This window comes from Nocardioides sp. 616 (genome assembly GCF_002930065.1).
Taxonomy (GTDB): Bacteria; Actinomycetota; Actinomycetes; order Propionibacteriales; family Nocardioidaceae; genus Nocardioides; species Nocardioides houyundeii.
Genome location: NZ_POAG01000019.1, coordinates 393,518 through 449,688, shown reverse-complemented (window position 1 = coordinate 449,688; position 56,171 = coordinate 393,518). Strand labels below are relative to the sequence as shown.

Here is a 56,171-nt window from a genome sequence, read left to right as displayed (position 1 = left end):
CGGCGAGCGAGGAGCCGGCGATGGAGACGAACACCTGCGCGCCGGCCCGGACCAGCCAGCGCAGCTCGGTCTCGCAGAACGCCGTGAAGCCGGGGTTGTGCAGCCCCACGGCATTGAGGAACCCGCTCGGCGACTCGACGAGGCGCGGGGTCGGGCCGCCGCTCCTGGCGCCGGAGGTCAGCGTCCGGGTGACGAACGCCAGGCCGTCGAGGTCGGTGAAGGGAGCCAGCTCCCGGCCCGTCCCTCCGCAGCCGGACGCCACCATGACCGGGGACCTCAGCCCGAGCCCGCTCATCCCAGCTCGTCCCACAGCACGCGGTCACCCGGCAGCGCGGGCCCCTCCAGGCAGGCGCGGACCTGCAGGACGCCTCCGTCGCCGCCCAGGACCGGTACGACGCAGGCATGGCAGAGACCGGTGGCGCACGGCATCGGACGCTCCAGGGCCACCTGGGAGCTCACGCCGCGCGCACTCGCCTCGCGGGCCACCACGGCCAGGGTCGAGGCCGCACCGGCGGCGTACACGACGGGGGCACCGCTGGCGTCCAGCGCCGCCCCGACGTGCGTCGCGGCCGTGCCGCGGCTGCCCACGGAGCCGTCCTCGGTCACGACCGTCACGCTGCGAGCCAGCCTGCGCGCCTCCAGCGCGGAGAGGAGATGGGCCTCGTCCCGGGCGGCCACCAGCATGGTGACGGGGCACTCCCGGTCGCGGAGCCGCTCGGCCAGGCTGAACAGGACGGCCGCGGCGTACCCCTCCCCCACCAGCAGGCAGGGCACCGGCTCCCGGGGCAGCGCGAAGGGGCGTCCCAGGGGACCCGTGACCGGCAGCCGGGCGCCCTGCGGCAGGGCGCCGAGCCACCGGCCTCCCACCCCGCACGGCTCCACCACGACCTCGAGGGTCGCCCCGTGCGTGCCGGTGGCGCGGACCCGGTGGATCCACAGCGGGCGGCGGGCCAGGTGCGCGGTGTCCAGGGAGACCGCGACGAACTGCCCGGGCCGGAAACGCTCGGGGATGCCCGGGACCGCCAGCGTCAGGACGCGGTAGGCGCCGGCTCGCCTGGTCGCCAACACCTCCCCCGTGGCGTGCACCGGGCCCCGGTCGGGCAGCGCCCGAGTGGGTACGACGTCCGGCACCGGCTCAGCCGCCGGCCAGGCCGCGGGCGATCCGCCGGGGCCACAGCGGTCCGCCGTAGATGAAGGCGGTGTAGGCCTGGATGAGGGTGGCTCCGGCCGCCAGCCGAGCCCGCGCCTCGGACACCGTGCTGATGCCGCCGACTCCGATGATGGTGAGGTCGGGCCCCACCCGACGGCGCAGCATCGCCGTCACCTCCTCGGCCCGGGCCCTCAGTGGGGAGCCCGACAGGCCACCGGGGCCTATCCTCTCCACCTCGGTCGGGTCGGTGGTCAGGCGGTCACGGGTGATGGTGGTGTTGGTCGCGCTGATGCCGTCCAGGCCCACGGCCAGGGCGAGGTCCGCCACCGCGAGCACGTCCTCGTCGCTGAGGTCGGGCGCGATCTTGACCAGCAACGGCACCCGACGGTCGGCGACGACCTCGTCGGCGCGCCGCCGTACGGCGCGCAGCAGGGGCTCCAGCTTCTCCACCGCCTGCAGGTCGCGCAGCCCGGGGGTGTTGGGCGAGGAGACGTTGACGACCAGGTAGTCGGCGTGCGGCGCGAGCAGGCCGGCGCTCTTCTGGTAGTCGCCGATCGCGGACTCCTCGGGCACCACCTTCGTCTTGCCGATGTTGACCCCGACCACCACGTCGTTGCGGCCACGCGCGGCCAGTCGCCGGGCCACCGCCTCCGCGCCGTCGTTGTTGAACCCCATCCGGTTGACGATGGCTCGGTCCCGCGGCAGCCGGAACAGCCGCGGGGTGGGGTTGCCCGGCTGCGGCTCCCCCGTGACGGTGCCGATCTCCACGTGCCCGAAACCCAGTCCGGCCAGCGCGTCGATGCCCACGGCGTTCTTGTCGAAGCCGGCCGCGACCCCCAGGACGTGCGGGAACGTGAGGCCCATGGCCGTCACCGGGGTGCCGACCGGGCGTTCCCGGGCGCCCAGCACGCGACGGGTCAGGGGACGCGCGGCGCGGATCGCCCCGAACCCGACGTGGTGGGCACGCTCGGGGTCCACCCGGGTCAGCACCGTGTCGAAGATGACGTCGTACATCAGGTGGCCCCGGTGATGGCGTTCCACTCCTGCAGGCTCCGGACCCCGATCTCGCCGCGGCTGAGCGCCTCGATGCCCTGGGCGGCCGCGGCCAGGCCCTGGACCGTGGTGATGCACGGGATGTTGGCCATCACCGCCGCCGTGCGGATCTCGTAGCCGTCGAGACGGCCGGCGGTCCCCGTGGAGTAGGGAGTGTTGATCACCAGGTCGATCTCGCCGCCGTGGATGAGCTGAACTGTGGTCTGCTCCCCGTCGGGGCCCTCCCCCTCGTGGTGCTTGCGCACGGTGCGCGCCTCGATCCCGTTGCGCCGCAGCACCTCGGCGGTGCCCTGGGTCGCCAGGATCTCGAAGCCGCGCATCGCCAGCGCCTTGATCGGGAAGATCATGTTGCGCTTGTCCCGGTTGGCCACCGAGACGAAGATCCGCCCCGAGGTGGGCAGCGACCCGTAGGCGGCGGTCTGGGCCTTGGCGAAGGCGGTGCCGAAGTCGGCGTCGAAGCCCATCACCTCACCGGTCGACTTCATCTCCGGACCCAGCACCGTGTCGACGTTGCGGCCGTCGGGGGTCTTGAACCGGTTGAACGGCATCACCGCCTCCTTCACCGCGATCGGGAAGTCGGCCGGCAGCGTGCCGCCGTCGCCCTGCGCCGGCAGCACGCCGCAGGCGCGCAGCTGGGCGATCGACTCGCCCAGCATCACCCGGGCGGCTGCCTTGGCCAGCGGCGTCCCGGTTGCCTTGGAGACGAACGGGACGGTCCGCGAGGCCCGGGGGTTGGCCTCCAGGACGTAGAGCACGTCGGAGCCGAGGGCGAACTGGATGTTCAGCAGCCCGCGCACCCCGACGCCGCGGGCGATGGCCTCGGTGGCGGAGCGGATGCGCAGGATCTCCGCGGCACCCAGGGTGATCGGCGGCAGCGCGCAGGAGGAGTCGCCGGAGTGGATGCCGGCCTCCTCGATGTGCTCCATGACCCCGCCCAGGAACAGGTCGGTGCCGTCGAAGATGGCGTCCACGTCGATCTCGACCGCGTCGTCGATGAAGCGGTCCACGAGCACCGGGTGCTCGGGGCTGATCTCGGTGGCCCGGTCGATGTAGCCCCGCAGCGAGGCGTCGTCGTAGACGATCTCCATGCCACGTCCACCCAGGACGTAGGAAGGACGCACCAGCACCGGGTAGCCGATGCCAGCGGCGATCTCCTTGGCGTCCTCGTAGGAGGTCGCCATCCCGAACTTGGGCGCCGGCAGGCCGGCGTCGGCGAGCACCTGACCGAAGGCGCCGCGCTCCTCGGCCAGGTGGATCGCCTCGGGCGCGGTGCCCACGATCGTGACCCCCGCGTCCGCCAGGCCCTGGGCCAGGCCCAAGGGAGTCTGACCGCCCAGCTGGCAGATGACGCCGGCGACGGGGCCCGCCTGCTGCTCGGCGTGCACGATCTCGAGCACGTCCTCCAGGGTGAGGGGCTCGAAGTAGAGCCGGTCGGAGGTGTCGTAGTCGGTGGAGACGGTCTCGGGGTTGCAGTTGACCATGACGGTCTCGTAGCCGGCCTCGGAGAGCGCCATGGAGGCGTGCACGCACGAGTAGTCGAACTCGATGCCCTGACCGATCCGGTTGGGTCCGCTGCCCAGGATGATGACGGCCTCGCGCTCTCGCGGCTCGACCTCGGTCTCCTCGTCGTAGGACGAGTAGTGGTACGGCGTCCGGGCGGCGAACTCCGCGGCACAGGTGTCCACGGTCTTGTAGACCGGGCGCACCCCGAGCGCGTGCCGGACCGCCCGGACCTCGCCCTCGCTCATGCCGCGGATGCCGGCGAGCTGGGCGTCGCTGAAGCCGTGGCGCTTGGCCATCCGCAGCGTGCCGGCATCGAGCTCGTCGGCGGCCGCGACCGCCTCGGCGACCTCGCGGATCAGGAAGAGCTGGTCGACGAACCACGGGTCGATCCTGGTGTGCTCGAAGACCTGCTCGGGAGTGGCGCCGGCCAGGATCGAGTCCATCACGGTGCGCAGCCGGCCGTCGGTCGGGACCTCGGACTTCTCCAGCAGCGCTTGGAGGTCACCGGGCTCGGCCGCGAAGTCGAAGATGGCCCCCTTGGACTCCAGGCTGCGCAGCGCCTTCTGCAGCGACTCGGTGAAGTTGCGGCCGATCGCCATCGCCTCACCGACGCTCTTCATGTGCGTGGTCAGCGTCTGGTCGGCCCCGGGGAACTTCTCGAAGGCGAACCGCGGCACCTTGACCACCACGTAGTCCAGAGTGGGCTCGAAGGCCGCCGGCGTGCTCGACCCGTCCGGGCGGGCGGTGATGTCGTTGGGGATCTCGTCGAGGGTGTAGCCGATGGCCACCTTGGCGGCGATCTTGGCGATCGGGAAGCCCGTGGCCTTGGAGGCGAGAGCGCTGGAGCGGGAGACCCGGGGGTTCATCTCGATCACGATCAGGCGCCCGTCGGCCGGGTTGACCGCGTACTGGATGTTGCAGCCCCCGGTGTCGACGCCGACCGAGCGGATGATGCCGATCGCCATGTCGCGCATCTTCTGGTACTCGCGGTCGGTCAGCGTCATCGCCGGGGCGACGGTGATGGAGTCGCCCGTGTGCACGCCCATCGGGTCGAAGTTCTCGATGGAGCAGATGATCACCACGTTGTCGGCGGTGTCACGCATCACCTCCAGCTCGTACTCCTTCCAGCCGATGATGGACTCCTCCAGGAGCACCTCGGTGGTCGGCGAGGCGGCGAGCCCGGCGCCGCCGATGCGACGCAGCTGCTCCTCGTCGTAGGCGAACCCCGAGCCGGTGCCGCCCATCGTGAAGGAGGGGCGCACCACCAGCGGGTAGCCGAGCTCGTCCGCGCCGGCCAGCAGGTCCTCGATGGAGTGGCAGACGACCGACTTGGCCGACTCGCCGCCGAGCTCGTCGACGATCTTCTTGAACTGCTCGCGGTTCTCCCCGCGGTTGATCGCCTCGATGCTGGCGCCGATCAGCTCGACGTCGTACTTGGCCAGCACGCCGGCCTCGTCGAGCCGCATCGCGCAGTTGAGGGCGGTCTGCCCGCCCAGGGTGGCCAGCAGCGCGTCGGGACGCTCCTTGGCGATCACCTTCTCGACGTACTCCGGGGTGATCGGCTCGATGTAGGTGGCGTCGGCGAACTCCGGGTCCGTCATGATGGTGGCCGGGTTGGAGTTGACCAGGATGACCCGCAGGCCCTCCTCCTTGAGCACCCGGCAGGCCTGGGTGCCGGAGTAGTCGAACTCGCAGGCCTGGCCGATGATGATCGGACCGGAGCCGATCACCAGCACCGACTTGATGTCGTCGCGCTTGGGCATCAGGCCCTCGCCTCCATGAGCTCGCAGAAACGGTCGAACAGGTACGCCGCGTCGTGCGGACCCGCCGCGGCCTCGGGGTGGTACTGGACGGAGAAGCTCTTCAGCGCGCCGTCCGGTCCGCGCAGCTCCAGGCCCTCGACCACGTCGTCGTTGAGGCACACGTGGGACACGCTCGCATCTCCGTACGGCGTGGCGGTCGACCCCTCGAGCGGGGCATCGACGGCGAAGCCGTGGTTGTGCGCGGTGACCTCCACCTTGCCGGTGGTCCGGTCCATCACGGGCTGGTTGATGCCCCGGTGGCCGTACTTGAGCTTGTAGGTGCCGAAGCCGAGCGCGCGGCCGAAGAGCTGGTTGCCGAAGCAGATGCCGAAGTAGGGCACCTCGTCGGCCAGGGCGCCCTGGAGCAGCTCGACCTGGGCGGTCGTCGCCGCGGGGTCGCCGGGCCCGTTGGAGAAGAAGAGCCCGTCGGGAGCGACGGCGCGGACCTCGTCGAGCGTGGCGGTGGCGGGCAGCACGTGCACCTCGATGCCGCGCTCGCTCATCATCCTCGGCGTGTTGGACTTGATGCCGAGGTCGATCGCCGCGACGGTGAAGCGCTTCTCCCCCACCGGTGGGACCACGTAGGCGTGCGCGGTGGAGACCGCCTCGCTGAGGTTGGCTCCCGCCATCTCGCCCGACTCCCGGACCCGGGCCAGGAGCAGCTCGGGGTCGGTCTCAGTCGTGGAGATCCCCACCCGCATCGCGCCCCGCTCGCGCAGGTGGCGGGTCAGGGCACGGGTGTCGACGCCACTGATGCCCACGACGCCCTGCTCGCGCAGCGCGTCGTCCAGGGTACGGACGCTGCGCCAGTTCGAGGGCACCCGAGCGGGGTCGCGCACCACGTAGCCGGCGACCCAGATGCGACCGGACTCGGGGTCCTCGTCGTTCATCCCGGTGTTGCCCACGTGCGGAGCCGTCATCACGACGACCTGCCGGTGGTAGCTGGGATCGGTCAGCGTCTCCTGGTAGCCGGACATGCCGGTCGAGAAGACGATCTCGCCGAAGGTCTCGCCCTCGGCTCCGAATGAGTCACCGCGAAAGGTGCGCCCGTCCTCGAGGACCATGAGCGCAGGGGCAGGCAGAGCCATGCCGCACCTCCTTCTCCGCCTCACGGGACGGATAGTTAAAGGATGTTCGAACCGTCGCTGACCCTATCAGCGCGAGAACCGGCGACGTGGAGCGGTCTCGGCGCGTGATCCCATGCCCTGGCTCAGACGTCGCTCAGGCGACGAAGATGCAGAAGGGGTGCCCCTCGGGGTCGGCGAACACGTACAGCTGCTCGTCCTCGTCCGCGGAGCGGTCCAGCAGCACCTTGGCCCCCAGTCCCACCGCCCGGTCCCGCTGGGCGCTCAGCTCCGCGGGAGTGTCGACGGTCAGGTCGAGGTGCAGCTGCTGCGGGACCTCGGGGCTGGGCCAGGTGCTCCGGGCCTGCTCGGCGACCTGCTGGAACGCCAGCACGCGGGTGCCGTCGTCCCGGGTCAGCACCAGCCAGTCCACCTCGTCGTCGCCTTCGCCGGCCTCGTCCCCGGGCCGGTAGACCAGGCCCAGGAGCTGGCGCCAGAACTCGGCCTCGCGCCGGACCTCGACCGCGTCGAGGACGGTGTGCAGCAGGTGAGGGGCACTCATCAGTGGGTCTCCTTCACTCGTCGTCGCCTCACGCCAGGACGCCGTCGCGCACGGTGACGCGACCGCCGTACACCGTGTGCACCACTCGGGAGGTGAGCTCACGACCGTGCCACGGATTGTTGCGCGACAGCGACGCCGACGCGTCCCGATCGACGCGGACCACCGCGGACGGGTCCACCAGCACCAGGTGCGCGGGGGCTCCGGGCACGAGCGCCTGCCCCTGCCCGTCCAGTCCGGCGATCCGCGCCGGAGTGTGCGACATGACCCGGGCGATGTCCGCCCAGGACATCGCCTCCATCGCGGTGCGCACCACCGGGAGCGCCGTCTCCAGCCCGACCATGCCGAAGGCGGCGTCGGTGAAGGCGTGCTCCTTGTCGTGCCGAGCGTGGGGTGCGTGGTCGGTGGCCACGGCGTCGATGGTGCCGTCGGCCAGGGCCGCGCGCAGGGCGGCGACGTCCTCGTCGGGGCGCAGGGGCGGGTTCACCTTGTACGTCGGGTCGTAGCCGGTGAGCAGGTCGGTGGTGAGCATCAGGTGGTGCGGCGTCACCTCGGCGGTGACGGCCATCCCCTGGGCCTTGGCCCACCTGATCACCTCCACCGACCCCGCGGTCGACACGTGCGCGACGTGCACCCGGGAGCCGGTGTGCCGGGCGAGCATGACGTCGCGGGCCACCACGACCTCCTCGGCCACGCCCGGCCAGCCGGGAAGCCCGAGCCGGCCCGAGATCTCGCCCTCGTGGCAGCAGGCCGACGAGCCGGCCAGCGTGGGGTCCTGGGAGTGCTGGGAGATGACCCCGCCGAACGCCTTGACGTACTCCAGGGCACGGCGCATCACGCGGGCGTCGTGGACGCACCTGCCGTCGTCGGAGAAGACCCGCACCCCGGCCCGGGACCGAGCCATCAGCCCGAGCTCGGCGAGCTCCTCGCCACCCAGGCCGCGGGTCACCGCGCCCACCGGCTGCACCTGGACCAGACCTGCTTCGCGGCCCAGCTCCCAGACCCGCACGGCGGCCTCGGCGGTGTCGGTGACCGGGGTGGTGTTCGCCATCGCCAGCACGGCGGTGTAGCCGCCCAGTGCTGCGGCCTGGGAGCCGGTCAGGACCGTCTCCGCGTCCTCCCGGCCGGGCTCGCGCAGGTGGGTGTGCAGGTCCACCAGTCCCGGGAGCGCGACGAGTCCGTCGGCCTCGATCACCTCGTGGCCGGCGGCGTCGACGGAGCCGACCTCGGCGATCACGTGGTCGCGGATCAGCAGGTCGGCCGAGGTCTCGCCGAGCAGCGAGGCCCCCTTGATCACGAGCGCCATCAGGCTTCCTCTCCGGCAAGCAGGTGGTAGAGCACGGACATCCGGATGGCCAGGCCGCTGGAGACCTGCTCGAGGACCACCGACTGGGCGGCGTCCGCGGCGTCGGCGGCGATCTCCAGGCCCCGGTTCATCGGGCCGGGGTGGCAGATCGGCACGTCCGGCCCCAGCAGCGCCAGCCGGTCGCGGGTCAGGCCGTAGCCGACGGTGTACTCGCGGGCGGTCGGGAAGAAGGCGCCCGACATGCGCTCGCGCTGCACGCGGAGCATCATCACCGCGTCCGCCTGCGGGAGCACCTGGTCCACGTCGTACGACGTCTCGAACCCGACGGCACGCGACCAGGAGTCGATGCCGGCCGGCATCAGGGTGGGAGGGGCGACGACGGTGACCCGCGCCCCGAGCTTGGTCAGGCACAGCACGTTGGAGCGGAAGACCCGGCTGTGGGTCAGGTCGCCGACCAGGACCACGTGGCGACCCTCGAGGGAGCCCATGCGGCGCTGCAGCGTGTAGGCGTCCAGCAGCGCCTGGGTGGGGTGCTCGTGCGTACCGTCGCCGGCGTTGACCACCACCGCGTCGACCCACTGGCTCACCTGGTGCGCGGCACCGCTGGCCGGGTGCCGGATGACGAGCCCGTCGACCCCCATGGCGCAGACGGTGAGCACGGTGTCACGCAGGCTCTCGCCCTTGGAGGCGCTGGAGCCCTTGGCGCTGACGTTGATGACGTCGGCGGAGAGCCACTTGCCCGCGATCTCGAACGAGGACCGGGTGCGGGTGGAGTCCTCGAAGAACATGTTGACGATGGTGCGTCCGCGAAGCGCCGGCAGCTTCTTGACGTCCCGGCGCTGCACGTCGTGCATCTCGGCCGCGGTGTCGAAGATGGCGCCGATGTCGTCGACGGCGAGGTCGTCGATCGAGAGCAGGTGCTTCACGAGATCGTCACCTCGTCAACGTCGTCGGTCTCGGCGAGCCGGACGCTGACCCGCTCGGAGCGGGCGCTGGGCAGGTTCTTGCCCACGTGGTCGGCGCGGATGGGCAGCTCGCGGTGACCGCGGTCCACCAGCACGGCGAGACGGACCGCGGCGGGTCGACCCAGGTCGCTCACCGCGTCCAGCGCCGCGCGGATCGTGCGGCCCGAGAACAGCACATCGTCGACGAGCACGACGACCTTGCCGTCGATGCCCCCGGACGGGAGCTGGGTCTTGTGGGCGCGCCGGGTGGGCTGGGAGCGCAGGTCGTCGCGGTACATCGTGACGTCGAGCTCGCCGACGGCGACCGGCACGCCCTCCACCGCGGCGATGCCGTCGGCGATCCGGTGCGCCAGCGGCACGCCGCGGGTGTGCAGACCGAGCAGGATCAGGTCGGCGGCGCCCTTGTTGCGCTCGAGGATCTCGTGCGAGATGCGGGTCAGGGCCCGGGTGATGTCACGGGCGTCGAGGACGGTGCGTCCTGGTGCGGGGGCAGGCATGCGCGGCCTGGACCTCCTTCTCCGCCTCACGGGACGGCTCGTTAAAGGATGTCGTGCGCGCCAGACCCTACCAGCGCCGAGGCACGATGCTGCCGCGCAGGGCGGACGCGGAGCGTCCTACCGGTCCAGGTGCCGGGCGCGGGCGAAGCAGAAGAGGCCGTAGCAGGCGAGCCCGACCGCCACCGCGGTCAGCAGCGCCGGACCGAAGGGCTGCTCGAGCACCGTGCGCAGCGCGTCGTCCAGGCCCTTGTCCTCCTTGCCGCTGTGCGTCCAGCCGGCGTGCACGATCAGCCCGCCCACCAGGCCGATGGAGATCCCCTTGACGATGTAGCCGACCTTGCCGAACCACTTGTAGGCGTCGCCGATCTCGCCCGTGCGCCCCTGGCTGTCGAGGTTCTCCAGGAACTTCTCGCTCCAGCCGCGGTACGCCGTGTAGCCGGCGTAGCCGATCACCGCCAGTCCGGCGAGCACCACCAGCCACTGACCCCCGGGCCAGGACATGACGGTGCCGGTCATGGACCGGCCCTTGCCACCGCTGTTGCTGCTGAGCAGCGTCTTGAGCGCGGAGAAGGCGAGCGCCGCGTACAGCGCCGCCTTGAGACCCGAGGCGGCCCGCTTCTTCCACAGGTCTGAGCCCTCTTCCTCCTCGTGCCCGACCACGGCATCCAGCACGCGCCACAGCACCAGCAGGATCAGCCCGATGGCCAGCGCCCAGAGGGCGAAGGTGCCGAACGGCTGCGAGGCGAGCTCGGCGAACGCGCCGCTGCTGGAGGCTTGGCGGCCCGACTCGCCGAAGGCCAACTGCACCGCCACCCAGGCGATGAGCAGGTGGACCACCCCGTAGGCGACCAGCCCCGCGCGTGCGAGGTGGTCCATCCACTTGCTCTCGTGGGCCTGCTTGCCCGTGTCCTTGAGGGTCCTGCCGACGTCAGTCACAGGAGGATTGTGGACTACTTCTCCAGAATTGCGACCACGCCCTGTCCACCTGCCGCACAGATGGAGATCAGACCCCGACCAGAACCCTTGCGGTCCAGCAGCTTGGCCAGCACCGGCACGATCCGTCCGCCGGTCGCGGCGAACGGGTGAGCAGCCGCGAGCGAGGAGCCGTTGACGTTGAGCTTGGCGCGGTCGATGCTGCCCAGCGGGGCGTCCAGGCCGAGCCGCTCCTTGCAGAACACCGGGTCCTCCCACGCCTTGAGGGTGGAGAGCACCTGGGAGGCGAACGCCTCGTGGATCTCGTAGTAGTCGAAGTCCTGCAGGCTCAGGCCCTCGCGCTCGAGCATCCGGGCGACAGCGTAGGCGGGGGCCATCAACAGGCCCTCCTGGCCGTGCACGTAGTCGACGGCGGCCGTCTCGTACGCCGTGAGGTAGGCCAGGACCGGCAGCCCGCGCTCGGCCGCCCACTCCTCCGAGGCCAGCAGCACCACCGAGGCGCCGTCCGAGAGCGGGGTGGAGTTGCCCGCGGTCATGGTGGCGGCGCTGCCCTTGCCGAAGACCGGCTTCAGCTTCGCGAGCTTCTCCACCGAGGAGTCGGCACGCATGTTGGTGTCGCGCTCCACGCCGTGGAAGGGGGTGACCAGGTCGTCGTGGAACCCCTCGTCGTAGGAGCGGGCGAGGTTCTGGTGGGAGCGGGCTGCCAGCTCGTCCTGCTCCTCACGGCCGACCCGCCACTCCAGCGCCGTCAGGGCGGCGTGCTCGCCCATGGACAGGCCGGTGCGGGGCTCGCCGTTCTGCGGGATGTCCAGGCCGATGTCGCCGGGGCGGATCTGGCCCAGGGCGGTGAGCCGGGACCTGGTGTCCTTGGCGGCGTTGACCTTCATCAGCTTCTTGCGCAGCTTCTCGCTGACGGCCACCGGCGCGTCGGAGGTGGTGTCGGACCCGCCGGCGATGCCGACCTCGATCTGGCCCAGCGCGATCTTGTTCGCCACCTGGATCACCGCCTGCAGGCCGGTCCCGCAGGCCTGCTGGATGTCGGTGGCGGGGGTCTCGGCGCTCAGCTTGGAGCCCAGCACGCACTCACGCGCCAGGTTGAAGTCGCGCGAGTGCTTCAGGACGGCGCCGGCGACGACCTCACCGACCTTCTCGCCCTCGAGGCCGAAGCGGACGGCCAGTCCGTCGATGGCCGCGGTGAGCATCTCCTGGTTGGAGACGTCGGAGTAGACGCTGTTGGACCGGGCGAAGGGGATCCGGTTGCCGCCGATGACGGCGACGCGGCGGGTCTGGGCCTGCATGGGGACTCCTGCATGACGAAGGAAAGGGCGAAGTCGGACGTGACGAAGGTGGTGCAGTGTTCCCTATCCTTGCCGGTGCCTCCTCGCCCCGGAACCCGGTGAGGCCAAGATCACGAAAAGTGGACGCTGAGTTACACCTGCAGTTACATGGTTCCGCACCCCGACCCCCAATCCACCTCCCGGAGGCAGTTCTCATGAGCGACCGTTACCAGGGCTTCGTCTCGTCCCCGATCGGCAAGGTCCTCGTCAAGAACCTCGGCCTGCCGAGCCCCACGCGTCTGGAGCGCTACACCGAGGGCGCCCCGCTGGTTGCCGGCACCGTCCTCGTCGGGGGCACCGGGCGCCTGGTCGACTCCCTGCCCAAGGTGCTGGACGGGCTCGGCATCGCGGCGCTCTCCGCAGACGCCGAGGGCACGACGTACAAGGGGCTGGTGTTCGATGCCACCGGCCTGACCGACCCGGCCCAGCTGGTCGCGCTGCAGGAGTTCTTCACTCCCCTGATGCGCCGCCTGGACAGCTGCCCCCGGGTCGTCGTCCTGGGCACGACACCGGCCACGGTGACCGGGCCCGAGCGGATCACCCAGCGCGCGCTGGAGGGCTTCACCCGCTCCCTGGGCAAGGAGATCGGTCGCGGCGGGACCGTCCAGGTGGTCTACGTGGCCGAGGGCGCGGAGTCGATGCTGGACTCCACGCTGGCCTTCTTCCTCTCCCCCAAGTCCGCCTACGTCTCCGGACAGGTGGTCCGCGTGGCTGCCCGCGACGGCGACTCGACCCAGCCCGCCGTACCGGACCTGGCCAGGCCGCTGGCCGGCAAGGTGGCGCTCGTGACCGGCGCCAGCCGGGGCATCGGCGAGGCGATCGCCCGGGTGCTGCACCGCGACGGCGCCACGGTCGTCGGCGTGGACGTGCCCCAGGCGGCCAGCGAGCTGCAGTCGCTGATGGCCGAGCTCGGAGGAGACCACCTCTGCCTCGACATCACCCACCCGGACGCCCCGCAGCGCATCGCCCACCACCTCGCCGAGCACCACGGCGGCGTCGACGTCGTCGTGCACAACGCGGGCATCACCAGGGACCGCAAGCTCGCGAACATGTCCGAGGACCGTTGGTCCAGCGTGATCGCGGTCAACCTGCTGGCTCCCGAGCTCATCACCCGGGCACTGCTGGACCAGGGGGTCATCAACCCCAACGGCCGGATCATCGGGGTGGCCTCCATCGCCGGCATCGCCGGCAACGTGGGCCAGACCAACTACGCCGCGTCCAAGGCGGGGGTCATCGGCCTGGTCGACAGCCTGGCCGACGAGCTGGAGGACCAGATCACCGTCAACGCCGTGGCCCCGGGCTTCATCATCACCCAGATGACCGCCGCCGTGCCGTTCGCCACCCGCGAGGTCGGCCAGCGCCTGAACGCGCTGAGCCAGGGGGGTCTGCCGGTGGACGTGGCCGAGACCATCGCCTGGTTCGCCTCGCCCGGGTCCAGCGCCGTGAACGGCAACGTGGTGCGCGTGTGCGGCCAGATGATGCTGGGTGCTTGAGATGGGGGTCCGCACCCTCGCCCGGGCCGCTCTGCCCGCCGTGCCCGGGATCAACCTCCTGCCCGGCATCCGCAAGGTCCCCGCCGCGCAGTTCCAGGGGCTCTCGACATCGGGGCCCGCGACGCCGATCGACGCCAGCCACGTCGCGGCGTACTCGCGCGTGTGCGGCTTCCCCCGGCGCGACACCGTTCCGGTGACCTACCCGCACCTGCTCGGCTTCGACCTCCACATGGAGATCATGAGCAGCCCCGAGTTCCCCTGGCCCGCGATCGGCACGGTGCACGTGGAGAACACCATCACCTCGCACCGTCCCATCGCGCTGACCGAGACTCTGGGCGCCACCACGTCGGTGGGGGCCCCGCGCCCGCACGCCAAGGGCATGGTGCTGGACTTCGTGACGACCATCTCCTCCGGCGAGGAGATCGTGTGGGAGTCCATCTCCAGCTACCTGCGCCGAGGTCGGGGCGACGAGTCCGCAGAGCCGGGCCTCAGTCTCCCCGCACCCCCCGAGGGGCGCGCGGTCTGGGACCTGCCCGCCGATCTCGGACGGCGGTACGGCGCGGTGTCGGGCGACCTGAACCCGATCCACCTCTACCCCTTGACCGCACAGGCGCTCGGCTTCAAGCGTCAGATCGCCCATGGCATGTGGACCAAGGCACGGTGCCTGGCCGCCATCGAGAACCGGCTGCCGGACGCCGTCCGGATCGAGGTGGCCTTCAAGAAGCCGGTGTTCCTGCCCGGCAAGGTCGCGTTCGGGCTGGAGGGTGACCGCTCCTCCTGGCAGTTCGCGCTCACCAACCCCGGTGACCGGTCACCGCACCTGGTGGGGCGCACCTCGGCGGTGTGACCCGGTGGCGTGATCCGGTGGCTCAGCGCGGGTTGCCGAACTGCACGGCGGCCGGAGCGCGGTCGGCGCCTGCGGCATCGGGAGACTGACTCTGGTTGAACACTGCCGTCGTGGGCGTCCAGGTGCCCAGGTCGGTGGTGCCGTCGCCGTCCCAGTCACCGACGGCAGGCAGGTCACCGACGGCGCCGAACTGGACCGTGGAGATGGCAGCCAGGCCCGCGGCATCCACGCTTCGCAGCGTGAACACCGCGGTCGCCCGGTCGTAGACCCCGACGTCGGTCCGGCCGTCGCCGTTCCAGTCGGCGGTGACCGGCACGTCGTCGGCGTTGCCCAGGGACACGTTCGTCAGCGCGCCCGTCGTCGCCCGGAGCCGGAACATGGCGCGCGAGGGCCGGAAGACGCCGACCTCCCAGGTGCCGTCCCCGTTCCAGTCCCCGGCCACCGGCCGGTCGCTGCTCATCCCGAGCTTGAGGTTGACCACGCCGCCGGGGGCGGCGAGCTTGAAGCGGCGACCCCGCGGCGACCACACTCCCGGCTCCGCGACGCCATCGCCGTTCCAGTCACCCAGGAGCGGCTCGTCGGTGGCGGTGCCGAACGGCACGACGCGAGGCGCGGTCCCGAGGGCGTGCACGATGAAGGTGGCCGGCTGGGTCCGCCGGAACACCGCGACCTCGGCCACCCGGTCACCGTCGGTGTTGCCCGCGAGCGGCACGTCGGCGCAGTTGGTCGAGGCCAGGGTGCTCGAGCTGAAGGGCAGTCCCGAGAAGTACGCCGGGACCACTTGTCGACCCACCTTCTGCTCGAAGTGCAGGTGCGGCGCCGTGCTGTTGCCGGTGCTGCCGACGACGCCGAGCAGAGCTCCCTGGTCGATGGTGGCGCCGGTCTTCACCAGCACCCTCTTCAGGTGCGCATACAGGCTGCTCTCGCCGTTGCCGTGGTCGATCACGACGTAGCGGCCGTAGCCGGCGCGTCCGGTGGCGTTCGCCGTGACGACCACCCCCGCCGCGGCGGCCAGCACGGGTTTGCCCTCGTCCGCGGTCCGGTTGAAGTCGATCGCGTTCGGGCTCGGCGAGTGACGGGCCCGCAGCCCCCCGGACCAGGCCTGCTGGCACAGGAACGGCAGCTGGTACCTGGTGACCGGCACCGGCTCCGCCTTGCGGGACGCCGCGTTGACGGGAGTCCCACCCAGCAGGGCGAGCCCTGCGGCGGGAACGATCAACACGGCCAGGGCGCGGAAGCCCTTTGCCTGCCTGGAGACGCGCACGGGCACACCACTCTCATCAGTCCAGTCGAGGAGCGGCATCCGTCCAGTCACATCCGTGTCGCTGCGACACAGGGGTCACTGGAGTGGCCGGACGCCACACAAGTGCTCAACCGTAACCAGCCATCGGCGTGTCTGTCCGCGGGTCCCGCGAATTACACGCGTGTAGTGGTATATGCCGACCCGTCAGCCTTTGAGCCTGAGGAGCCCTTCCTGGGCCACGGTCGCCAGCAGAGCGCCGTCCTGGGAGTAGACGTGCGCCAACGCCAGGCCCCGCCCGCCCTGCGCGGAGGGCGACGTCTGGTCGTAGAGCCACCAGCGGTCGGCCCGCACGGGACGGTGGAACCAGATCGTGTGGTCCAGCGACGCCGCCTGGAGGTTCGGAGCGTCGATCTGCACCCCGTGCGGCACCAGCGCCGCGCCCAGCAGCGTGAGGTCGGTGGCATAGGTGAACGCCGCCTGCTGGGTGATCAGGTCGTCGGGGAGCTCGCCGTCCACCCTGACCCAGAGCCGGGCCTCCGCGGGACGCGCCGGGTCGACCGGAAGTCCCAGGCCCGAGATGCCGAGGTGTCGGATGTCCAGCGCCGACCACTCGCGCTGCCACTCAGCCGCCGCCTCCTCGCCTCGCGACCGCGCCAGGTCCAGCAGCGACAGCCCCTGGTCCGGTCCGGCGACCTCGGGCATCCGGTCCTGGTGGTCCATGCCCTCCTCGGCGAGCTGGAAGCTGCAGGTCAGGTAGTAGATGGGGCGTCCGTGCTGGCGGGCCATCACGCGCCGGGTCACGAAGCTGCGACCGTCGCGGATCCGCTCCACGTCGTAGATGATCGGGACAGAGGTGTCACCGGGTCGCAGGAAGTACGAGTGCAGCGAGTGCATCGAGAACTCCGGGCTCACCGTCCGGCCGGCAGCCACGATCCCCTGGGCCGCCACCTGGCCGCCGAACACGCGTTGCCGCCCGGTGACCGGCTGCCTGCCCCGGAACAGGTTGACGTCGAGGTCCTCGAGCTGGAGCAGGTCGAGCAGCTCCGTCGCAGATCCGGACAACGCCTAACCCTGTCCGGGCTCGTGGTCGGGACCGTCCAGCCCCGCCAGGAACTGCTCGAACTGGCGCCCGAGGTCCTCGCCGGTGGGGAGCGGCTCGTCGGCGGCCAGGAGGGAGGAGCCGGACTCCTCGGCACGCTGGAAGGCGTCGTACTGACGCTCCAGGGCCTGGACGACGTCGGAGACCTCGTCGTGGCTGGCTAGGTAGCGGGAGACCTCGGCCTCGCACTCCACAGCCGCCGTGCGCAGGGCTGTCAGGTCGATGGTCAGCCGCCCGCCCAGCTCCAGGTTCTCCAGGAGGGTGACCGAGGCGACCGGGTAGGGCATCTGGGTCAGGTAGTGCGGGACGTGGGCCACGTAGCCCAGGCAGGGGTGCCCCCACTCCCCCAGCCGCAGCTCGAGCAGCGCCTGGGCACTGGAGGGGACCCGCAGCTCACCACGCCAGGGACTGCGTCCGGTCAGGAGCGAGGAGTCGTTGGCGTGGTGGGTCACCGCGATCGGCCGGGTGTGCGGCACCGCCATGGGGACCGCACCCAGGTTGACGACCCGGGTCACCCCGAGTCGCTCCACGACCTCGCGCACCGCACTCGCGAACCCCTCCCAACGGATGTCGGGCTCGGCACCGCGCAGCAGCAGGAACGGAGTGCCGCCGGTGTCACGCAGGAGCCGGACCACCAGTCGCGGAGCCTCGTAGCTCTCGTAGTGGTCCTGCACGAAGGAGATGGGGGGTCGACGCGCCCGGTAGTCGTGGAGCGAGTCCACGTCGAAGGTCGCGACCACCGGGCCGTCACCGAGCTCGGTCAGGTGGTCCGCCGCACGGTCCGCAGCCTGTCCCGCGTCGAGGAACCCGGTGAGCACGACCACCATGGTGAGTCCCTCGACCCCCTCGAGCTCGGGCACGTCGTCAACGATGTGCACCAGCCGTGCTGAGGAGTCCATGACGACAGCCTAGGTGGCCGGGCACGCGCCCGTGGCAGGAGTGGTCCCGGCGGGCACCGCGGGGCGCGGCGCTGGGGTGACGACACCCACACCCACTCCCCGGCTCACGATGTTGTTACTGGGAGGTAACGTATCCCTGCCCGGCTCATCGGCCGGGCCCACCAACACCTAGGAGACTTCGTGCCCCGACAGTTGCGAGAGGTCGTCTTCGTCGACGGCGTGCGCACGCCGTTCGGCAAGGCCAAGGGCCAGTTCGCCGAGACCCGCGCCGATGACCTCGTCATCAAGTGCATCCGTGAGCTCATGCGCCGCAACCCCTCGTTGCCGCCCGAGCGCGTCGACGAGGTCGCGATCGCCGCGACGACCCAGATCGGCGACCAGGGCCTGACCATGGGTCGCACCGCCGCCCTCCTGGCCGGCCTGCCCAACAGCACGCCCGGCTACTCGATCGACCGCATGTGCGCCGGCGCGATGACGGCCGTGACCACCACGGCCGGCGGCATCGCGTTCGGCTCCTACGACGTCGTGATCGCCGGCGGCGTGGAGCACATGGGCCGCCACCCGATGGGCGAGGGCGTGGACCCCAACCCCCGGATCATCTCGGAGAAAATCGTCGACCCCGACGCCCTGGTGATGGGCAAGACGGCCGAGAACCTGCACGACCGCTACCCCACGATCACGCGTGAGCGCGCCGACGCCTACGCCGTGCGCAGCCAGCAGAAGACGGCGGCCGCGTACGCCGCCGGCAAGCTGCAGCCCGACCTGGTCCCGGTGGCCACCCGCTCCGCCGAGGAGGGCTGGGGCCTGGCCCTGACCGACGAGGCGCCGCGTCCCCAGACCACCATGGAGTCGCTGGCCGGCCTGAAGACCCCGTTCCGGGCACACGGCAACGTGACGGCCGGCAACGCCTCGGGCATCAACGACGGCGCCACCGCCGCCCTGCTGGCCGACGAGGAGACCGCCAAGGAGCTCGGCCTCCCGATCAAGATGCGGATGGTCTCGTTCTCCTTCGTGGGCGTCGAGCCCGAGGTGATGGGCGCCGGTCCGATCCCGTCGACGGAGAAGGCGCTGGCCCAGGCTGGCCTGACGATCGACGACATCGACGCCTTCGAGATCAACGAGGCGTTCGCGGTCCAGGTGCTCTCGCTGCTGGAGCACTACGGCATCGCCGACGACGACCCGCGGGTCAACCCCTACGGCGGCGCCATCGCCATGGGCCACCCGCTGGCCTCCTCCGGCGTGCGACTGATGAACCAGCTCGCGCGTCAGTTCGAGGATCGTCCCGAGGTCCACTACGGCATCACCACCATGTGCGTCGGCATCGGCATGGGCGGCACCATCGTCTGGGAGAACCCGCACTGGAACGGAGAGAACGCCTGATGACCGAGCTGAGCACCCTTCTCGACAAGGCGGCTTCCCTCGCCAGCGACGCCGAGGTCGTCACCGAGGCCAAGCTGCGCAAGGTGACCCTGCCCGGCGACGCCGGCGTCCTGGGCCTGATCACCCTCGACAACGGCCAGGACCACACCCGCCCGAACACGTTCGGCTTCAAGGGCCTGACCTCCCTCAACGCCGCCATCGACGCGGCGCTGGCCGACGACGAGATCACCGCGCTCGGGGTGACCGGCAAGCCGTTCATCCTCGCCGCCGGCGCGGACCTGAGCTCGGTCTCCAGCAGCGGTCCCGACGGCGTGCGCACGATCGCCGAGCTGGGTCACGCGGTCTTCCGCAAGCTCGGCGAGGGCGGCAAGCCGTCCTTCGGCTTCATCAACGGGCTCGCCCTGGGCGGCGGCCTGGAGGTGGCGCTGCACTGCACGTACCGCACGGTCATGGACTCCGCGCCGGCCCTCGGCCTGCCCGAGGCCATGCTCGGCCTGGTGCCCGGGTGGGGTGGAGCCTTCCTGGTGCCCAACCTCGTCGGTGCCGACACGGCCGTCACGGTGGCCCTGGAGAACCCGCTGAACAACGGCCGCACGATCGGCGGCACCAAGGCGTTCGAGCTCGGCCTGGCCGACGCCGTCTTCGGTGGTGCCGACTACCTGGAGCAGTCGCTGCTCTGGACGGCCGACGTGCTCACCGGCAAGATCTCCGTCGAGCGTCCCGAGATCGACCGCGGCCAGGCCTGGGACGCGGCGATCTCCCGCGCCGAGATGGTCGTGCTCACCAAGACCGGCGGCGCCTCGCCCGCAGCGCTCAAGATCGTCGAGCTGCTCAAGGGCGCCCGCACGGCCACTCGCGACGAGGGGTTCGCAGCCGAGGACGAGGCCCTCGAGGCGATGTCGAAGACCCCGGAGCTGCTCGCCAGCCTCTACGCCTTCGACCTGGTCCAGAAGCGCGCCAAGCGCCCAGCGGGTGCGCCCGACAGGTCGCTGGCCCGTCCGGTCACCAAGGTCGGCATCGTGGGTGCCGGTCTGATGGCCAGCCAGATGGCGCTGCTCTTCGCCCGCCGCCTCGAGGTCCCGGTGGTCCTCACCGACCTGGACGAGGCGCGTGCGCAGAAGGGCGTGGACTACGTCCACTCCGAGATCGCGAAGCTGCTCGGCAAGGGGCGCATCTCCTCCGACAAGGCCAACCGCCTCAAGGCGCTGGTCTCGGGCTCGGCGGACAAGTCGGTCGCCTTCGCGGGCGCGGACTTCGTGATCGAGGCCGTCTTCGAGGAGATGTCGGTCAAGAAGTCGGTCTTCGCCGACGTCGAGAAGGTCGTCAGCCCGGAGTGCGTGCTGGCCACCAACACCTCCTCGCTCTCCATCACCGAGATGGCCTCGGAGCTGCAGCACCCGGAGCGAGTGGTGGGCTTCCACTTCTTCAACCCGGTCGCCGTCATGCCGCTGCTGGAGATCGTCAAGGGCGACACCACCGACGACGCCACGCTCGCCACCGCGTTCGCCACGGGCAAGGGCCTGAAGAAGACGACCATCCTGGTCAAGGACAGCCCGTCCTTCATCGTCAACCGTCTCCTGGGTCGGTTCCTGGGCGAGGTCGCCAAGGTCGTGGACGCAGGCACCCCGATCGAGACGGCGGACGCCGCGTTCGCCGGCATCGCCCCGATGCCGCCGTTCATGCTGCTCGGGCTCGTCGGACCGGCCATCGCGCTCCACAACAACGAGACGCTGGTCAAGGCGTTCCCGGAGCGCTTCTACGTCTCCCCCGCGCTGGAGCGCGTCGTGGAGGCGAAGAAGACCTCCTTCTACGCCCCCGACCTGACCATCGACCCCGAGGTCAAGGCACTGCTGGAGAAGCCGGAGAACCCGGTGGTCCTGGACAAGGACCAGATCCGCGAGGCCGCACTGTCCGGCCTCGCCGAGGAGGCCCGCCTGATGCTCGAGGAGGGCGTGGTCGCAGCCCCGGAGGACCTCGACCTGGCGATGATCACCGGCGCCGGCTTCTCGTTCTGGAACGGCGGCCTGACCATGCTGCTGGACTCCTCCGGCATCTCGGAGAAGGTCAACGGCAAGCGTTTCCACTGAACCACCGCTCCACGCCAACGGCGTCCCGGCTCTGGCCGGGGCGCCGTTCGTGGTTCGGGGGTCAGCCGGAGACCGTCTCCTGACCCGTGCCCTGGCCTTCGTGGCGGTCCGTCTGCTGGAGTGCCAGGCGGGAGTGGGTGCGGCCGTAGGCGAAGTAGACGACCAGCCCGAGCGCCATCCAAGCCAGGAACCGCACCCAGGTGCCGCCGGTCAGGTTGAGCATCAGGTAGACGCAGAGCAGCACCGAGGCGACCGAGACGACGTAGACGGCCGGGGTCCTGAACGAGCGCTCCAGGTCGGGTCGCTGACGGCGCAGCACCACGACACCGATGCTGACCAGGACGAAGGCGAACAGCGCACCGATGCTCACCAGGTTGACCAGCGTCCCCAGGTCGACGAACCCTCCGATGAGAGCCACGGCCACACCGGTCACCGCGGTGATCACGTGCGGCGTGCCGAACCTGGGATGCACCTTCGCCAGGCTGGGAGGCAGCAGACCGTCGCGGGCCATCGCGAAGGCGACCCGGGTCTGCCCCAGCATCAGGATCATCACCACGACGATGAGGCCGATGCAGGCACCGATGGAGATCAACCGGCCCATCCACTCCATGCCCACGGCGTCGAAGGCGGACGCGAGTGGAGCCGCGTCGTTCTCGTCGATCTCGGTGTAGGGCTGCATCCCGGTGACCACCAGGCTCACCGCGATGTAGAGGAGGGTGACCACGGCCAGGGAGCCGAGGATGCCTCGCGGGATGTCGCGCTGCGGGTTGCGTGTCTCCTCCGCGGTGGTGGCGACGATGTCGAACCCGAGGAAGGCGAAGAAGACGATCGAGGCGCCGGCGATCACCCCGGCCAGACCGTAGACCGCGGGGTCGATCCCGAGCAGGGTGCTGATCAGCGTGTTGTCCAGGAACCCGCCGCCGCCCTCGGGGGCGGGCTGGGACTTCGGGATGAACGGCGAGTAGTTGTCGGTGTCGATGTGGGAGACCCCGAAGACGATGACGGCCGCGATGACCAGCAGCTTGATCGCGACGACGACCTGGTTGAGGCGGCTGGAGAACTTGATGCCGACGATGAGGGCCCCGGTGACCAGCAGGGCGATGATCATGGCCGGCAGGTCCACCACGCCGTCGGCGGCGGAGCCCAGGGAGGTGGGCACCTCGAGGAAGGTGCCCGCGAAGACCTCCTGGAAGTAGCCGGAGAAGCTCGTGGCCAGGGCAGCCGCACCGATGGTGAACTCCAACGCCAGGTCCCACCCGATGATCCAGGCGACCAGCTCCCCCAGCGTGGCGTAGCTGAAGGTGTAGGCGCTGCCGGCGACCGGCACCGTGGAGGCGAACTCCGCGTAGCACAGCGCGGCGAGGCCGCAGGCGAGTCCCGCGATCGCGAAGGAGAGCGTGATCGCCGGGCCGCTGTTGGTCCGGGCGACGGTCCCGGTGACCACGAAGATGCCGGCCCCGATGATGACGCCCACGCCGAAGACCATGAGGTCGAGGGCACCGAGGGTCTTCTTCAGCCGGCGCCCCGGCTCGTCGGTCTCCGCGATCGACTGCTCGACCGACTTGGTCCGCATCAGGTCCATGCCCAGCACGCTAGAGGCCCCGGGCGACGACGTCCATGCCGTGTGGGGCCCGGAACCGGCCGAACTCAGGAGCCGTCGGAGCGCACCAGTGTCGGGAACGGCTCCAGGGCCGAGACCTGCTCGAGGATGCGGCGGGCGATCGTCTGGGAGTCCAGCCCGATCCGGCTCAGGATGACCCCGCGCTTGGCGTGGTCGAGGAACTCCTGCGGGATCGCGTGCAGCTGGAACGGGGTCTCCACGCCGGCGTCGTTGAGGGTCTGCAGCAGGGTGGCGCCCACGCCCCCCACTCGCCCGTTGTCCTCCACGCTGACCACCAGACGGTGCTCTCGCGCGAGCTCCACGATGGCGGGCTCGACCGGCTTGACCCAGCGCGGGTCGACGACGGTGACTCCTACGCCCTCGGCCTCAAGCCGCGCCGCAGCCTCGACGGCGACCTCGGCCATGGCGCCCACCGCGACGAGCAGGACGTCGTGGGCACCCGTGCGCACGAGTACGTCGGCGCCCCCGGCCTTGGCGAGGGTCGGGATGTCGGCCGGCGGCGGTCCCTTGGGGAAGCGCACCACCGTGGGAGCGTCGCTGACCTCCACCGCCTCGTCCAGCAGCTCGCGCAGCCGCGTCACGTCCCGCGGCGCGGCCAGGCGCAGCCCTGGCACGACCTGGAGGATCGACATGTCCCACATGCCGTTGTGGCTGGCGCCGTCGTCACCGGTCACTCCGGAGCGGTCCAGCACGAAGGTGACGCCGCACCTGTGCAGGGCCACGTCCATCAGCACCTGGTCGAAGGCACGGTTGAGGAAGGTCGCGTAGACGGCGAAGACGGGGTGCAGACCGCCCATCGCCAGACCGGCGGCCGAGGTCGTGGCGTGCTGCTCGGCGATGCCCACGTCGATGGTCCGACCGGGCCAGCGTGCCTGGAACGCGTCCAGACCCACCGGGTGCATCATGGCGGCCGTCATGGCGACCACGTCCTCGCGACGCTCGCCCAGCTCCACCATGGCCTCGGAGAAGTGGTCGGTCCAGATCTTGCCCTTGGGCTTCTCGGCACCGTTCTGGACGTCGAAGGGCCCCGGAGCGTGGAACTGGTCGGCCTCGTGCCGCTCGGCGGGGTCGTAGCCGGCGCCCTTGCGCGTCATCACGTGCACGATCACCGGGCCGCCGAACCGCTTGGCCTGGGTGAGGGCGGACTCGACCGCCGCCTCGTCGTGCCCGTCGACCGGGCCGACGTACTTCAGGCCCAGGTCCTCGAAGAGACCCTGGGGCGCGAGGACGTCCTTCATGCCCTTCTTCATGGCGTGCAGGGCGTCGTAGGCGGCGCCGCCGACACCGGGCACGGCCTGGAGACGCTTCTTCACCACGTCGAGCACCTGCTCGTAGCGGGGGTTGGTGCGCAGCCGCGTCAGCGAGGTCGCGAGCCCACCGATGGTCGGGGTGTAGGAGCGCTCGTTGTCGTTGACCACGATCACCAGCCGCGAGTCCTTGGCGATCGCGATGTTGTTCAGCGCCTCCCAGGCCATGCCGCCGGTCAGCGCGCCGTCGCCGATGACCGCCACCACGTGACGGTCCTCGCCGCGGATCGCGTACGCCTTGGCCAGGCCGTCGGCGTAGGAGAGCGAGGTGGAGGCGTGGGAGTTCTCCACGATGTCGTGCTCAGACTCGGCCCGGCTGGGATAGCCGCTCAGCCCGCCCTCCTGGCGCAGGGTGGAGAAGCGATCCGCGCGCCCGGTGAGCAGCTTGTGCACGTAGGTCTGGTGGCCGGTGTCGAAGACCACCCGGTCATGGGGGGACTCGAAGACCCGGTGGATGGCCAGCGTGAGCTCGACGACGCCCAGGTTCGGCCCCAGGTGCCCTCCGGTGCGCGCGGTCGTGCTGATCAGCACGTCGCGGATCTCCTCGGCCAGCTCGGACAGCTGTTCGGTGGAGAGCGCACGGAGATCACGCGGGGAGGTGATCGAGTCCAGGTGGCCCATGGTCCTCCGCTTCCTACATGGTGAGGGTGTTCAGTGTGGTGCTGATCCGGCCCGCGCGTCTGCCTCGACGGCACAGGGCCCAGCCCTCGAGTCTAGGGGACGCACCCAGCGCCGGCTCAGTCCTCACGCTCGAGCATGGTGCACACGCAGACCTTGTTGCCCTCGGGGTCGGCCAGCACGGTGAAGGTCGGGGCCGCCTCGTCGCTGACCAGGACGCCCCCCGCCTCCAGGGCGGCGTCGATCCTGGTCTGCGCCTGCTCCGGCGGCACCATCACGTCAAGGTGGAACCGCTGGCGCGGCTCGTCGACCCCGCTGTGCTGGAACCACAGGCGAGGCAGGTCGGCGTCGTCATCCCGGAGCTCGTCGTCCTGGCGCGGACTGTCCATGGCGAGGACGGCCTGCCAGAAGGGGCGGATGGCGGCGTAGCCGGGGGTGTCGAGCGCGATCTCGATCGCGGCCAGCTGCTCGGGGGCAGCGCGCACGCCGCGGGCGGAGGCGAGCTCGCTGATCCGGGCGGCCAAGCGCAGGTCCCGCTCGGTGACCCCTGCGGTGTCGTGGCTGTGCAGCCGGACGTTGAGGTGGGCGTACCTCAGGTCGAGGTCAGGGTGGTGGTCAGCCTCCTCGGCCGCGGCGGCGATGTCGGTCAGCAGCGCCACTCCGGTGGCGAAGTCACCGGTCACGAACCGAGCCTGGAGGGCCCGGTAGAGCTGGCGCCAGTCGTCCAGGCCTGCCGCCGCGATCTCCGACGGTCTCAGATTCCCCATGGTCGTCCCCTGTCTCCTCAGTCGGCTGTGCGGTCGGTGCTCCGGAGCACCAGGTCGTGGACGGCGACGGCCGGCTCGTCCAGGCTGCCCATCCAGACCCGTCCCTGGTGCTCCCGCACCCCGGTCACCATGTGGTAATCGGGGTGCTGCAGGTCGAGGTCGTGGACCAGGCGGCCCTCGTCGTCGAAGGCCTGGACCCGGATGGTGCGTCTCGGCTTCGGCTGCAGCGCGTCGGGGATCCGGGTCACCACCTTGCGCAGCGGGAGCGGCGCCCGCTTGAGCCGCTCCACGAGCGCGTCGCGCGGACTGGCGATGGTGACCCACACCAGGCCGTCGCTGCCGCGCGAGATGTTGTCGGGATAGCCGGGAAGGTCGGTGCACAGGAAGTCGCGCTGACCGCTGCGCGCTCCGGTGAGCCAGTAGCGCACCACCGTGCGGGCGCCGGTCTCGGCGACCGCCACGAACTCCTCGCCCGCCGACAGCGCGACCCCGTTGGCGAAGGCGAGTCCCTGCAGCACCACGCTCACCGAGCCGTCCGGGTCCCGGCGCAGGAGGCGACCGGTCCTGGTGTCCTGGACGAAGTCGTCCTTCCACCGCTCGACCCCGTAGAGCTGGGAGGAGTCGCTGAACCAGATCGTGCCGTCGGCGGCGATGGCGGCGTTGTTGCAGAACCGCATGGGCACCCCGTCGACCCTGGTCACGAGCTCCTCCACTACCCCGTCCTGGTGTACGACGAGCAGCCCACGGGTGGCGTCGCAGACCAGCAGGTCACCGTTGTCGAAGAGCTCGAGCCCCAGCGGACGTCCGCCGGTGTCTGCCACCCGGTCGATCCGGGTGCCGTCGGGGCTCAGCCGCCAGACGACGCCGTTCTCGGTGCCGGTGTAGACGCTGCCGTCGGGGGCGACGACGACGTCCTCGGCGCCCGGCCCCGGCACGGGGTGGACGGTGAGGGGACTGCCCGCGAGACTCATGGGGCCATGCTGGCGTACGCCGGTGAGGAGAGGAAGGCCGGCACGATCACCGACGCCGCCGAGGTGAGCTCCAGGCCCAGCGCGTGCCGGGGCTCGACGAAGACGATCCGGCGGCCCTCTCGGCAGTCGATCTCCTCATCCGTCAGCAGCGTCGGGGCGACGAAGACCTGCATCTGGTCGAAGGTGCCGTAGGCGTGGCGGTGGTCGACCCGGAACTCCCCCCAGAACGCCAGGTCACCGGCGGCGAGCTCGACCCCGGTCTCCTCGGCCAGCTCACGGTGCGCCGCCTGGGCGAAGGTCTCGCCGGGCTCCACGTGTCCGCCGGGCAGGCCCCACCGGTCCGGGTCGATCACCGGGTGCTCGTCGCGCTCCTGCAGCAGCAGCCAGCCGCGTGGGTCGACCAGGATCACCCCGGCGAACCGGCGTACGCCGGGCGGGTGGCTGGGCGCATCGCTGACGGGCTGCATGGCAGGAGAACCTACAGCCGGGCCACGAAGCGCCGGCCTCGAAGCGCCTCCTCGACCAGCCCGACCTCGCGTCGTACGGCGAGCAGGCGGGCCTGCTCGGCCTGCCACGTGGCCACTGCCGCCTCCACGGTGTCCAGGTCGGTCACGTCGCGCAGGTCGGCGCGCGCCTCACTGAGACCGCGTCGGCACGCGGCCTGCTGCGCCTCGACGTTCAGCACCGCGAAGCGGGCCAGCACCACCACGTGGCGTCGCAGCGTCTGGTGTCCGCGGTACTCCGGCGGGCTGATGTCGAAGAGCCAGTTGACGGCCGTGCGCTCCCAGTCGGGCGCGTCCGGCGGGCGGACCGCGGAGGGCCAGCCGGGCGGCGCGACATGGGTGGGCATGAGGCGATGCTACGTCGAACAGGTGTTCGACACCTCATCTGGCCAGGAAGTCCATCCGCACCTGACGCCGGGGGTTGTCCACGTTGAGGTCGACCAGACAGACGCTCTGCCAGGTCCCCAGCGCCAGCCGCCCGGCGGCGACCGGGACCGAGGCGTACGGCGGGACCAGGGCCGGCATCACGTGCGAGCGGCCATGCCCCGGGCTGCCGTGACGGTGCCGCCACCTGTCGTCGGCGGGCAGCAGCTCGCGCAGCGCGGAGAGCAGGTCGGCGTCGGACCCCGCGCCGGTCTCCAGGATGGCCAGACCGGCGGTGGCGTGCGGCACGAAGAGGTGCAGCAGCCCGTCCCCGCGCCCGGCCACGAACGCCGTGCAGTCGTCGGTGATGTCGAGCACGCGCTCGGAGTCCCCGGTCACGTACTCGATGGTGGTCGTCTCCATGGCGACCACCCTAGGGACCTCACAGATCCCGGGGGCTCACAGATGCTCCTCCAGGCGACGTACCTTCGCCTGCATCTCGCCGGTGTCGTGGCCGGCGCGCAGGTCGGCCTTGAGCACCAGCCCGACCCGGGGCGAGGTCTCGGCGACCTTGAACACTGCCTGCTTGACCACGGCCATCACCTCGTCCCACTCCCCCTCGATGTTGGTGAACATGGAGTTGGTCTCGCACGGCAGACCCGAGTCGCGGATCACCTGGACCGCCTCGGCCACCGCGGCGGCCACCCCTCCGGTCTCTTCCGTGCTGGCGGGACTGATGCTGATGGCGACGATCATGACGTCAGGGTAGCGCTGCTGCCGCGGTGATCGAGCCGCCGCCGGACCGGAGGTGCTCACCGACGTGTTCTGGCTGGGCGCGCTGATCCAGGACGCCACAACGGGGCCGACCCGAGAAGTCTCGGACCGGCCCCGCCGTGGGAACGCGGATCGATCAGGCGCGCAGCAGGTTGCGCAGCACGTACTGCATGATGCCGCCGTTGCGGTAGTAGTTGGCCTCACCCGGGGTGTCGATGCGGACGACCGCGTCGAACTCCACGTCGCCGGCCCTCACCTTGACCGTGCGGGGCGTGGTGCCCTCGTTGAGCGCCTCGATGCCGATGAAGGAGAACGTCTCCTCGCCGGTCAGGCCGAGCGACTCCGCGCTCTGGCCCGCGGGGTACTGCAGCGGGATGACGCCCATGCCGATCAGGTTGGAGCGGTGGATCCGCTCGTAGGACTCGGCGATGACCGCCTTGACGCCCAGCAGCGAGGTGCCCTTGGCCGCCCAGTCACGCGAGGAGCCGGAGCCGTACTCCTTGCCCGCCAGCACGACCAGCGGAGTGCCGGAGGCGATGTAGTTCACCGAGGCGTCGTACACCGTGGTGACGGGGCCGTCGGCCACGCTGAAGTCGCGGGTGAAGCCACCCTCGGTGCCGGGAGCCAGCTGGTTGCGCAGCCGGATGTTGGCGAAGGTGCCCCGGATCATCACCTCGTGGTTGCCACGACGCGAGCCGTAGGAGTTGAAGTCGCGCTGGGCCACCCCGTTCTCGGCCAGGTACTTGCCGGCGGGCGAGTCCTTCTTGATGGCACCGGCCGGGCTGATGTGGTCGGTGGTGACCGAGTCGCCCAGCTTGAGCAGGACGCGCGCACCCTCGATGTCGGTGACCGGGACGGGCTCGGCCGGCATGCCGTCGAAGTACGGGGGCTTGCGGACGTAGGTGGACTCGGGGTCCCAGGCGAAGGTCTTGCCCTCGGGGGTGGGCAGCGACCGCCACTGCTCGTCGCCGGCGAAGACGTCGGAGTAGGAGCTGTCGAACATCTCGGAGGTGACGGCCGCGGCGATGGTGTCCTCGACCTCGGACGGCGAGGGCCAGATGTCGGCGAGGAAGACGTCGTTGCCGTCGGCGTCCTGCCCCAGCGGGTCGGTGAAGAGGTCGACGTCCATCGAGCCGGCCAGCGCGTAGGCGACCACCAGCGGCGGCGAGGCCAGGTAGTTCATCTTCACGTCCGGGTTGATCCGGCCCTCGAAGTTGCGGTTGCCCGAGAGCACCGAGACGACCGAGAGGTCCTTCTCGTTCACCGCGGCGGAGACCTCGGGGATCAGTGGTCCGGAGTTGCCGATGCAGGTGGTGCAGCCGTAGCCGACCAGGTTGAAGCCCAGCTTGTCGAGGTACGGCGTGAGGCCGGCCTTCTCGTAGTAGTCCGAGACGACCTTCGAGCCGGGCGCCAGGGTGGTCTTGACCCACGGCTTGCGCTGCAGGCCCTTCTCCACGGCCTTCTTGGCCAGGAGCCCCGCGCCGATCATCACCGACGGGTTGGAGGTGTTGGTGCACGAGGTGATCGCGGCGATCGCCACGGCTCCGTGGTCCAGGGTGAAGCTGGTGCCGTCCTCGAGGGTGACCCGGACCGGGCTGCTCGGACGACCGCCGTCCTTCGGCGCGGCCGAGAGGTGGTCGGTGGGCGCCGCAGAGCCGTTGCCGTTGTGGCTGGGCGGGTCGGAGGCGGGGAAGGACTCCTCGACCTCCTCGTCGTAGCCGCTGGTCTCCTGCTCGCCCTCGACGACGTAGTCGGCCAGGGCGCCACGGAAGGACTGCTTGGCGTCGGTGACCTGGATCCGGTCCTGGGGACGCTTCGGCCCCGCGATGGAGGGGACCACGGTGGCCAGGTCGAGCTCGAGCTGCTCGGAGAAGCGGGGCTCGGCCGACGGGTCGTGCCAGAGTCCCTGCTCGCGGGCGTAGGACTCCACCAGGGCGAGCTGCTCGCTCGACCGACCGGTGAGCTCGAGGTACTTCAGGGTCTCCTCGTCGATCGGGAAGACCGCGATCGTGGAGCCGAACTCGGGGCTCATGTTGCCGATGGTGGCGCGGTTGGCCAGCGGCAGCACGGAGACGCCGGGGCCGTAGAACTCCACGAACTTGCCGACCACGCCGTGCTGGCGCAGCATCTCGGTGATGGTGAGCACCAGGTCGGTGGCGGTGGACCCTTCGGGCAGGTCGCCGGAGAGCTTGAACCCGACCACGCGCGGGATCAGCATGGACACGGGCTGACCGAGCATGGCCGCCTCGGCCTCGATGCCGCCCACGCCCCAGCCGACCACGCCGATGCCGTTGACCATCGTGGTGTGGGAGTCGGTGCCCACGCAGGTGTCGGGGTAGGCCTGGAGGACCTCGGTCCCGTCGGCTCCCTTGACGGAGCGGGTGAAGACGGTGCGCGCCAGGTGCTCGATGTTGACCTGGTGCACGATGCCGGTGCCGGGCGGGACGACCTTGAAGTCGTCGAACGCACCCTGGCCCCAGCGCAGGAACTGGTAGCGCTCCCGGTTGCGCTCGTACTCGATCTCGACGTTCCGGCCGAACGCCTCCGGGGTGCCGAAGACGTCGGCGATCACGGAGTGGTCGATGACCATCTCGGCGGGAGCCAGCGGGTTGATCTTGGTGGCGTCGCCGCCGAGCTCTGCCATCGCCTCGCGCATGGTGGCCAGGTCGACCACGCAGGGCACGCCGGTGAAGTCCTGCATGATCACCCGGGCGGGGGTGAACTGGATCTCCTTGTCGGGGTCCGCGTCCGCGTCCCAGCCGGCGAGCGCACGGATGTCGTCGGCGGTGATGTTGGCACCGTCCTCGGTGCGCAGCAGGTTCTCCAGGAGAACCTTGAGGCTGAACGGCAGGGAGTCGACGTCGAGGCCGTCACCCGCCACCGCGTTGAGGCGGAAGATCTCGTAGGACTTCCCGTCCACGTCCAGGGTGCCCTTGGCACCGAAGCTGTCCTGACTGACCATCAGTCGCGTCTCCTACCGGGGATTGTGGGTGTCTCACGGTCCATCTTGCCGCCGCCCTCCCGTACACGGGAAGACAGGGCTGCCTAACTCGGACCGGTGCAACCCGAGAATATCTCTTGACGTCAAGATACACCACAGGGCGGGCCGCTCGCTGGACGCCGTGCCACCAGTGATCCACGCCGGGGGTGGGTACAGGCCCCGCCATGAGCGACGCTGACGTGGTCCAAGCCCTCCTCACCCGCCACGGCACGACGTACGCCGAGGCCGCGGGCATCGCCTTGGCGGACGAGCCCGCGCCCTTGTGGCAGCTGCTCGTGCTGAGCCTGCTGCTCTCGGCGCGGATCCGCTCGGAGGTCGCCGTGGCCACCGCCCGCGAGCTGTTCGCTGCCGGCTGCACCACGCCCCCGCGCACCCGCGACCTCCCTCGCCGGTCGCTGGTCGCCGCGCTCGGTCGCGGCGGCTACCGCCGCTACGACGAGCGCACGGCCGGGCAGCTCGGCCAGCTGGCCCTCAAGGTGCTCGGCGACCACGCCGGCGACCTGCGCCGGATGCACGATCACTGCGAGGACACGAACGCGCTCGCGGCGGCCCTGCAGGAGTTCACCGGGATCGGCCCGGCCGGCGCGGCGATCTTCCTCCGCGAGGTCCAGTCCGTGTGGCCCGACGTCGCGCCGTACGTCGACGACCTCGCCGCCCGCGGCGCCCAGCGCCTCGGTCTACCCACCGCACCGCAGGACCTGGCTGGCCTCGTCCCCCGCCAGGACCTCCCCCGGCTCGTCGCCGCCTGTGTCCGCGCAGCTCGGGACAAGTCACTCCTCGACGACGTCCCGAGGTCCTGAGGAGGCACAGCGACGCCTTCAGAGCCGCGAAACGCCCCGGCGCAGGTCAGCCGGCTCTGCGCAGGAGCGCCACGCACTCCACGTGGTGGGTCATCGGGAACAGGTCGAAGGCCCGCAGCTGCTCGAGCCGGTAGCCGTGCTCGGCGAAGATGGCCAGGTCCCGAGCCAGGGCGGCGGGGTCGCACGCCACGTAGGCCACCGCCCGCGGCGCCCGGTCCACCACCTGCTCGACCACCTTGCGACGGGCGCCCTCGCGAGGCGGGTCGAGCACCACGAGGTCGAAGGGCTCGTCGTACTCGGTCGCCAGCACCTTCTCCACGCTGCCCGCGCTGACCGCTGCCTGCTCCACGCCGGCCAGGTGACCGCGGGCGAGCCTGGCGGCGTCCGCGTCGCCCTCCACCGCGACCACGCGGGCCCGCTCGCCGACCCGGTCGGCGAGGAAGCGCGCGAACAGGCCGACGCCGGCGTACAGGTCGAGGACCGACTCGCCGGGCTGGGGGTCCAGCAGGTCCAGCACCGTGGTCACCAACAGCTCGGGGGCACCCGGGTGGACCTGCCAGAACCCGTCCGGAGCCACGGTGAACTCGCGTCCGGCGACGGTGTGGTCGACCTCGCCGGGCGCGGCGATCAGGCAGTCGTCGATCTCCACCACGTCGTGCGAGCGGTGCTTGCGCATCCCGATGCGTCCTCCGGCCAGAGGCACGAACCGGGTCCTGGTGCGCCACCGCAGGCCGTTGACGTCCCCGGGCACCGGGGCCACCGTGAGCCCCGAGACCAGGGGGTCCTCGGCGGCGAAGCCGGCCAGACGCACGAGCTGCTCGCGGACCACCGTCGCCTTCAGCTCGCGCTGGTGGTCCAGCCTCACGTGCTGGAAGTCGCAGCCCCCGCACAGCCCCGGTCCTGCGAACGGGCACGGCGGCACCACTCGCTCGGGCGCCGGTGAGAGCACCTCCACCGCGTCCCCGCGCCAGAAGCGATCACCCTCGGTGCCCTCGGTGATCTCCACGACCACCCGCTCCCCCGGCAGGGCGTGCCGGGTGAAGACCACCCGCCTGGTCTCCGGGTCGGTCTCGGGATCCGCGACCACCCGCACCACGCAGTGCCCACCGTGGGCGATCGGGCCGACCTCGGCCTCGAAGCGCTCCCCCACTCGCGAGCGACCGCGCGCTGCTCGCTGGCGTGGCCTTCTGGTCATCTGCCCACCTGATTCTGATCGTCGTCCCTGACCACGCGTCCGCGACGCAGGTCTCCTGCCTTCACCCGGTGGTCGTCGCGGCGGCGCCGGTCACGGGCCGCCTGCGAGGACTCCAGCTGGTAAGGCACCGATGTCACCATGACGCCCGGTGCGAACAGCAGGCGCCCCTTGAGTCGCAGCGCGGTCTGGTTGTGCAGCAGCTGCTCCCACCAACGCCCCACGACGTACTCCGGGATGAACACGGCCACCACCCCGCGGGGGTTCGCCCGTCGGATCTCCAGCGCGTAGTCCACGATCGGGCGGACCACCTCCCGGTACGGCGAGTGCAGGACCTTGAGCGGCACGTCGAGGCGGCGCTCGTCCCACTCGCGGAGCATCTGGTTGGTGGCTCGCGAGTCGATGTCGACGTAGACCGCCTCGAGCACGTTGGGCCGGGTGGCCTTGGCGAAGGCCAGCGCGCGCAGGGTCGGCTTGTGCAGCTTGGAGGTGAGCACGATCGCGTGCACCCGCGTCGGCATCACCTTGTCCTGCTCGTCCGCCGCGAGCTCGAGCTCGACCTCCTCGTAGTGCTTGCCGATCGCGCGCATCACCAGGAAGAACACCAGCATGGCGATGATCGTGATCCAGGCGCCGGCGATGAACTTGGTCAGGAGCACGACCGCCAGCACCACCGCGGTCAGCGTCAGGCCGAAGGTGTTGATGGCGCGTGAGCGCACCATCTTGCGTCGGGCCGCCGGGTCTCGCTCGGTGCGCAGGTGCCGGGTCCAGTGCCGGATCATCCCCAGCTGGCTGAGGTTGAAGGAGACGAAGACGCCCACGATGTAGAGCTGGATGAGCTTGGTGGTCTCGGCGTCGAAGATCCAGATCAGCAGCATCGACAGCACCGCGAGGAAGACGATGCCGTTGCTGTAGGCCAGCCGGTCGCCGCGGGACCCCAGGGAGCGCGGCGCCAAGCCGTCCTGGGCCAGGATCGAGCCCAGCACCGGGAACCCGTTGAAGGCGGTGTTGGCGGCCAGCACCAGGATCACCCCGGTGACGGTGACCACGAAGTAGAAGCCGGGCGGGAAGTGGTCGAAGACGCCTGCGGCGATCTGGGAGATCACCGGGTGCTGCTCGTAGCCCTCGGGCAGTGCGTCGCCGCCGGCCGTGCGCAGCCGGTCCAGCTCGTGGGGGTCGACGTAGCGGATGCTCATCTGCTTGGCCAGCACGATGACGCTCATCATCATCGAGATGGCGATCAGCCCCAGGAGCAGGAGCGTGGTGGCGGCGTTGGTGCTCTTGGGCTTGCGGAAGGCCGGCACGCCGTTGGAGATCGCCTCCACCCCGGTCAGCGCAGCACAGCCGGACGAGAACGCGCGCGCCAGCAGGAAGAACAGGGCCACCTGTCCCAACGGGCCCTCCCAGCCCGCCGCCGGCTCGATGACCAGGTCGGCACTTTCGGCCTCGGGCAGGTCCCCGGCGAGCAGGCGCATCACTCCGTAGCCGCACATCCCCAGGATGGCGAGCATGAACAGGTAGGTGGGCACCGCGAAGAACGTCCCCGACTCGCGCACCCCACGCAGGTTGACCGCCGCCAGCAGCGCCACCGCCACCACCGCAGCCGTGGCCTCGTGCCCGACCAGGGCCGGGATGGCGCCCGCGGCGTACTGGGAGGCGGAAGAGATGGAGACCGCCACGGTCAGCACGTAGTCCACCAGCAGGGCGCTGCCCACGGTGATCCCGGCATTGCGCCCCAGGTTCACGGTCGCGACCTCATAGTCGCCTCCGCCGGAGGGGTAGGCGTGCACCGTCTGTCGGTAGGAGGCCACCACGGTGAGCATCACCAGGGCGACCAGCAGCCCGATCTTCCACGACCAGGCGTACGCCGAGGCGCCGGCCACCGCCAGCATGATGAAGATCTCGTCAGGCGCGTAGGCCACCGAGGAGAGGGCGTCGCTGGCGAAGACCGGCAGCGCGATCCGCTTGGGCAGCAGCGTCTCGCCCAGCTGCGAGCTGCGCAGCTTGCGACCCAGCAGGACCCGCTTCGAGACATCGCCTATTCCCACGTGGCGAAAGGCTATCCCGCCCGAGCCAACCGTGTTGGATCTCCCGCGCCCGGGACTGGGATACGGTTCTGCTGTGCATGTCGTGATCATGGGTTGTGGCCGGGTCGGATCGACCTTGGCGCGCAGTCTCGAGGACCGCAACCACACCGTCTCGGTCATCGACAGCGAGCCTGACTCGTTCCGTCGGCTCGGCCCGTCGTTCAACGGCGACAAGGTCACCGGCTACGGCTTCGACCAGGCCGTGCTGGAGAAGGCCGGGATCCGTCGTGCGGACGCCTTCGCCGCCGTCTCCAGCGGGGACAACTCCAACATCATCGCGGCCCGGGTGGCGCGCGAGACCTTCGGGATCGACCAGGTGGTGGCCCGGATCTACGACCCCCGCCGCGCCGAGGTCTACCAGCGGCTGGGCATCACCACGGTGGCCACCGTCAAGTGGACGGCCGACCAGGTGCTGCGGCGGATCCTGCCGGCCGGCGCCGAGCCCGACTTCCGCGACCCCTCAGGCACGATCCGGCTGGACCAGGTGCCGATCCCCGAGCCGTGGATCGGTCAGCGCACCGTCCACTTCCAGGAGCAGACCCGCAGCCGGATCGCCTGGATCGACCGGCTGGGCGAGGGCATGCTGCCGATGCGCCAGACCGTGATCCAGGAGGGCGACGTCCTCCACCTGGTGATCCGCGAGGAGAACGCGGCCGACGCGTACGCCACCATCAACCGCGGACCCGAGGAGGGCTGAGCCATGCGTGTGGCCATCGCCGGAGCGGGTGCCGTGGGACGCTCCATCGCCCGTGAGCTCATCGAGAACGGGCACCAGGTGCTGCTGATCGACCGCAACCCCGAGGCGATCAAGCAGGAGCGGGTGCCGAACGCCGAGTGGCTGCTCGCGGACTGCTGCGAGATGTCCTCGCTGGAGGAGGCGCGCCTGGACAAGTGCGACGTCGTGATCGCCGCGACCGGCGACGACAAGGCCAACCTGGTCACCTCGCTGCTCGCCAAGACCGAGTTCGGCGTCCCCCGGACGGTGGGCCGGGTGAACCACCCGCACAACGAGTGGCTCTTCACCGAGGCGTGGGGGGTCGACGTCAACGTCTCGACGCCCCGGATCATGTCCGCCCTGGTCGAGGAGGCCGTCACGGTCGGCGACCTGGTGCGCCTGTTCACCTTCCGCCAGGGCAACGCCAACCTGGTGGAGATGACGCTGCCCGCCGACTCGCCGTACGTCGGCAAGCCGGCGGGCCTGGTTCCGTTCCCCGAGAACTGCGCGTTGGTGACCATCCTGCGCGACGGGCAGGTCTACCCGCCCAGCGACGAGCAGCCCCTGGAGTCCGGGGACGAGCTGCTCTTCGTGGTGGGCGCCGACTCCGAGGCCGAGCTGGAGCAGATGCTCGCCCCGCACCAGCACTGAGACAGCCCCGCGCCGCTCAGTCCTCGTGGTGGTCCGGGCTCCCGGCGCTGACGGGGGTGTGGTTGCGCGCCAGCAGCCACACCATCAGGGCCAGCGTGGCCAGCTGCAGCGGCCAGCCCAGCCCGATCTTGAGCAGGCCCAGGGTGGCCACCGCAGTGTCCGGGTCCAGGGATCCCGAGTGACCGGCCAGCCAGATCGGCGTCTGCACGGCGACGCGCAGCACGCAGGGAGCCGCCAGCACCCAGGTCAGCAGCGACGTCAGACGCACCAGCTGACGGTCCCGGTGCCACGCCGTGGGATCGCCGGTGACGCTGCCCACCATGAAGCCCACCGCGGGCCACCCGACCAGGCAGGTCAGCGCCAGCACGACCGCGTAGCCGCCGTTGTAGAGGATGCCGGGCAGGAAGTACGCCAGCGCCTGGTCCTCGGCTGAGCCGCCGGCAGCGGCGGCGCGGTTGACGAAGAACCAGCCGATGCCGATCCCCACCAGCGCGTTGACGCAGAACTGCACCGTGGAACGCTGGACCAGCCGGACGGCGAGCATCGCGACAGCGGCGGCGATGCTGACCGTCAACGCCAGCCGCAGGTCGTCGCCGAGCAGCCAGGTGGCGGTGAACAAGATGGTGGGCACGGCCGCCTCGACCATGCCGCGGCGACCCCCCAGGGCCTGGGCGAGCTGGCGGCGCACCACCGCCTCGACCGTCTCGGTCGCCGAGTCCGCTCCGGGCAGGGAATCGGCCTGGGGGTCGGGCTGGTCGCGGTGCTGGGGGTCGGGCGCCTGCTCCGCCTCGCCTCCGCTCACGGCATCAGCTCGTAGCGCGGGTTGTACATGATGCGTCGCCCGTCGTGCAGCCCGATCCGGCCGGCCACCGACATCGCCCGCCCAGGCTCGATGCCGGCGATCCGGCGCCTGCCGAGCCACACGATGGTCACCACGCCGGTGCCGTCGTCCAGGTCGGCCTCCAGGGCCGGTACCCCACCTCGGGGACGCAGGGTCACGGTGCGCAGGGTGCCGCGCAGCTGGACGGGCTCGCGGTCGGGTGCCTGGCCTATCGGCGCCACGTCGTCTCCCCCGTGAGCCTCGCGGAGGTCACGCACCTCCTGGTCGCCGCTGTCGGCCCATCGGGAGATGCTGCGACGCAGCCGGCTGCGCACCGCCATGTCACTGAGCCCGGCGGGCGTTGTCGGGCAGCACGAACGGCAGCGGCCGGCCCACGGGCATCGCCTGGTCACCGCGCCGGACCGCCACCAGTGCCAGGGCGTCCTCCCAGTCCTGGGCGGACTCGGGCTCGACGGCCGGCCGGCCCAGCAGCGAGACCCGCAGGAACCAGCGCGCCCCGTTGATCCCGATGATGCGGGAGGGCTGAACCGCGTCGGTGCCGTCCTCCCGCTTGACCGGCATCTGGCACACCAGCTCGGTGCCGAAGCGCCCCTCGCGCTCGACCGAGGAGCCACCGCGGCGAGCGATGTCCTCGGCGATCTGCGGCCGGACGTCGGACCACAGGTCCCCGTTGCGCGGGGCGGAGAACACCTGGAACTCCATGGCCCCGTCCGGACCTGCCATCATCACAGACTGGACCGCGCCGGTCTCCTCGTTGACCTGCAGCCGCAGCTCGAAGCCGGGCGCGGGGGCCAGTAGGAGGGCACCGAGGTCGACCCGCTCGAGGTCGTCGTGCACCTCGGAGAGGTCGTACGGGCCCGAGCCGGCCGTGGGCTGGGAGTCCGAGGTGTCACCGGCCTCGCCGGGCTCCTGCGGCGCCTGGGCCGCGTGCTGGGGCTCAGCTGCGGCTTCGGACTTGCGACGGAACTTCACGACCTGCCTCCTACGTCTCGGGGGGAGCCTGACGCGGGTTGACCGCCCGGCGTCGGGTCCGGTGCGCGAAAGCCCCCTGTAGAACCGTAGCCCCCGGCGCCACGGACCGAGTCGGGGAGTTCACCGACCTCGACGAAGCGAGCGCGCTCGACCCGCTGGACGACCAGCTGGGCGATCCGGTCCCCGCGCCGCAGCTCGACCGGTTCACGCAGGTCGTGGTTCACCAGCAGCACCTTGATCTCACCCCGGTAGCCGGCGTCGACGGTGCCGGGCGTGTTGACCACGGAGAGGCCGTGCCTGGCGGCCAGCCCCGACCGCGGGTGCACCAGACCCACGAAACCCGAGGGCAGCGCGATGGAGATCCCGGTGGGGACCAGCGTGCGCTCACCGGGTTCCAGCCGCACGTCGACCGTCGTCCTGAGATCGGCTCCCGCATCCCCGGGATGCTCGTAGGAGGGCGGCGGCAGGTCGGGGTCCAGCCGGACGATCAGCACCTCGAGGTCCTGGTCCTCGCGCGGGGAGTCGGTCACGGCGGCACACCCTACCTGCGCCCGGCGCTACCCCACCCGCCTACTCTTGTCCCCGTGGAGTACGCCGAACGCCTGCACGTGCCGCTGCGGTGGTGGGTCCAGGGGACGATGATGATCGCCAGCCTGTGGCTGGCCCTGATCGTGGCGATCCCCGGTGCCGTCGCCTGGACCATCACCGGCGCCGCGGCCCTGGTGCTGGCTGCCGGGTTCCTGGCCTACGGCGCACGCGTCACCGTGGCCGGAGGCGAGCTGCACGCCGGGCGCGCCCACGTCCCCCTCGAGCACGTCGGCACGGCGGAGCCGCTGGACGCCGACGCCGCGCGAGCACTCGCCGGCGTCGACGCTGACGCCCGGGCCTACCTGGTGCTGCGCCCCTACCTCAAGCGGGCGGTCCGGATCGAGATCACCGACCCCGCCGATCCGACGCCGTACTGGCTGGTCAGCAGCCGCCGCCCCGCCGAGCTGGCCGAGGCGCTCACCCGGGCCGCAGCGGCACCGCGCATGTCCGACCCCGCCGCTGGGTAGGGTCACGACCAGACCTCAGGAGGAACACCATGGCATCAGGCTCGAAGTTCTGGACCGTCTTCTCGCTCGGCTCCGCCCTCGGCGCGGCGGCGCTGGCGAAAAAGTCGCTCAACACCACGTGGAAGGCGGCGACCGGCAAGAACCCGCCGGAGAACCCGGCCGACCCCGATGTCGACCTGTGGGAGGCGGTGGCCTGGGCCGCGGTGAGCGGACTGGCCGTGGGGCTGGCGCGGATGCTGGCCCAGCGTCGGGCCGCCAACTACTACACCCGCTCCACCGGCCACCTGCCGCCCGACCTGCAGAAGGACGGCAAGTAGCTCAGGCCAGGAACCCGGTCTGCCGCAGCAGCGCCACCAGGTCGTCCCAGCCCTGGGCCGGTGAGGCCACCAGCACCGAGTCCTCGGTGGTGAGGCGGTGCGGAGCCGGTGCGCCCGCAAGGACGGCGAACCGGCCGCCGGCCTCGGTGACCATCAGCGAACCCGCCGCCCAGTCCCAGGGCCGGGGACCGTCCTCGACGTAGCCGTCGGCCGTGCCCTCGGCCACGTGGCACAGGTCCAGCGCGCACGAGCCCATCCGGCGGATGTCGCGCACCCGGGGCAGCAGCCGGGCGACGCAGGCGCCCTGGTGGGCCCGCACCTCGGGCCGGTAGCCGAACCCGGTGAGCACCAGCCGCTCCGGGACCGGCGGCGAGGGACGCACCCTCAGGGGCACGCCGTCGCGCGTCGCGCCGTGGCCGAGCGCCGCGGCGTAGAGCACGTCCTTGGCGACGTCGACGACGACGCCCGCCACCACCTCGCCGTCCACCTCGGCGGCCAGCGAGACGGCGTACTCGCCGATGCCGTAGAGCAGGTTGACGGTGCCGTCGACCGGGTCGACGATCCAGCGCACCCCGCTGGTGCCCTCGGTGTCGCCCTCCTCCTCCCCCAGCACGGCGTCCTGAGGTCGAGCGGCCAGCAGCCGGGCGCGCACCAGCTCCTCGCACGCTCGGTCCACCTCGGTGACCACGTCGACGGGGCTGGACTTGGTGGCGGAGACCGAGACGGTGCTGGCGGCCAGGGTGCGCACCAGCCCCGCCGCCTCCGTGCCGATCTCGATCGCCAGGTCTCGCAGCGCCAGCGCCTGGTCGCTCCCGGGGGGCAGCGTCATTCCGGCAGCCCGCACAGGGCCGGGCGCGGCCCTCGCGGGTTCGGGCAGCAGCCCGGCGCGCAGAGGTCCTGCCAGGGGCCCATGGAGCCCACGCTCTGACGGTGCGGCTGCTCCCCGCGCTCGACCGCGGCGCGCTCGACGAGGAGGTCGCGCACCATCGCCACGAACCGCGGGTCGATGCCGGGGGTTCCCGCCCGGGCCGCGGTGATGCCCAGCTTCGTCGCCGTCGCCATGGCCTCGGTGTCGAGGTCGAAGATGACCTCCATGTGGTCGGAGACGAAGCCGATCGGGACCATCACCACCGCTCGGGTGCCGCGGCGGGCCAGGGCCTCCAGGTGGTCGTTGACGTCCGGCTCCAGCCAGGGGACGTGCGGGGCGCCGGAGCGCGAGCAGTAGACCAGGTCGTGGTGCGGCCGGACGCCGATCTCCTGGCGCACCCGTTCCACCACCTCCTCCATCACGCTGCGGTGCTGGAGGACGTAGGCGTTGCCCGCGGGACCGCTCTGCTCGGCCATCGACACCGGGATGGAGTGGGTCACGAAGACCAGCACCGCGGTGTCGCGCAGGTCCTCGGGCAGGTCGGCCAGCGAGGCCAGCGTCGCGTCGACGACCGGCTCGACGAAGCCGGGGTGGTTGAAGTACTGCCGCAGCCGGTCGAGGCGGGGTGCTCCCTCGACCTCCGCCACGGCGTCGGCCAGGTTCTCCCGGTACTGGCGACACGACGAGTACGAGGAGTACGCCGACGTGGGCAGCACCGCGGCCCGGGTGATCCCGTCGGCAGCCATCTGCCGCACCGTGTCGACCAGGAAGGGGTCCCAGTTGCGGTTGCCCCAGTAGATCGGGAGGTCCACGCCCGCCCCGGCCAGGTCCTCGCGCAGGGCCGCCAGCAGGGCCCGGTTCTGGTCGTTGATGGGCGACCGGCCGCCGAACCGGAAGTAGTGCTCGCCGACCTCCTCGAGCCGCTCTCGCGGTATCCCCCGGCCCCGGGTGACGTTCTCCAGGAAGGGCACCACGTCCTCGGGCCTCTCGGGTCCTCCGAAGGAGAGCAGGAGCAGTGCGTCGTAGGGAGCCACGTCCGGGGCCACGAGAGGCGTCATGCGCCCATCGTAGGGAGAGCACCTAAGGTACGCGGAGATGCTCGATTCATACCGCCGGGTGCTGAGCCGCCCGGGTGCCCTCCGCTTCAGCGCCGCCGCCCTGGTGGCGCGCCTGCCCATCTCCATGGTCAGCCTGGGAATCGTGCTGCTCGTGGAGGGCGAGACCGGCTCCTACGGGCTGGCCGGCACCGTCTCGGCCACCTACGTGCTGGCCGAGGCGGCGATGGCGCTGCTCCACGGCAGATGGCTCGACACCCACGGCCAGTCCCGGGTGCTGCCGCTGGCCATCTCCGTCTTCGGCGCCGCCCTCGCGCTGATGGTGCTGGCGGTGGAGCAGTCCTGGCCGGTGGCGGCGACGTACGTCTTCGCGGCCATCGCGGGCGGCTCCCTCCCCCAGGTGGGTGCCAGCGTCCGGGCACGCTGGTCGAACCTGCTCTCCGACACCCAGGAGGTGCAGACCGCCTACGCCCTGGAGTCGGTCCTGGACGAGGTCGTCTTCATGGTCGGGCCGGTGGCGGTCACCGTCCTGGCCACGCTGTGGCACCCGGTGGCCGGGCTGGCGGTGGCCGTGGTGACCGGGGTGGCCGGCACCTTCGCCTACGCCGCACAACGCGACACCGAGCCCACGCCGCGCGGGCGGCACGCCGCCGCCGACCGCCCGGCCATGCCCTGGGGCGTGGTGGCGCCGCTGGCTGTGGTCAGTCTGGCGCTCGGCAGCCTCTTCGGGGTCGCCGAGGTCGCCACCGTTGCCTTCGCCGACGAGCGTGACCAGCCCGCCGCGGCGGGTGTGCTGCTGGCCGCGTGGGCGCTGGGCAGCCTGGTGGGCGGGCTGGTGACCGGTGTGGTCGCCTGGCGGCGAGGGCCGGCGGTGCGGGTGCGGGTCGGCATCGTGGTGATGACGCTGAGCATGGTGCCGCTGGCGCTGGTCGACTCCGTGCCGCTGATGGCGGTGCTGCTGCTGGTCAGCGGGGGCGCGGTCGCCCCGACCCTGATCGCCACCCTCAGCATGGTGGAGCGCTCGGTGCCGCCCGGTCGGCTCACCGAAGGGCTGGCGATCCTGCACACCGGCCTGGCGGCCGGGGTGGCGCCCGGCGCCGCGGCAGCGGGCTTCGTGATCGACCATCAGGGCGCGTCCCCGGCGTACCTGGTCGCGGTGGCCGCCGGGCTCGTCGGCGCCGTCGCCGCGCAGTGGACTCGTCGGTCCGAGGACCGGACCGGCGCCAAGCACTAGCCTGCGGATCATGACGCGCTGGACGAACTGGTCGGGGCTGGAGTCGGCGGAGCCCACGCAGGTGCTAGACCCGAGGAGCGTCGCCGACGTGGTCACCGCGGTCACCCGGGCCCGGGAGTCCGGCACCGGGGTCAAGATGGTCGGCTCCGGGCACAGCTTCACCGGCATCTCGGCGCCCGAGCACACCATGCTCCGGCCCGGCGGCCTGTCCGGGATCCTGTCGGTCGATCACCGCGCCATGACCGTCACCGCTGGAGCCGGCACCCTGTTGAAGACCCTGAACGCCGAGCTGGAGCGTCTCGGACTCTCGCTGCACAACATGGGGGACATCGCCGAGCAGACCCTCGCCGGAGCGATCTCGACCGGGACCCACGGCAGCGGCGGCATCGCCGCCGGGCTGGCCGCCCAGGTGGTGGCCCTGGAGATGGTGACCGGGACCGGGGAGGTCCTGGTGGCGGACCGGACCACCAACCCCGAGGTCCTCGACCTCGCCCGGCTCGGCCTCGGCGCCCTCGGCGTGCTCACCAGCCTCACCTTCGCGGTGGAGCCGCTGTTCCTGCTCCAGGCCACCGAGCGGCCCATCGGATGGGCCGAGCTGCTGGAGCGCCACGACGAGCTCGTCGCCACGCACCACCACGTCGACGTGCACTGGTTCCCGCACAGCGAGGGCGCACTCCTCAAGGCCAACACCCGCCTCGCCGACGACGTGGGGACCGCCCGGCCCCTCGCCCCGTGGTCGAGCTGGCTGGACGACGAGCTGCTCTCCAACACCGTCTTCGGCTTGACCACCCGCCTCGGCAACCGGTTCCCCGCGGTGGTCCCGGCGGTGAACCGGGTCTCCTCCCGCGCACTGTCGGCCCGGACCTACTCCGACGTCGCCCACAAGGTCTTCGTCTCCACCCGGCGGGTGCGCTTCCGCGAGATGGAGTACGCCGTGCCGCGGGCTGCCGGCCTCGCCGCGCTCGCCGAGGCGCGCCGGGTGATCGACGCCCACGACTGGCGCATCGGCTTCCCCGTGGAGATCCGGACCGCCCCTGCGGACGACGTGCCGCTGTCCACCGCCTACCGACAGGACGCGACCTACCTGGCCTTCCACGTGCCGCGGGAGGTCGACCACGCCGCCTACTTTGCCGCCATGGAGTCGGTGATGCGCGCCCACGGAGGACGCCCGCACTGGGGCAAGCTGCACTCCCTGGACGCCACGGCCCTGGGCGAGCTGCATCCCTGCCTGGACGACTTCACCGCGCTGCGCGACCGCCTGGACCCCGACCGGGTGTTCGCCAACGGCTACCTGCGTCGGGTCCTGGGCTCCTGACCCGCGGCTGGCTGGCCGGCGCGCCGTGGGCGCTCAGACGCTGGCCGGACCGGCGGGCATGGGGGCCTGCCAGTTGCGCCACAGCGCCAGCAGCCGCCAGCTGAGACACACGCCCGCACCCGCCGGGGCGATCACCCACCACGGCTGGTCCAGCCTCTCGGCGAGCACCGCGACCGCGGCGCCGGCCAGGGCGGGGATGGCGTACAGCTCGCCGCGCAGCACGATCGGGATCCGGCCCGCGAGCAGGTCGCGCACCATGCCGCCACCGATCCCGGTGATCATGCCGAGCAGGGCCGCCGGCAGTGGCCCGAGGCCGTAGTCGAGCGCCTTCAGCGCGCCGGTGACACAGAACAGCGCCAGCCCGAAGGCGTCGAAGACGTTCACCACGCGCTCGGCCCGGCCCACGGCCGGATGGAACGCGAAGGTCAGGAGCCCTGCCGCCAACGGCACCGTCAGGTAGCGCCAGTCGGTGAGCGTCTCCGGCGGGGCCGCTCCGATCAGGACGTCGCGGATCCAGCCTCCACCGAGCCCGGTCGCCCCGGCCAGCACCAGGCACCCGAAGACGTCCAGCTGCTTGCGCACCGCCACGAGCGCCCCGGAGATCGCGAAGACGAAGATCCCGGCGAGGTCCATCAGCACGAGCACCGTCTGGTGCTGGGCGGCGACGGCCAGGACGGTCATGCGCGGAGGCTACAGCGGTCCGGGACCACGCCGCGGTCCGGGAGTCGTCGCGGAGGCGGTCCGGGGGGCGCGCCGCATGATGTGTCTCCTCGCGCTCGGCGCTGGCGTAGGCTCGACCCACCGGAGAGACATGCCCCGGCAATCCGGGGCGGACAAGGGCAGGAGCAGTGCACGATGGCGCACCTCACGCTCGTCGGGTTGAGCGATGACCGTACGCGGTTGCTGCTCGTCGACGACACAGGCGTGGAGCACACCGTCGATGTCGACGCCCCGCTCCGGGCCGCCCTCCGCGCCACCGAACGACGCCCCGGCACCTTGGAGAAACGAATGGACAGCGCCATCCGCCCCCGTGACATCCAGGCCCGGATCCGGGCCGGCGAGACGCCCGAGGCCGTGGCCGAGGCCGCTGACTCGACGGTGGAGAAGATCATGATCTACGCGGGGCCGGTGCTGGCCGAGCGCGAGCACGTGGCCGGCCGGGCTCAGCTGTCCTCGGTGCGGCGCCGCTCGGCCGAGGGCAGCGGCTCCCTGGGAGGGGGCCGCAGCCTGGGCGAGACCGTCTCCGCGCACCTGCGCGCCAGCCACATCGACCCGGGCGCCGTGGAGTGGGACGCCTGGCGCCGCGAGGACGGGCGCTGGACCCTGGTCGGCACCTTCAGCACGGAGCAGCGCTCCGGCCGGGCGACGTTCTCCTACGACGTCCCCGGCAACTACGTCACGGTCGACGACGACGACGCGCGCTGGTTGGTCGGCGAGGCGACCGCCGCGGTCGAGACGGACGCACCCGCCGCCTCGGAGACCCCCGTGCGGCGCCGCCTCAGCTCGGTGCCCACCGACGAGCTCCCCCTCGGCGACGACGCCATCGAGCTGGTCTCGGAGGACCCGGCCCCGGAGCACGAGGCCCGGCAGCACGAGGCACGCGTCGACCACGAGGACGACGCCACCATGGACCTCACCGACTCGTTGCCCCTGGAGGGTCTCGAGGAGAGGCCGGCCAAGGAGCCGGGCCAGGACCCGCGCAAGGACCCGGGTGGGGAAACGGGCCAGGAAACGGACGCGGCACCGGCCGAGGAGCCTGCCAGCCCCAAGCCGGAGGAGGCCCCACGCCGTCCGGTGAAGAAGAGCCGCGGGCGCGCCTCCGTGCCGAGCTGGGACGAGATCATGTTCGGTGGGGGCACCGGCGACTGAGGGGTCGCCCGACATGCGGCTGACGGACCTCTTCGTGCATCCGGTGAAGAGCACCGCGCCGCGGCCACTGCCGTCCGCGGAGGTGCTGCGACGCGGGCTCGCCGATGACCGCTCCTGGGCCCTGGTCGACGGCCGAGGCGTCATGGTCTCCGCACGCGAGCTCCCGGCACTGGTGGGGGTGGTGACCGACACCCCGGTCACCGATCCGGGGGCCACGGCCGCGCTGCACCTGCGAGCCCCGGGTCAGCCCACCCTGTCGGTGGACGTGCCCAGAGGTGGACGGCTGACCGACTTCACGATGTTCTCCGAGCACCTCCAGGGGGTGCCTGCGGGTGCTGCGGCCGACGCCTGGTTCCGGTCACTGTCCGGACGTGACGACCTGAGCCTGCTGTGGTGCGACGACCCGACCCGGCGGCGCCTGGCCAACGACCGGGCCACGCCTCACGACCACACCGGCTACGCGGACGCGGCGCCGGTCTCCCTGGTCTCGCGGGCCTCGCTGGCGCTGCTCAACGAGTGGATCGTTCAGGGCGCCGAGCAACGGCAGGAGGAGCCCGAGCCGGTGTCCGTGCAGCGCTTCCGTCCCAACGTGGTGGTCGACGGCGACGAGCCGTTCGCGGAGGACGGCTGGGAGGCGGTCCAGATCGGCGAGGTCCGGTTCCGCGTCGCCGGTCAGATCAGCCGGTGCGTCATCACCACCGTCGACCCGCAGGCCCTGACCCGGGGCAAGGAGCCGCTGCGCACCCTGGCGCGGCACCGGCGTCGAGGCAAGGGCCTGGTCTTCGCCGTCGAGCTGATCCCCGAGGGCCCGGGGACCATCCGAGTGGGCGACCGGGTCTCCCCCGTCACTCGACCGGCCGCGCCGGGTCGGTGATCCAACCGCTCCAGCCCCCGGGGAACAGCGCTGCCCGGATCCCGGCGAGCTCCATCGCCAGCACGTCGTGGGTGGCGGTGACCCCGGAGCCGCAGTACGCCGCGACGGAGACGCCCGGCACGGCTCCCACCCCGGCGTAGACCCGGGCGAGCTCCTCGGGGGTGCGGAAGCGCCCCGAGTCGTCGAGGTTGCGCTCGGTGGGGAGGTTGACGGCTCCGGGGATGTGTCCGGCGACCGGGTCGACGGGCTCCACCTCGCCGCGGTAGCGCGCGGCGGCCCGGGCGTCGACCAGCACCCGGACCGAGGCCACGTCCTGCGCCCAGACCACCGGCAGGTGCTGCGAGGAGAGGTCCACCACGAAGGCGTCCGGGTCCGAGTCGGCCTCCGGCACGTCCACACGGGCCGGGAGACCTCGCTCCAGCTCGCCGCCTGCCTCCCGCCACGCGGTGAGGCCGCCGTCCAGGACCCGGACGTCGGCGTGCCCGTGGTACCTCAGCAGCCACCACGCGCGCGCCGCCGCCCGCCCCTGCCAGTCGTCGTAGACCACCACCGGGCGGGAGCCGGTGACTCCGAGTCGACGCATCGCGGCCTGGAAGTCGTCCGGCTCCGGCAGCGGGTGCCGGCCCTCCTCCCCCGGCGGGGCCGCGAGGTCGGCGTCCAGGTCGACGTACCGCGCGCCGGGGAGGTGCCCGGCGACGAAGTCCGCATGCCGGGGCGGGCCGCCCTGGGCGCCCATCTCGTAGCGGACGTCGAGCAGCGTCACCTCGCCGAGGAGCCCGGCGAGCTCCTCGGCCGAGATGAGCGGACCCGTCACGAGGGTCGCTGCGCCGGGGCCTGCTGCGCGGTCCGGGCGGCGTCGCGCTCCACGACGTCACCGAGCGCCTCGTCGATGCTGGCCATCACGTCTTCCGGGATCGTCACGCCCGCGGCGACCACGTTCTCGTGCACCTGCTCGGGACGCGAGGCCCCGACGAGCGCGGAGGCCACGTTGTCGTTCTGCAGCACCCAGGCGACGGCAAGCTGGGACATCGTGAGGTCCAGCGACTCCGCGATCGGCCTGAGCCGCTGGACGGCGGTCAGGGTCTTGTCGTCCATGAACCTGCTGATCATGTCGGCGCCGCCCTTCTCGTCGGTGGCACGCGAGCCCGCCGGCGGGGCCTGACCGGGCTGGTACTTGCCCGACAGCACGCCCTGGGCCATCGGCGACCAGACGATCTGGGAGATGCCGAGCTCGCGGGAGGCGGGCACCACCTCGTCCTCGATCACCCGCCACAGCATGGAGTACTGCGGCTGGCTGGAGATCAGCTGGAACCCCAGCTCGCGGGCGAGCTCGGACCCGGCCCGAAGCTGGTCGGCGGTCCACTCGCTCACCCCGATGTAGAGCGCCTTGCCGGCGCGCACGACGTCGGCGAACGCCTGCATCGTCTCCTCCAACGGCGTGCAGGTGTCGTACCGGTGTGCCTGGTACAGGTCCACGTAGTCGGTCTGCAGCCGCTGCAGCGATCCGTCGATCGACTCCATGATGTGCTTGCGAGACAGGCCGCTGTCGTTGTGGCCCTTGGGGCCGGTGGGCCAGTAGACCTTGGTGAAGATCTCCAGCGACTGGCGGCGCTCGCCGCGCAGCGCCTCTCCGAGCACCGTCTCGGCCTGGGTGTTGGCGTAGACGTCGGCGGTGTCGAAGGTGGTGATGCCCACGTCGAGCGCGGCGCGCACGCACTCCTTCGCCACGTCGTTCTCCACCTGGGATCCGTGGGTGAGCCAGTTGCCGTAGGTGATCTCGCTGATCTTGAGGCCACTGTTGCCGAGGTATCTGAAGTCCATGGTCCAGACGCTACCGGGACGGCGTCTGTGGTCCGGCGCTCTGCCAGGCGCCGCAGGTGTGGAAGGATCCTCGGTCGTGGCAGAACTGCACTTCTTCACCGGCACCATGGACTCGGGCAAGAGCACGCTCGCGCTCCAGACGAACCACAACCACGCCACGCGTGGCCGGGTGGGCCGGATCTTCACCGCGCACGACCGTGGCGGCGAGGCGGTGCTGTCGAGCAGGCTGGGGCTGACCCACGCCGCCCTCGAGGTGGACGCGGACTTCGACTTCTGGAAGTACGTGGTGGAGACCCTCACCCGGGGCGGTCGCATCGACTACCTGATCTGTGACGAGGCCCAGTTCTACTCCCCGCTCCAGATCGAGCAGCTGGCCAAGGTCGTCGACGAGCTGCAGATCGACGTCTTCGCCTTCGGGATCCTCACCGACTTCCGGACCGTGATGTTCCCCGGCAGCGCGCGGCTGGTCGAGCTCGCGGACCGGATGAACGTGCTGCAGGTTGAGGCACTGTGCTGGTGCGGCAAGAAGGCCACCCAGAACGCGCGCACCGAGAACGGCGTGATGGTGGTGGAGGGCGACGTCGTGGTCGTCGGGGACGTCGAGCAGGCCGACGACCCCTCGGCGGAGGTCGCCTACGAGGTGCTGTGCCGCCAGCACCACCGGCGCCGCCTGACCGCCGCGCGGGCCAAGGCGGTCAGCCTCGCGCCCGAGCCCCTGCCCTTCGGCTGAGCCCGCTCAGACCACGATCATCGGGATGAGCATCTCCGCGGGCGTCAGGGATCCGTGCAGACCGATCAGCGTCTTCTCGTAGGGGAAGTCGGCGGTGGACATGATCGCGCTGGTCCCGCGGCAGGCCACGAGCACGTCGCCGATCCGGGGCAGCACCGAGGCGTCCGCGGCGCCGAACCAGCCGCGGCGTACCGCCTCGTCGCGGGTCAGCACCTCCGCGGCCTCCCCCAGGGTCTCGCGCCAGGTGGCGACCACGTCGTCCACGGCGCCGCGCGCGCAGTAGAGGTGCCGGAACCTGGCCTCCCCGCCCAGCAGCGCCACCCCGTCGCGCAGCCCCAGGTGCTCGTCGACGTCGATGTGCGCCTGGACCGGCGAGTCGACCATGCCGTGGTCGGCCAACACCAGGAGCCGCACCTGCGGCGGCAGCGTCTCGCGCAGCTGCTCGGCCTCGGCGTCGACCATGGAGAGCTGTTGGAGCCACTGGGTGGAGGAGACACCGAACTTGTGCCCGGTCCAGTCCAGGTCGGAGTCGTAGACATAGGTCAGCGAGGGACGTGAGGCCGAGGCCGCCAGCACGGCGGCGATGCGCTCCCCCACCCGGTCGGCGCCGACGTACTCCGCGCCCCGGTGGGCGGCCATGGTGAGCCCGCTGCGCACGAAGTCACGCTTGTTGACCACCGTCGTGGCCACGCCGGCGGAGACCAGCCGGGCGAACGCCGTGGGGTGCGGCTGCCAGTCCACCGGGTCGACGGCCTTGTCCCAGGTCAGCGCGTTGAGCAGGCGGTCCGTGCCGGGGATGCGGCTGGTGAACCCCACCAGGCCGTGGGTCCCCGGGGCCAGCCCGGTGCCCAGGGAGGTGAGGCTGGTGGCGGTCGTCGACGGGACGCCCGCGGTGCCGGTGGCCTGCTCTGCCAGCAGCGAGGCCAGGAACGGCGCGGCGTGGGCATAGCGGCGCAGCAGCTCGGCGCCCAGTCCGTCGACCAGGAACACCACGTAGGCCGGTGCCTCCGGCAGCACCATGCGGGTTGTGGCCCCCGGCAGAGGCACCCCCAGTGCCTGGGCCACGGCGGGCACGACGTCGCCCAGCGACCTCGTCCCGTAGGCCGGCTCCACGAACTCCGGCGCACTCGGGCCCGGAGCGCCCGGACTCATGCGCCGCGAGTGCGGGCGGAGAGCGCCTCCGCGAACGCCAGCAGGCCCGAGACCGCGTCCCGGCCCTCGGCCGCGGCAGAGACCCGCAGCGAGAAGTCGTCGCCGGCCAGCACCCCGGTGTAGCCGTGGTCGGCCTCGCACGCGGGGTCCGCGCACGCGGCGGGCTCCAGGTCGATCCGGCTGACGCCACCCCAGCCGATGGTGAGCACCGCCTCGGCGGCGGGCGCGGGACCGGAGGTGGGGTTGGCCACCATCCGGGTCACCACCACCGACCGGACCGAGGCCAGCGTGATCGCCTCGGTGGAGGTGGAGGTGTAGGGCTCGGGCAGCATGTCGTCGCCCGGGTGCTCATCGGTGTGCGCGAGCAGCAGCCGGGTGGGGGTCAGCACCACCACCGTCAGGTGGCGGCGCACCTCGTCGTGCTCGAACGTCGGCTCGTGGTGGACGTAGAACGCGGCCACCCGCTCTCCACCGAGCGCGGCGAAGACGCCGTCGGAGACCACCTCGGGGTAGTAGCCGGTGCGGTCGATCGCCGACCGCAGCTCGCGGGCATGGTCCTTCTCGGCCGGAGCGTGCTCGGGCGTCCTGCTGCGCATGGGAGCAGTCTGTCACGCGGCAGGCGGTAGGGCTGCGCGGCGGTCTAGAAGGTGTAGTCGAAGGCCTTCAGGTCCGCGGCGAAGACCTCGGCGACCCGGTCCCGCGTCAGGGCCGAGTAGTCACGGCGGTAGTCGCGGGGCGGGGCCGCGTTGTCGCGCGGGATCGGCGCCTGGTCCGAGAGGCCGAGCCGCACCATCACCGTGCGGACGTCGGTGTCGAAGCTCTCGGTGCGGCCCACGAAGTCCGCCGTACGCCCCTCGGCGGTCAGGTAGGCGACCTGGGGCGTGCGCAGCCGGGGCCAGTCGTCGGGGCCACGCAGCACGAACGCGTCGAAGTCGGCGTAGTCGCGCGCCACCCGGGCCATGAACCCCTCTCCGGCGAGGAACCGCTGCGCCTTGGGCCGGCCCTGCTCGGCCAGGCGTCGGAAGCGCTGGACCATGCCGTACCAGGAGACCAGCCGGGCCCAGGGATTGCGCACGAACCCCACGGTCCAGTAGTCGACCAGGTCGGGCTCGGCGGCCAGGATCTGCCCGAGTCGGGCGTGCCGGGTGAGACCGTCGATGCCGCGCACCCCGGGCAGGTGGGAACGGACCAGGTGCTCCACGCTGACGCCGCCCGTCTTCTGCACGTGCACGAAGAGGAAGCGATGAGCGTCGGAGACCAGCACGGCCGTGATCCTAGTGGTCACCGAGGCAGCGAGCCTCAGTCGGGAAGCGTGTCCCCCGGCATCGAGCTCAGCCGCCGGACGAACCAGTCCGAGCGCGGGTCCAGGACGGGCTCGATCCGGATGGTCGAGCCCAGGACGGCGCACCCGCTCTGGCCGGCCAGCACCAGGGGCAGCGAGAGCGAGCGGATCTGGGGCACGTCGTACTGCAACTGCGCGACCCGCCTCACGATCCTCTCCACCTCCTCCACGTCCACGATCTCGCTCCCCCGGTAGCCGAAGAGCAGGGGGGACGCCTTGATCTCGCGAACCATGTCCTGGGCGTCGTGCTCGGCCAACGGCGGGATGCGGAAGGCACGGTCACCGAGCAGCTCGGTGAGCGGACCGCCAATGCCGAACGAGATCACCGGACCGAAGAGCGGGTCCTCGATGCTGGCCACGGCCACCGGGACGCCGGGGGGCGCGTTGCGCTGCACCACGAAGCCCGCCTTGCCGGGATCGGTGATCACCTCGCGCAGCGACTTCCACGCGTCGTCCATCTGGTCCGGGGAGTCGATGTTGCGCCACACGTGCGCCAGGTCGGGGCGGTCGCGCAGGTGCGGAGCGGTCGCCTTCAGCACGACGTCCCAGCCCAGCTCGGCACCGGCAGCGCGTGCCTCCTCCAGCGAGCTCACCGGGCGGGTGCGCCACAGGTCGATGCCGTAGCAGGCGAGCAGCTCGAACTGCTCGGCGTCGCTGAGGTCGCGCCCCGTGGGGTGCTCGATCAGCAGCTCGGCGACCAGCTTCTTGGCCGCAGGCCGGTCCACCAGCTCGAGGTCGCCGGGCGGGGTGTCCGGGGTGCGCAGCCACATCGCGTACTCCACGACGCGGGCCAGGGCCCGGACCGCGGCCTCGACCGCCGGGTACGACGGCACCGAGCCGCGGCCGGCGGTGGAGCCCGCGACGTCGGGGACCCGCAGCAGCTCGGGCACGCCCTCGGCCCCCAGGAACGTCGAGACCAGGGGCTTGTCCGACTGCTCGCCGATGGCGGCGAGCACGTTGGCCACGTCCTCGCCGCTGACGTTGAGCGGCGGGATGTAGATGGCGGCGACCGCGTCGACCTCGGGGTCGTCGATGGCGGCGTCCAGCGCGTCCTCGAAGTCCTCGGCCGTGGCCTCCGCACCCAGCGCCACCTGCTTGTTGACCACGAGGCCGGCGCCGGCGGCCGCGTCCGCGGCCAGCAGGCCGAGGGCGTCGGAGTTGCCCACGACCGCGACCCGGCGGCCCCGGGGCAGCGGCTGGTGCGCCAACAGCTGGGCGACGTCGAACATCTCCTCCAGGGTGTCGACCTGGATCACCCCGGCCTGCCGGAACATGGCGTCCACCGACTGCGAGGGGGCCGCGATCTTGCGCACCGCGTGGCCCATGGGCACACCCTGGGTGGTGCGGCCGGACCGCACGGCGATGATCGGCTTGCGCCGGGAGACCCGACGCGCGATCCGGGAGAACTTGCGGGGGTTGCCGATGGACTCCAGGTAGAGCAGGACGACCTCGGTGGAGTCGTCCTCCTCCCAGTACTGCAGCAGGTCGTTGCCGGAGACGTCGGCGCGGTTGCCGGCACTGACGAAGGTGGTCAGCCCCAGGCCCCGGTTGTTCACCTTCTCCAGGATGGCCGAGCCCAGCGCACCGGACTGGCAGAAGAACCCCGCCCGACCGCGGGGAGGCATCACCGAGGAGAGCGAGGCGTTGATCGAGACCTCGGGGTCGGTGTTGATCACTCCCAGGCAGTTGGGGCCGATCAGCCGCAGGCCGTAGGACCGGGAGAGCCCGACGAGCTGGCGCTGGCGACGGCGGCCCTCCTCGCCGGTCTCGGCGAAGCCGGAGGAGATGACCACCAGGCCGTGCACGCCCTTGGCGGCGCAGTCCAGCACGACGTCCTGCACCGCGTCGGCCGGCACCGCCACGATGGCGACGTCGACCTCGCCGGGGATCTCGGCCACCGACGCGTACGCCGGGAGTCCCGAGACCGCGTCGGCGGTGGGGTTGACGGCGTAGACGCGGCCGGTGAAGTCGCCCAGCACCAGGTTGCGGACCAGCGCCTGACCGATGGTGTCCTGACGTCGGCTGGCGCCGATGACGGCCACCGAGCGCGGGTTGAAGAACTTCTCGATCGAGGCGGACTCGGCGCGGTGCTCGCGCTGCTCCATCACGTCCAGGGCGGTGTCGGTGGGGTCGATGGAGAACTCCAGCGACACCAGGCCGTCGTCGTACTGGCTGGCCACCTGGTAGCCGGCGTCCTTGAAGGTGCGGATCATCGGGTGGTTGTCGGGCAGCACCTCGGCGACGAACCGTTCGATCCCGCGCTCACGGCCGGCCTGGGCGAGGTGCTCGAGCAGCAGCTGGCCGATGCCGCGGCCCTGGTGCTTGTCCTCGACCAGGAACGCCACCTCGGCCTCGCCGGGCGCGACGGTGTCGTAGCGGCCCACCGCGATCATCTTCCCGCCCACGAGCAGCACGAACGCGACGCGCCCCACGAAGTCGACCTGGGTGAACCGGGCCACGTCCTTGTCGGAGAGCTTCGGCATCGGGGCGAAGAACCGGTAGTACTTCGACTGGTCCGAGACGCGGCTGTAGAACTCGACCATCAGCTCAGCGTCGGTTGCCCGGATGGGCCTGATGTGCGCCGTGCGACCGTCGCGGAGCAGGACGTCGGCCTCCCAGTGCTTGGGAGGCTCTGTAGTCAAGGTCCCGGTCTCGGCTTCGGTCACGTCCCTGAATCTAACCTGCCGTTGCCCCACGGCGTGCCCTGTCACCCCAAGGGGCGGGACGTTGGGGACAATGTGGCCATGGCAAGACGCGGCACGAAGGCTCCCCTGCCCGACGACTTCGAGGAGCACATCCTCGACATCGACGTCGGCGACGAGATCAAGTCCTCCTTCCTGGAGTACGCCTATTCGGTGATCTACTCCCGCGCCCTGCCCGACGCGAGGGACGGCCTCAAGCCGGTCCAGCGGCGCATCCTCTACACGATGTCCGACATGGGCCTGCGCCCCGAGCGCGGCCACGTGAAGAGCGCGCGCGTGGTCGGCGAGGTGATGGGCAAGCTGCACCCGCACGGCGACGGTGCGATCTACGACGCGCTGGTGCGGATGGCCCAGTCGTGGTCGATGCGGCTGCCGATGGTCGACGGGCACGGCAACTTCGGGTCACCGGACGACTCCCCCGCCGCCATGCGCTACACCGAGTGCCGGATGGCGCCGGCCGCGGTGGCAATGACGGCCTCGCTGGACGAGGACACCGTCGACTTCAAGCCCAACTACGACTCGCGCGAGACCGAGCCGGGGGTGCTGCCCTCGACCATCCCCAACCTGCTGGTCAACGGCGCCACCGGCATCGCGGTGGGCATGGCGACCAACATCCCCCCGCACAACCTGGTCGAGGTGGTCCAGGCGCTCAAGCACCTGATCGGCCACCCCAAGGCGTCCGTGGACGACCTGATGCGCTTCATCCCCGGGCCGGACCTGCCCACCGGCGGCAAGATCGTGGGCCTGGACGGGGTCCGGGACGGCTACGCGAGCGGCCGCGGCACCTTCAAGATGCGCGCCACCGCCCGGATCGAGTCCGTCACGCCCCGCAAGAAGGGCATCGTCATCACCGAGCTGCCCTACGGCGTGGGCACCGAGCGGATCATCGAGCGGATCAAGGTCCTGGTGCAGTCCAAGAAGCTGCTCGGCATCTCCGACATCAAGGACCTCACCGACCGGGCCAACGGCGTGCGGCTGGTCGTGGAGGTGAAGAACGGGTTCGTCCCCGAGGCCCTGCTGGAGCAGCTGTACAAGCAGACCCCGCTGGAGGAGTCCTTCGGCATCAACGCGGTCGCCCTGGTCGACGGGCAGCCGCGGACGATGGGCCTGAAGGAGATGCTGGAGGTCTTCCTCGCTCACCGCTTCGACGTGGTCCGCCGGCGTACGACGTTCCGGCGCGGCAAGGCGGCGGACCGGCTGCACCTGGTCGCCGGGCTGATGATCGCCATCCTCGACATCGACGAGGTGATCCAGCTCATCCGCTCCAGCGACAACTCCGCGATGGCCAAGGAGCGGCTGATCGACGTCTTCGACCTCAGCGACATCCAGGCCACCTACATCCTGGACATGCCGCTGCGCCGGCTGACCCGCTTCTCCACCCTCGAGCTGGAGAAGGAGAAGTCGGAGCTGGAGAGCCAGATCGAGGCTCTCGACGCG

General features: G+C 71.4%; 53 protein-coding genes (1 of these 53 cut by a window edge). 15 read left to right on the top strand and 38 right to left on the bottom strand.

The window, feature by feature from the left end:
• The 11 genes from C5H89_RS13355 to C5H89_RS13305 all read right to left on the bottom strand — a co-directional run.
• Positions 1 to 295: the beginning of a tRNA-dihydrouridine synthase gene (locus tag C5H89_RS13355; RefSeq protein WP_104107463.1), read on the bottom strand. It extends 629 nt beyond the left edge of the window; only the first 295 of its 924 coding nucleotides appear in the window; the start codon lies at positions 293 to 295; its stop codon lies off the left edge, out of view.
• Positions 292 to 1,131 (bottom strand): dihydroorotate dehydrogenase electron transfer subunit, encoded by an 840-nt coding sequence (locus tag C5H89_RS13350; RefSeq protein ID WP_104107462.1) that lies wholly within the window; start codon positions 1,129 to 1,131, stop codon positions 292 to 294. Before C5H89_RS13350 ends, C5H89_RS13355 begins: the two co-directional genes overlap by 4 nt.
• A gap of 4 nt (positions 1,132 to 1,135) precedes the next feature.
• On the bottom strand, positions 1,136 to 2,191 hold the full coding sequence (locus C5H89_RS13345; RefSeq protein WP_240181853.1) for a quinone-dependent dihydroorotate dehydrogenase: 1,056 nt from the start codon (positions 2,189 to 2,191) through the stop codon (positions 1,136 to 1,138).
• Positions 2,164 to 5,469 carry a carbamoyl-phosphate synthase large subunit gene (gene carB / locus C5H89_RS13340; protein ID WP_104107461.1) on the bottom strand — a complete coding sequence of 1,102 codons (3,306 nt, stop codon included), beginning with the start codon at positions 5,467 to 5,469 and terminating at the stop codon, positions 2,164 to 2,166. The genes C5H89_RS13345 and carB overlap by 28 nt, the downstream gene beginning before the upstream one ends.
• A complete protein-coding gene (gene carA, locus C5H89_RS13335) occupies positions 5,469 to 6,596 on the bottom strand; it encodes a glutamine-hydrolyzing carbamoyl-phosphate synthase small subunit (RefSeq protein WP_104107460.1) in 1,128 nt (375 codons plus the stop codon). Before carA ends, carB begins: the two co-directional genes overlap by 1 nt.
• Before the next feature lie 133 nt (positions 6,597 to 6,729).
• Positions 6,730 to 7,134, bottom strand: a complete 405-nt coding sequence (locus tag C5H89_RS13330; RefSeq protein WP_240181852.1) for a VOC family protein — start codon at positions 7,132 to 7,134, stop codon at positions 6,730 to 6,732.
• Positions 7,135 to 7,162: 28 nt separating this feature from the next.
• On the bottom strand, positions 7,163 to 8,437 hold the full coding sequence (locus C5H89_RS13325) for a dihydroorotase (protein ID WP_104107459.1): 1,275 nt from the start codon (positions 8,435 to 8,437) through the stop codon (positions 7,163 to 7,165).
• Positions 8,437 to 9,363: an aspartate carbamoyltransferase catalytic subunit gene (locus C5H89_RS13320; RefSeq protein WP_104107458.1), complete on the bottom strand. Its 927-nt coding sequence runs from the start codon at positions 9,361 to 9,363 to the stop codon at positions 8,437 to 8,439. Before C5H89_RS13320 ends, C5H89_RS13325 begins: the two co-directional genes overlap by 1 nt.
• A complete protein-coding gene (pyrR, locus tag C5H89_RS13315) occupies positions 9,360 to 9,899 on the bottom strand; it encodes a bifunctional pyr operon transcriptional regulator/uracil phosphoribosyltransferase PyrR (RefSeq protein WP_104107457.1) in 540 nt (179 codons plus the stop codon). The genes C5H89_RS13320 and pyrR overlap by 4 nt, the downstream gene beginning before the upstream one ends.
• 117 nt (positions 9,900 to 10,016) lie before the next feature.
• Positions 10,017 to 10,835 (bottom strand): DUF1206 domain-containing protein, encoded by an 819-nt coding sequence (locus tag C5H89_RS13310; protein ID WP_104107456.1) that lies wholly within the window; start codon positions 10,833 to 10,835, stop codon positions 10,017 to 10,019.
• Positions 10,836 to 10,849: 14 nt separating this feature from the next.
• Entirely contained in the window at positions 10,850 to 12,130 is a 1,281-nt protein-coding gene (locus C5H89_RS13305; protein WP_104107455.1) for an acetyl-CoA C-acetyltransferase, read from the bottom strand.
• A 194-nt stretch (positions 12,131 to 12,324) separates the two neighbouring features.
• Here C5H89_RS13305 and C5H89_RS13300 point away from each other — a divergent pair, with 194 nt between their 5' ends.
• Together C5H89_RS13300 and C5H89_RS13295 are read left to right on the top strand one after the other, a co-directional pair.
• Positions 12,325 to 13,662: a 3-oxoacyl-ACP reductase gene (locus C5H89_RS13300; RefSeq protein ID WP_104107454.1), complete on the top strand. Its 1,338-nt coding sequence runs from the start codon at positions 12,325 to 12,327 to the stop codon at positions 13,660 to 13,662.
• A 1-nt stretch (position 13,663) separates the two neighbouring features.
• A complete protein-coding gene (locus C5H89_RS13295; RefSeq protein WP_205305027.1) occupies positions 13,664 to 14,509 on the top strand; it encodes a MaoC/PaaZ C-terminal domain-containing protein in 846 nt (281 codons plus the stop codon).
• Positions 14,510 to 14,531: 22 nt separating this feature from the next.
• Here C5H89_RS13295 and C5H89_RS13290 read toward each other — a convergent pair whose 3' ends face one another.
• The 3 genes from C5H89_RS13290 to C5H89_RS13280 form a co-directional block, all read right to left on the bottom strand.
• Complete coding sequence (locus C5H89_RS13290; RefSeq protein ID WP_162799370.1) at positions 14,532 to 15,773, bottom strand: peptidoglycan DD-metalloendopeptidase family protein; 1,242 nt, start codon at positions 15,771 to 15,773, stop codon at positions 14,532 to 14,534.
• A 183-nt stretch (positions 15,774 to 15,956) separates the two neighbouring features.
• Complete coding sequence (locus tag C5H89_RS13285; RefSeq protein WP_104107451.1) at positions 15,957 to 16,814, bottom strand: acyl-CoA thioesterase II; 858 nt, start codon at positions 16,812 to 16,814, stop codon at positions 15,957 to 15,959.
• 3 nt (positions 16,815 to 16,817) lie between these two features.
• Positions 16,818 to 17,750: a PAC2 family protein gene (locus C5H89_RS13280; RefSeq protein ID WP_104107450.1), complete on the bottom strand. Its 933-nt coding sequence runs from the start codon at positions 17,748 to 17,750 to the stop codon at positions 16,818 to 16,820.
• Between the two features lie 180 nt (positions 17,751 to 17,930).
• Between C5H89_RS13280 and C5H89_RS13275 the strand changes: the two genes are divergently transcribed.
• Entirely contained in the window at positions 17,931 to 19,130 is a 1,200-nt protein-coding gene (locus tag C5H89_RS13275) for a thiolase family protein (RefSeq protein WP_104107449.1), read from the top strand.
• Positions 19,130 to 21,217 carry a 3-hydroxyacyl-CoA dehydrogenase NAD-binding domain-containing protein gene (locus C5H89_RS13270; RefSeq protein WP_104107448.1) on the top strand — a complete coding sequence of 696 codons (2,088 nt, stop codon included), beginning with the start codon at positions 19,130 to 19,132 and terminating at the stop codon, positions 21,215 to 21,217. Before C5H89_RS13275 ends, C5H89_RS13270 begins: the two co-directional genes overlap by 1 nt.
• Positions 21,218 to 21,278: 61 nt before the next feature.
• Here the strand turns inward: C5H89_RS13270 and C5H89_RS13265 are convergent, their stop codons facing one another.
• The 9 genes from C5H89_RS13265 to C5H89_RS13225 all read right to left on the bottom strand — a co-directional run bounded on the left by C5H89_RS13265 (position 21,279) and on the right by C5H89_RS13225 (position 31,103).
• Positions 21,279 to 22,799 carry an amino acid permease gene (locus tag C5H89_RS13265; RefSeq protein ID WP_104107447.1) on the bottom strand — a complete coding sequence of 507 codons (1,521 nt, stop codon included), beginning with the start codon at positions 22,797 to 22,799 and terminating at the stop codon, positions 21,279 to 21,281.
• A 65-nt stretch (positions 22,800 to 22,864) separates the two neighbouring features.
• A complete protein-coding gene (gene dxs, locus C5H89_RS13260; protein ID WP_104107446.1) occupies positions 22,865 to 24,766 on the bottom strand; it encodes a 1-deoxy-D-xylulose-5-phosphate synthase in 1,902 nt (633 codons plus the stop codon).
• A 116-nt stretch (positions 24,767 to 24,882) separates the two neighbouring features.
• Positions 24,883 to 25,530: a 4a-hydroxytetrahydrobiopterin dehydratase gene (locus C5H89_RS13255; RefSeq protein WP_104107445.1), complete on the bottom strand. Its 648-nt coding sequence runs from the start codon at positions 25,528 to 25,530 to the stop codon at positions 24,883 to 24,885.
• 17 nt (positions 25,531 to 25,547) lie between these two features.
• Positions 25,548 to 26,501, bottom strand: a complete 954-nt coding sequence (locus C5H89_RS13250; protein WP_104107444.1) for an SMP-30/gluconolactonase/LRE family protein — start codon at positions 26,499 to 26,501, stop codon at positions 25,548 to 25,550.
• The gene (locus C5H89_RS13245) at positions 26,498 to 26,968 is read right to left on the bottom strand and encodes an NUDIX domain-containing protein (protein ID WP_104107443.1); all 471 of its coding nucleotides are present in this window, start codon (positions 26,966 to 26,968) and stop codon (positions 26,498 to 26,500) included. The genes C5H89_RS13250 and C5H89_RS13245 overlap by 4 nt, the downstream gene beginning before the upstream one ends.
• An 11-nt stretch (positions 26,969 to 26,979) precedes the next feature.
• Positions 26,980 to 27,351 carry a hypothetical protein gene (locus tag C5H89_RS13240; RefSeq protein ID WP_104107442.1) on the bottom strand — a complete coding sequence of 124 codons (372 nt, stop codon included), beginning with the start codon at positions 27,349 to 27,351 and terminating at the stop codon, positions 26,980 to 26,982.
• 34 nt (positions 27,352 to 27,385) lie between these two features.
• Entirely contained in the window at positions 27,386 to 27,790 is a 405-nt protein-coding gene (locus C5H89_RS13235; RefSeq protein WP_104107543.1) for a secondary thiamine-phosphate synthase enzyme YjbQ, read from the bottom strand.
• A 36-nt stretch (positions 27,791 to 27,826) separates the two neighbouring features.
• The gene (locus tag C5H89_RS13230) at positions 27,827 to 28,123 is read right to left on the bottom strand and encodes a thiamine-binding protein (RefSeq protein ID WP_104107542.1); all 297 of its coding nucleotides are present in this window, start codon (positions 28,121 to 28,123) and stop codon (positions 27,827 to 27,829) included.
• A 154-nt stretch (positions 28,124 to 28,277) separates the two neighbouring features.
• On the bottom strand, positions 28,278 to 31,103 hold the full coding sequence (locus C5H89_RS13225) for an aconitate hydratase (RefSeq protein WP_104107441.1): 2,826 nt from the start codon (positions 31,101 to 31,103) through the stop codon (positions 28,278 to 28,280).
• A gap of 203 nt (positions 31,104 to 31,306) precedes the next feature.
• On the opposite strand from C5H89_RS13225, the gene C5H89_RS13220 reads away from it, so the two are divergent.
• Positions 31,307 to 31,942: an endonuclease gene (locus C5H89_RS13220; RefSeq protein WP_104107440.1), complete on the top strand. Its 636-nt coding sequence runs from the start codon at positions 31,307 to 31,309 to the stop codon at positions 31,940 to 31,942.
• 46 nt (positions 31,943 to 31,988) lie between these two features.
• On the opposite strand, the gene C5H89_RS13215 is transcribed toward C5H89_RS13220, so the two are convergent.
• Both C5H89_RS13215 and C5H89_RS13210 read right to left on the bottom strand, forming a co-directional pair.
• Positions 31,989 to 33,137, bottom strand: coding sequence for a methyltransferase (locus tag C5H89_RS13215; RefSeq protein WP_104107439.1), 1,149 nt, complete (start codon positions 33,135 to 33,137; stop codon positions 31,989 to 31,991).
• The gene (locus tag C5H89_RS13210; RefSeq protein WP_240181851.1) at positions 33,134 to 35,182 is read right to left on the bottom strand and encodes an APC family permease; all 2,049 of its coding nucleotides are present in this window, start codon (positions 35,180 to 35,182) and stop codon (positions 33,134 to 33,136) included. Before C5H89_RS13210 ends, C5H89_RS13215 begins: the two co-directional genes overlap by 4 nt.
• A 73-nt stretch (positions 35,183 to 35,255) precedes the next feature.
• Here C5H89_RS13210 and C5H89_RS13205 point away from each other — a divergent pair, with 73 nt between their 5' ends.
• Both C5H89_RS13205 and C5H89_RS13200 read left to right on the top strand, forming a co-directional pair.
• Positions 35,256 to 35,918 carry a TrkA family potassium uptake protein gene (locus tag C5H89_RS13205; protein WP_104107437.1) on the top strand — a complete coding sequence of 221 codons (663 nt, stop codon included), beginning with the start codon at positions 35,256 to 35,258 and terminating at the stop codon, positions 35,916 to 35,918.
• A gap of 3 nt (positions 35,919 to 35,921) precedes the next feature.
• On the top strand, positions 35,922 to 36,587 hold the full coding sequence (locus C5H89_RS13200; RefSeq protein WP_104107436.1) for a TrkA family potassium uptake protein: 666 nt from the start codon (positions 35,922 to 35,924) through the stop codon (positions 36,585 to 36,587).
• Between the two features lie 16 nt (positions 36,588 to 36,603).
• Here C5H89_RS13200 and C5H89_RS13195 read toward each other — a convergent pair whose 3' ends face one another.
• Genes C5H89_RS13195 through dut form a run of 4 tightly spaced genes read right to left on the bottom strand, consistent with a single transcriptional unit; the run spans position 36,604 to position 38,894 of the window.
• Positions 36,604 to 37,389 carry a DUF3159 domain-containing protein gene (locus C5H89_RS13195; protein WP_104107435.1) on the bottom strand — a complete coding sequence of 262 codons (786 nt, stop codon included), beginning with the start codon at positions 37,387 to 37,389 and terminating at the stop codon, positions 36,604 to 36,606.
• On the bottom strand, positions 37,386 to 37,748 hold the full coding sequence (locus C5H89_RS13190) for an OB-fold nucleic acid binding domain-containing protein (protein ID WP_104107434.1): 363 nt from the start codon (positions 37,746 to 37,748) through the stop codon (positions 37,386 to 37,388). Before C5H89_RS13190 ends, C5H89_RS13195 begins: the two co-directional genes overlap by 4 nt.
• 1 nt (position 37,749) lies before the next feature.
• A complete protein-coding gene (locus tag C5H89_RS13185) occupies positions 37,750 to 38,400 on the bottom strand; it encodes a DUF3710 domain-containing protein (RefSeq protein ID WP_104107433.1) in 651 nt (216 codons plus the stop codon).
• Positions 38,397 to 38,894 carry a dUTP diphosphatase gene (gene dut, locus C5H89_RS13180; RefSeq protein ID WP_240181862.1) on the bottom strand — a complete coding sequence of 166 codons (498 nt, stop codon included), beginning with the start codon at positions 38,892 to 38,894 and terminating at the stop codon, positions 38,397 to 38,399. Before dut ends, C5H89_RS13185 begins: the two co-directional genes overlap by 4 nt.
• 90 nt (positions 38,895 to 38,984) lie before the next feature.
• Between dut and C5H89_RS13175 the strand changes: the two genes are divergently transcribed.
• Together C5H89_RS13175 and C5H89_RS13170 are read left to right on the top strand one after the other, a co-directional pair.
• Positions 38,985 to 39,455, top strand: a complete 471-nt coding sequence (locus tag C5H89_RS13175; RefSeq protein ID WP_240181850.1) for a DUF3093 domain-containing protein — start codon at positions 38,985 to 38,987, stop codon at positions 39,453 to 39,455.
• Positions 39,456 to 39,484: 29 nt separating this feature from the next.
• Complete coding sequence (locus C5H89_RS13170) at positions 39,485 to 39,772, top strand: DUF4235 domain-containing protein (RefSeq protein ID WP_104107432.1); 288 nt, start codon at positions 39,485 to 39,487, stop codon at positions 39,770 to 39,772.
• A 1-nt stretch (position 39,773) separates the two neighbouring features.
• Here the strand turns inward: C5H89_RS13170 and C5H89_RS13165 are convergent, their stop codons facing one another.
• Complete coding sequence (locus C5H89_RS13165; protein WP_104107431.1) at positions 39,774 to 40,601, bottom strand: inositol monophosphatase family protein; 828 nt, start codon at positions 40,599 to 40,601, stop codon at positions 39,774 to 39,776.
• Entirely contained in the window at positions 40,598 to 41,698 is a 1,101-nt protein-coding gene (locus C5H89_RS13160; protein ID WP_104107430.1) for a ferrochelatase, read from the bottom strand. Before C5H89_RS13160 ends, C5H89_RS13165 begins: the two co-directional genes overlap by 4 nt.
• A 37-nt stretch (positions 41,699 to 41,735) precedes the next feature.
• Here C5H89_RS13160 and C5H89_RS13155 point away from each other — a divergent pair, with 37 nt between their 5' ends.
• Complete coding sequence (locus tag C5H89_RS13155; protein ID WP_104107429.1) at positions 41,736 to 42,929, top strand: MFS transporter; 1,194 nt, start codon at positions 41,736 to 41,738, stop codon at positions 42,927 to 42,929.
• 10 nt (positions 42,930 to 42,939) lie between these two features.
• A complete protein-coding gene (locus tag C5H89_RS13150) occupies positions 42,940 to 44,244 on the top strand; it encodes a D-arabinono-1,4-lactone oxidase (protein ID WP_104107428.1) in 1,305 nt (434 codons plus the stop codon).
• 33 nt (positions 44,245 to 44,277) lie between these two features.
• Here C5H89_RS13150 and C5H89_RS13145 read toward each other — a convergent pair whose 3' ends face one another.
• Complete coding sequence (locus C5H89_RS13145) at positions 44,278 to 44,925, bottom strand: TRIC cation channel family protein (protein WP_101524243.1); 648 nt, start codon at positions 44,923 to 44,925, stop codon at positions 44,278 to 44,280.
• Between the two features lie 174 nt (positions 44,926 to 45,099).
• Here C5H89_RS13145 and sepH point away from each other — a divergent pair, with 174 nt between their 5' ends.
• Together sepH and C5H89_RS13135 are read left to right on the top strand one after the other, a co-directional pair.
• A complete protein-coding gene (gene sepH / locus C5H89_RS13140) occupies positions 45,100 to 46,113 on the top strand; it encodes a septation protein SepH (protein ID WP_104107427.1) in 1,014 nt (337 codons plus the stop codon).
• Between the two features lie 13 nt (positions 46,114 to 46,126).
• Positions 46,127 to 46,987, top strand: coding sequence for an MOSC N-terminal beta barrel domain-containing protein (locus C5H89_RS13135; RefSeq protein WP_162799368.1), 861 nt, complete (start codon positions 46,127 to 46,129; stop codon positions 46,985 to 46,987).
• Here the strand turns inward: C5H89_RS13135 and C5H89_RS13130 are convergent.
• Positions 46,959 to 47,801, bottom strand: coding sequence for a sulfurtransferase (locus tag C5H89_RS13130; protein WP_104107425.1), 843 nt, complete (start codon positions 47,799 to 47,801; stop codon positions 46,959 to 46,961). The genes C5H89_RS13135 and C5H89_RS13130 overlap by 29 nt on opposite strands.
• Positions 47,798 to 48,808: an aldo/keto reductase family protein gene (locus C5H89_RS13125; protein WP_104107424.1), complete on the bottom strand. Its 1,011-nt coding sequence runs from the start codon at positions 48,806 to 48,808 to the stop codon at positions 47,798 to 47,800. Before C5H89_RS13125 ends, C5H89_RS13130 begins: the two co-directional genes overlap by 4 nt.
• Before the next feature lie 76 nt (positions 48,809 to 48,884).
• On the opposite strand from C5H89_RS13125, the gene C5H89_RS13120 reads away from it, so the two are divergent.
• On the top strand, positions 48,885 to 49,538 hold the full coding sequence (locus C5H89_RS13120) for a thymidine kinase (protein ID WP_104107423.1): 654 nt from the start codon (positions 48,885 to 48,887) through the stop codon (positions 49,536 to 49,538).
• A 6-nt stretch (positions 49,539 to 49,544) separates the two neighbouring features.
• Here the strand turns inward: C5H89_RS13120 and C5H89_RS13115 are convergent, their stop codons facing one another.
• The 4 genes from C5H89_RS13115 to C5H89_RS13100 are packed head-to-tail and all read right to left on the bottom strand — an operon-like array spanning position 49,545 to position 54,698.
• Positions 49,545 to 50,690 carry a nucleotide pyrophosphatase/phosphodiesterase family protein gene (locus C5H89_RS13115; protein ID WP_104107422.1) on the bottom strand — a complete coding sequence of 382 codons (1,146 nt, stop codon included), beginning with the start codon at positions 50,688 to 50,690 and terminating at the stop codon, positions 49,545 to 49,547.
• Positions 50,687 to 51,286, bottom strand: a complete 600-nt coding sequence (locus C5H89_RS13110) for a DUF5998 family protein (protein ID WP_101524237.1) — start codon at positions 51,284 to 51,286, stop codon at positions 50,687 to 50,689. Before C5H89_RS13110 ends, C5H89_RS13115 begins: the two co-directional genes overlap by 4 nt.
• A gap of 44 nt (positions 51,287 to 51,330) precedes the next feature.
• Positions 51,331 to 51,954 (bottom strand): sulfotransferase family 2 domain-containing protein, encoded by a 624-nt coding sequence (locus C5H89_RS13105; protein ID WP_162799367.1) that lies wholly within the window; start codon positions 51,952 to 51,954, stop codon positions 51,331 to 51,333.
• Positions 51,955 to 51,989: 35 nt separating this feature from the next.
• A complete protein-coding gene (locus C5H89_RS13100; protein ID WP_240181849.1) occupies positions 51,990 to 54,698 on the bottom strand; it encodes a bifunctional GNAT family N-acetyltransferase/acetate--CoA ligase family protein in 2,709 nt (902 codons plus the stop codon).
• A gap of 78 nt (positions 54,699 to 54,776) precedes the next feature.
• Here C5H89_RS13100 and C5H89_RS13095 point away from each other — a divergent pair.
• Positions 54,777 to 56,171 (top strand): DNA topoisomerase (ATP-hydrolyzing) (locus tag C5H89_RS13095; RefSeq protein ID WP_114149427.1); only part of this gene is annotated, 1,395 nt, incomplete at its 3' end.

Bases quoted from the DNA above. Each gene is read 5' to 3' on its own strand.
- carB (WP_104107461.1), bottom strand. From the start codon at position 5,469: ATGCCCAAGCGCGACGACATCAAGTCGGTGCTGGTGATCGGCTCCGGT.
- carA (WP_104107460.1), bottom strand. From the start codon at position 6,596: ATGGCTCTGCCTGCCCCTGCGCTCATGGTCCTCGAGGACGGGCGCACC.
- C5H89_RS13330 (WP_240181852.1), bottom strand. From the start codon at position 7,134: ATGAGTGCCCCTCACCTGCTGCACACCGTCCTCGACGCGGTCGAGGTC.
- C5H89_RS13325 (WP_104107459.1), bottom strand. From the start codon at position 8,437: ATGGCGCTCGTGATCAAGGGGGCCTCGCTGCTCGGCGAGACCTCGGCC.
- pyrR (WP_104107457.1), bottom strand. From the start codon at position 9,899: ATGCCTGCCCCCGCACCAGGACGCACCGTCCTCGACGCCCGTGACATC.
- C5H89_RS13305 (WP_104107455.1), bottom strand. From the start codon at position 12,130: ATGCAGGCCCAGACCCGCCGCGTCGCCGTCATCGGCGGCAACCGGATC.
- C5H89_RS13300 (WP_104107454.1), top strand. From the start codon at position 12,325: ATGAGCGACCGTTACCAGGGCTTCGTCTCGTCCCCGATCGGCAAGGTC.
- C5H89_RS13295 (WP_205305027.1), top strand. From the start codon at position 13,664: ATGGGGGTCCGCACCCTCGCCCGGGCCGCTCTGCCCGCCGTGCCCGGG.
- C5H89_RS13280 (WP_104107450.1), bottom strand. From the start codon at position 17,750: ATGGACTCCTCAGCACGGCTGGTGCACATCGTTGACGACGTGCCCGAG.
- C5H89_RS13270 (WP_104107448.1), top strand. From the start codon at position 19,130: ATGACCGAGCTGAGCACCCTTCTCGACAAGGCGGCTTCCCTCGCCAGC.
- C5H89_RS13265 (WP_104107447.1), bottom strand. From the start codon at position 22,799: ATGGACCTGATGCGGACCAAGTCGGTCGAGCAGTCGATCGCGGAGACC.
- dxs (WP_104107446.1), bottom strand. From the start codon at position 24,766: ATGGGCCACCTGGACTCGATCACCTCCCCGCGTGATCTCCGTGCGCTC.
- C5H89_RS13255 (WP_104107445.1), bottom strand. From the start codon at position 25,530: ATGGGGAATCTGAGACCGTCGGAGATCGCGGCGGCAGGCCTGGACGAC.
- C5H89_RS13250 (WP_104107444.1), bottom strand. From the start codon at position 26,501: ATGAGTCTCGCGGGCAGTCCCCTCACCGTCCACCCCGTGCCGGGGCCG.
- C5H89_RS13245 (WP_104107443.1), bottom strand. From the start codon at position 26,968: ATGCAGCCCGTCAGCGATGCGCCCAGCCACCCGCCCGGCGTACGCCGG.
- C5H89_RS13240 (WP_104107442.1), bottom strand. From the start codon at position 27,351: ATGCCCACCCATGTCGCGCCGCCCGGCTGGCCCTCCGCGGTCCGCCCG.
- C5H89_RS13235 (WP_104107543.1), bottom strand. From the start codon at position 27,790: ATGGAGACGACCACCATCGAGTACGTGACCGGGGACTCCGAGCGCGTG.
- C5H89_RS13230 (WP_104107542.1), bottom strand. From the start codon at position 28,123: ATGATCGTCGCCATCAGCATCAGTCCCGCCAGCACGGAAGAGACCGGA.
- C5H89_RS13225 (WP_104107441.1), bottom strand. From the start codon at position 31,103: ATGGTCAGTCAGGACAGCTTCGGTGCCAAGGGCACCCTGGACGTGGAC.
- C5H89_RS13220 (WP_104107440.1), top strand. From the start codon at position 31,307: ATGAGCGACGCTGACGTGGTCCAAGCCCTCCTCACCCGCCACGGCACG.
- C5H89_RS13215 (WP_104107439.1), bottom strand. From the start codon at position 33,137: ATGACCAGAAGGCCACGCCAGCGAGCAGCGCGCGGTCGCTCGCGAGTG.
- C5H89_RS13200 (WP_104107436.1), top strand. From the start codon at position 35,922: ATGCGTGTGGCCATCGCCGGAGCGGGTGCCGTGGGACGCTCCATCGCC.
- C5H89_RS13190 (WP_104107434.1), bottom strand. From the start codon at position 37,748: ATGGCGGTGCGCAGCCGGCTGCGTCGCAGCATCTCCCGATGGGCCGAC.
- C5H89_RS13170 (WP_104107432.1), top strand. From the start codon at position 39,485: ATGGCATCAGGCTCGAAGTTCTGGACCGTCTTCTCGCTCGGCTCCGCC.
- C5H89_RS13165 (WP_104107431.1), bottom strand. From the start codon at position 40,601: ATGACGCTGCCCCCCGGGAGCGACCAGGCGCTGGCGCTGCGAGACCTG.
- C5H89_RS13160 (WP_104107430.1), bottom strand. From the start codon at position 41,698: ATGACGCCTCTCGTGGCCCCGGACGTGGCTCCCTACGACGCACTGCTC.
- C5H89_RS13155 (WP_104107429.1), top strand. From the start codon at position 41,736: ATGCTCGATTCATACCGCCGGGTGCTGAGCCGCCCGGGTGCCCTCCGC.
- C5H89_RS13150 (WP_104107428.1), top strand. From the start codon at position 42,940: ATGACGCGCTGGACGAACTGGTCGGGGCTGGAGTCGGCGGAGCCCACG.
- C5H89_RS13145 (WP_101524243.1), bottom strand. From the start codon at position 44,925: ATGACCGTCCTGGCCGTCGCCGCCCAGCACCAGACGGTGCTCGTGCTG.
- sepH (WP_104107427.1), top strand. From the start codon at position 45,100: ATGGCGCACCTCACGCTCGTCGGGTTGAGCGATGACCGTACGCGGTTG.
- C5H89_RS13135 (WP_162799368.1), top strand. From the start codon at position 46,127: ATGCGGCTGACGGACCTCTTCGTGCATCCGGTGAAGAGCACCGCGCCG.
- C5H89_RS13125 (WP_104107424.1), bottom strand. From the start codon at position 48,808: ATGGACTTCAGATACCTCGGCAACAGTGGCCTCAAGATCAGCGAGATC.
- C5H89_RS13115 (WP_104107422.1), bottom strand. From the start codon at position 50,690: ATGAGTCCGGGCGCTCCGGGCCCGAGTGCGCCGGAGTTCGTGGAGCCG.
- C5H89_RS13110 (WP_101524237.1), bottom strand. From the start codon at position 51,286: ATGCGCAGCAGGACGCCCGAGCACGCTCCGGCCGAGAAGGACCATGCC.